The 56,052-nt window shown below is 59.6% G+C and carries 55 protein-coding genes and 5 tRNA genes (2 of these 60 cut by a window edge); 42 read left to right on the top strand and 18 right to left on the bottom strand.

Annotated features, from left to right (window positions below; translation table 11 throughout):
• The 13 genes from acs to astE form a co-directional block, all read left to right on the top strand.
• Positions 1-1,214: the 3' portion of an acetate--CoA ligase gene (acs, locus tag ACF8GB_RS01830; protein WP_392526473.1), read on the top strand. Its footprint begins 748 nt before the window's first position; only the last 1,214 of its 1,962 coding nucleotides appear in the window; its start codon lies beyond the left edge, outside the window; its stop codon occupies positions 1,212-1,214.
• Positions 1,215-1,770: 556 nt separating this feature from the next.
• Complete coding sequence (locus ACF8GB_RS01825; protein ID WP_027915913.1) at positions 1,771-2,556, top strand: ABC transporter substrate-binding protein; 786 nt, start codon at positions 1,771-1,773, stop codon at positions 2,554-2,556.
• 88 nt (positions 2,557-2,644) lie between these two features.
• Positions 2,645-3,334 carry an ABC transporter permease gene (locus ACF8GB_RS01820; RefSeq protein ID WP_058637609.1) on the top strand — a complete coding sequence of 230 codons (690 nt, stop codon included), beginning with the start codon at positions 2,645-2,647 and terminating at the stop codon, positions 3,332-3,334.
• Complete coding sequence (locus tag ACF8GB_RS01815) at positions 3,331-4,029, top strand: ABC transporter permease (RefSeq protein ID WP_392526472.1); 699 nt, start codon at positions 3,331-3,333, stop codon at positions 4,027-4,029. The genes ACF8GB_RS01820 and ACF8GB_RS01815 overlap by 4 nt, the downstream gene beginning before the upstream one ends.
• A gap of 22 nt (positions 4,030-4,051) precedes the next feature.
• The gene (locus tag ACF8GB_RS01810) at positions 4,052-4,816 is read left to right on the top strand and encodes an ABC transporter ATP-binding protein (RefSeq protein ID WP_027915914.1); all 765 of its coding nucleotides are present in this window, start codon (positions 4,052-4,054) and stop codon (positions 4,814-4,816) included.
• A 98-nt stretch (positions 4,817-4,914) separates the two neighbouring features.
• The gene (gene argR / locus ACF8GB_RS01805; RefSeq protein WP_058605577.1) at positions 4,915-5,895 is read left to right on the top strand and encodes a transcriptional regulator ArgR; all 981 of its coding nucleotides are present in this window, start codon (positions 4,915-4,917) and stop codon (positions 5,893-5,895) included.
• A gap of 238 nt (positions 5,896-6,133) precedes the next feature.
• The gene (locus ACF8GB_RS01800) at positions 6,134-7,354 is read left to right on the top strand and encodes an aspartate aminotransferase family protein (protein ID WP_196125999.1); all 1,221 of its coding nucleotides are present in this window, start codon (positions 6,134-6,136) and stop codon (positions 7,352-7,354) included.
• 130 nt (positions 7,355-7,484) lie between these two features.
• Positions 7,485-8,504 (top strand): arginine/ornithine succinyltransferase subunit alpha, encoded by a 1,020-nt coding sequence (gene aruF, locus ACF8GB_RS01795; protein WP_023533801.1) that lies wholly within the window; start codon positions 7,485-7,487, stop codon positions 8,502-8,504.
• 69 nt (positions 8,505-8,573) lie between these two features.
• On the top strand, positions 8,574-9,602 hold the full coding sequence (gene astA / locus ACF8GB_RS01790; protein WP_023533743.1) for an arginine N-succinyltransferase: 1,029 nt from the start codon (positions 8,574-8,576) through the stop codon (positions 9,600-9,602).
• Positions 9,603-11,066 (top strand): succinylglutamate-semialdehyde dehydrogenase, encoded by a 1,464-nt coding sequence (gene astD / locus ACF8GB_RS01785; protein WP_392475016.1) that lies wholly within the window; start codon positions 9,603-9,605, stop codon positions 11,064-11,066.
• Between the two features lie 20 nt (positions 11,067-11,086).
• Complete coding sequence (gene astB, locus ACF8GB_RS01780; protein WP_058605574.1) at positions 11,087-12,436, top strand: N-succinylarginine dihydrolase; 1,350 nt, start codon at positions 11,087-11,089, stop codon at positions 12,434-12,436.
• A 13-nt stretch (positions 12,437-12,449) separates the two neighbouring features.
• Positions 12,450-12,740, top strand: coding sequence for a type IIA topoisomerase (DNA gyrase/topo II, topoisomerase IV), A subunit (locus tag ACF8GB_RS01775; RefSeq protein WP_023533754.1), 291 nt, complete (start codon positions 12,450-12,452; stop codon positions 12,738-12,740).
• Between the two features lie 11 nt (positions 12,741-12,751).
• Positions 12,752-13,759 carry a succinylglutamate desuccinylase gene (gene astE / locus ACF8GB_RS01770; protein WP_392526471.1) on the top strand — a complete coding sequence of 336 codons (1,008 nt, stop codon included), beginning with the start codon at positions 12,752-12,754 and terminating at the stop codon, positions 13,757-13,759.
• Positions 13,760-13,762: 3 nt separating this feature from the next.
• Here astE and ACF8GB_RS01765 read toward each other — a convergent pair whose 3' ends face one another.
• Positions 13,763-14,596: a hypothetical protein gene (locus ACF8GB_RS01765; RefSeq protein WP_196121836.1), complete on the bottom strand. Its 834-nt coding sequence runs from the start codon at positions 14,594-14,596 to the stop codon at positions 13,763-13,765.
• Positions 14,597-14,726: 130 nt separating this feature from the next.
• Positions 14,727-15,914 carry a M91 family zinc metallopeptidase gene (locus ACF8GB_RS01760; RefSeq protein WP_196185803.1) on the bottom strand — a complete coding sequence of 396 codons (1,188 nt, stop codon included), beginning with the start codon at positions 15,912-15,914 and terminating at the stop codon, positions 14,727-14,729.
• A gap of 342 nt (positions 15,915-16,256) precedes the next feature.
• Between ACF8GB_RS01760 and alaS the strand changes: the two genes are divergently transcribed.
• The 8 genes from alaS (at position 16,257) to mgtE (ending at position 23,067) form a co-directional block, all read left to right on the top strand.
• Positions 16,257-18,881 carry an alanine--tRNA ligase gene (gene alaS, locus ACF8GB_RS01755; protein WP_196121834.1) on the top strand — a complete coding sequence of 875 codons (2,625 nt, stop codon included), beginning with the start codon at positions 16,257-16,259 and terminating at the stop codon, positions 18,879-18,881.
• Between the two features lie 118 nt (positions 18,882-18,999).
• On the top strand, positions 19,000-20,235 hold the full coding sequence (locus ACF8GB_RS01750; protein WP_023533761.1) for an aspartate kinase: 1,236 nt from the start codon (positions 19,000-19,002) through the stop codon (positions 20,233-20,235).
• Between the two features lie 166 nt (positions 20,236-20,401).
• Positions 20,402-20,590 (top strand): carbon storage regulator CsrA, encoded by a 189-nt coding sequence (gene csrA, locus ACF8GB_RS01745; RefSeq protein ID WP_058637619.1) that lies wholly within the window; start codon positions 20,402-20,404, stop codon positions 20,588-20,590.
• Positions 20,591-20,662: 72 nt separating this feature from the next.
• Positions 20,663-20,753, top strand: a tRNA-Ser gene (locus tag ACF8GB_RS01740).
• A 106-nt stretch (positions 20,754-20,859) separates the two neighbouring features.
• A tRNA-Arg gene (locus ACF8GB_RS01735) sits at positions 20,860-20,936 on the top strand.
• 70 nt (positions 20,937-21,006) lie between these two features.
• Positions 21,007-21,083: transfer RNA gene (locus tag ACF8GB_RS01730), tRNA-Arg, on the top strand.
• Positions 21,084-21,152: 69 nt separating this feature from the next.
• Positions 21,153-21,229, top strand: a tRNA-Arg gene (locus tag ACF8GB_RS01725).
• A 395-nt stretch (positions 21,230-21,624) separates the two neighbouring features.
• Positions 21,625-23,067, top strand: a complete 1,443-nt coding sequence (mgtE, locus tag ACF8GB_RS01720) for a magnesium transporter (RefSeq protein ID WP_058605568.1) — start codon at positions 21,625-21,627, stop codon at positions 23,065-23,067.
• Positions 23,068-23,197: 130 nt separating this feature from the next.
• On the opposite strand, the gene ACF8GB_RS01715 is transcribed toward mgtE, so the two are convergent.
• A complete protein-coding gene (locus tag ACF8GB_RS01715; protein ID WP_027915923.1) occupies positions 23,198-23,524 on the bottom strand; it encodes an Arc family DNA-binding protein in 327 nt (108 codons plus the stop codon).
• 343 nt (positions 23,525-23,867) lie between these two features.
• On the opposite strand from ACF8GB_RS01715, the gene phnN reads away from it, so the two are divergent.
• The 6 genes from phnN to mobV all read left to right on the top strand — a co-directional run bounded on the left by phnN (position 23,868) and on the right by mobV (position 28,969).
• Positions 23,868-24,461: a phosphonate metabolism protein/1,5-bisphosphokinase (PRPP-forming) PhnN gene (gene phnN / locus ACF8GB_RS01710; RefSeq protein WP_058637620.1), complete on the top strand. Its 594-nt coding sequence runs from the start codon at positions 23,868-23,870 to the stop codon at positions 24,459-24,461.
• A 110-nt stretch (positions 24,462-24,571) separates the two neighbouring features.
• A tRNA-Arg gene (locus tag ACF8GB_RS01705) sits at positions 24,572-24,648 on the top strand.
• 685 nt (positions 24,649-25,333) lie between these two features.
• Positions 25,334-26,596, top strand: a complete 1,263-nt coding sequence (locus ACF8GB_RS01700) for a hypothetical protein (RefSeq protein ID WP_392526470.1) — start codon at positions 25,334-25,336, stop codon at positions 26,594-26,596.
• Positions 26,580-27,110, top strand: coding sequence for a hypothetical protein (locus tag ACF8GB_RS01695; RefSeq protein WP_392526469.1), 531 nt, complete (start codon positions 26,580-26,582; stop codon positions 27,108-27,110). The genes ACF8GB_RS01700 and ACF8GB_RS01695 overlap by 17 nt, the downstream gene beginning before the upstream one ends.
• 372 nt (positions 27,111-27,482) lie before the next feature.
• Positions 27,483-27,956 (top strand): hypothetical protein, encoded by a 474-nt coding sequence (locus ACF8GB_RS01690; RefSeq protein WP_392526468.1) that lies wholly within the window; start codon positions 27,483-27,485, stop codon positions 27,954-27,956.
• Entirely contained in the window at positions 27,953-28,969 is a 1,017-nt protein-coding gene (gene mobV, locus ACF8GB_RS01685) for a MobV family relaxase (RefSeq protein ID WP_392526467.1), read from the top strand. Before ACF8GB_RS01690 ends, mobV begins: the two co-directional genes overlap by 4 nt.
• On the opposite strand, the gene ACF8GB_RS01680 is transcribed toward mobV, so the two are convergent.
• From ACF8GB_RS01680 to ACF8GB_RS01655, 6 genes are all read right to left on the bottom strand, one after another.
• Entirely contained in the window at positions 28,966-29,265 is a 300-nt protein-coding gene (locus ACF8GB_RS01680; RefSeq protein ID WP_392526466.1) for a hypothetical protein, read from the bottom strand. The two genes, mobV and ACF8GB_RS01680, sit on opposite strands and share 4 nt — an antisense overlap.
• Positions 29,266-29,393: 128 nt before the next feature.
• The gene (locus tag ACF8GB_RS01675; protein WP_392526465.1) at positions 29,394-30,854 is read right to left on the bottom strand and encodes a replication endonuclease; all 1,461 of its coding nucleotides are present in this window, start codon (positions 30,852-30,854) and stop codon (positions 29,394-29,396) included.
• A 17-nt stretch (positions 30,855-30,871) separates the two neighbouring features.
• Positions 30,872-31,123, bottom strand: coding sequence for a hypothetical protein (locus ACF8GB_RS01670; protein WP_392526464.1), 252 nt, complete (start codon positions 31,121-31,123; stop codon positions 30,872-30,874).
• A 19-nt stretch (positions 31,124-31,142) separates the two neighbouring features.
• The gene (locus ACF8GB_RS01665; protein ID WP_392526463.1) at positions 31,143-31,502 is read right to left on the bottom strand and encodes a helix-turn-helix domain-containing protein; all 360 of its coding nucleotides are present in this window, start codon (positions 31,500-31,502) and stop codon (positions 31,143-31,145) included.
• Positions 31,503-31,547: 45 nt separating this feature from the next.
• Positions 31,548-32,237: a hypothetical protein gene (locus ACF8GB_RS01660; RefSeq protein WP_392526462.1), complete on the bottom strand. Its 690-nt coding sequence runs from the start codon at positions 32,235-32,237 to the stop codon at positions 31,548-31,550.
• 71 nt (positions 32,238-32,308) lie between these two features.
• Entirely contained in the window at positions 32,309-33,625 is a 1,317-nt protein-coding gene (locus ACF8GB_RS01655) for a tyrosine-type recombinase/integrase (protein ID WP_392526461.1), read from the bottom strand.
• A gap of 406 nt (positions 33,626-34,031) precedes the next feature.
• On the opposite strand from ACF8GB_RS01655, the gene ACF8GB_RS01650 reads away from it, so the two are divergent.
• On the top strand, positions 34,032-35,030 hold the full coding sequence (locus ACF8GB_RS01650; protein WP_392526460.1) for a diguanylate cyclase: 999 nt from the start codon (positions 34,032-34,034) through the stop codon (positions 35,028-35,030).
• Between the two features lie 26 nt (positions 35,031-35,056).
• Here the strand turns inward: ACF8GB_RS01650 and lpdA are convergent, their stop codons facing one another.
• Genes lpdA through ACF8GB_RS01630 form a run of 4 tightly spaced genes read right to left on the bottom strand, consistent with a single transcriptional unit; the run spans position 35,057 to position 40,003 of the window.
• Positions 35,057-36,436, bottom strand: a complete 1,380-nt coding sequence (gene lpdA / locus ACF8GB_RS01645) for a dihydrolipoyl dehydrogenase (RefSeq protein ID WP_196186005.1) — start codon at positions 36,434-36,436, stop codon at positions 35,057-35,059.
• Between the two features lie 2 nt (positions 36,437-36,438).
• Positions 36,439-37,710 (bottom strand): dihydrolipoamide acetyltransferase family protein, encoded by a 1,272-nt coding sequence (locus tag ACF8GB_RS01640; protein ID WP_392526459.1) that lies wholly within the window; start codon positions 37,708-37,710, stop codon positions 36,439-36,441.
• Positions 37,711-38,769 carry an alpha-ketoacid dehydrogenase subunit beta gene (locus ACF8GB_RS01635; protein WP_058605563.1) on the bottom strand — a complete coding sequence of 353 codons (1,059 nt, stop codon included), beginning with the start codon at positions 38,767-38,769 and terminating at the stop codon, positions 37,711-37,713. It abuts the gene before it with no gap.
• Position 38,770: 1 nt separating this feature from the next.
• Positions 38,771-40,003 (bottom strand): 3-methyl-2-oxobutanoate dehydrogenase (2-methylpropanoyl-transferring) subunit alpha, encoded by a 1,233-nt coding sequence (locus tag ACF8GB_RS01630; RefSeq protein ID WP_058605562.1) that lies wholly within the window; start codon positions 40,001-40,003, stop codon positions 38,771-38,773.
• Positions 40,004-40,201: 198 nt separating this feature from the next.
• On the opposite strand from ACF8GB_RS01630, the gene bkdR reads away from it, so the two are divergent.
• Together bkdR and ACF8GB_RS01620 are read left to right on the top strand one after the other, a co-directional pair.
• Positions 40,202-40,687, top strand: coding sequence for a Bkd operon transcriptional regulator BkdR (gene bkdR / locus ACF8GB_RS01625; protein ID WP_023533792.1), 486 nt, complete (start codon positions 40,202-40,204; stop codon positions 40,685-40,687).
• Positions 40,688-40,852: 165 nt separating this feature from the next.
• Positions 40,853-42,190, top strand: a complete 1,338-nt coding sequence (locus ACF8GB_RS01620) for an MFS transporter (RefSeq protein ID WP_392515588.1) — start codon at positions 40,853-40,855, stop codon at positions 42,188-42,190.
• A 732-nt stretch (positions 42,191-42,922) separates the two neighbouring features.
• On the opposite strand, the gene ACF8GB_RS01615 is transcribed toward ACF8GB_RS01620, so the two are convergent.
• The 4 genes from ACF8GB_RS01615 to flgA all read right to left on the bottom strand — a co-directional run bounded on the left by ACF8GB_RS01615 (position 42,923) and on the right by flgA (position 45,492).
• On the bottom strand, positions 42,923-43,666 hold the full coding sequence (locus ACF8GB_RS01615; protein WP_058639148.1) for a flagellar brake protein: 744 nt from the start codon (positions 43,664-43,666) through the stop codon (positions 42,923-42,925).
• A gap of 79 nt (positions 43,667-43,745) precedes the next feature.
• Positions 43,746-44,213, bottom strand: a complete 468-nt coding sequence (locus ACF8GB_RS01610) for a flagella synthesis protein FlgN (RefSeq protein WP_058606142.1) — start codon at positions 44,211-44,213, stop codon at positions 43,746-43,748.
• 49 nt (positions 44,214-44,262) lie between these two features.
• The gene (flgM, locus tag ACF8GB_RS01605) at positions 44,263-44,577 is read right to left on the bottom strand and encodes a flagellar biosynthesis anti-sigma factor FlgM (protein WP_058639147.1); all 315 of its coding nucleotides are present in this window, start codon (positions 44,575-44,577) and stop codon (positions 44,263-44,265) included.
• A 165-nt stretch (positions 44,578-44,742) separates the two neighbouring features.
• Complete coding sequence (gene flgA, locus ACF8GB_RS01600; protein WP_078478895.1) at positions 44,743-45,492, bottom strand: flagellar basal body P-ring formation chaperone FlgA; 750 nt, start codon at positions 45,490-45,492, stop codon at positions 44,743-44,745.
• Between the two features lie 76 nt (positions 45,493-45,568).
• Here flgA and ACF8GB_RS01595 point away from each other — a divergent pair, with 76 nt between their 5' ends.
• The gene (locus tag ACF8GB_RS01595; RefSeq protein WP_058606139.1) at positions 45,569-46,498 is read left to right on the top strand and encodes a chemotaxis protein CheV; all 930 of its coding nucleotides are present in this window, start codon (positions 45,569-45,571) and stop codon (positions 46,496-46,498) included.
• A gap of 50 nt (positions 46,499-46,548) precedes the next feature.
• Positions 46,549-47,376 (top strand): protein-glutamate O-methyltransferase CheR, encoded by an 828-nt coding sequence (gene cheR / locus ACF8GB_RS01590; protein ID WP_023533991.1) that lies wholly within the window; start codon positions 46,549-46,551, stop codon positions 47,374-47,376.
• 48 nt (positions 47,377-47,424) lie between these two features.
• Here the strand turns inward: cheR and ACF8GB_RS01585 are convergent, their stop codons facing one another.
• A complete protein-coding gene (locus ACF8GB_RS01585) occupies positions 47,425-47,673 on the bottom strand; it encodes a hypothetical protein (RefSeq protein ID WP_145255447.1) in 249 nt (82 codons plus the stop codon).
• Here ACF8GB_RS01585 and flgB point away from each other — a divergent pair.
• The 10 genes from flgB to flgK form a co-directional block, all read left to right on the top strand.
• Entirely contained in the window at positions 47,654-48,064 is a 411-nt protein-coding gene (flgB, locus tag ACF8GB_RS01580) for a flagellar basal body rod protein FlgB (RefSeq protein WP_058606138.1), read from the top strand. The genes ACF8GB_RS01585 and flgB overlap by 20 nt on opposite strands.
• A gap of 2 nt (positions 48,065-48,066) precedes the next feature.
• The gene (flgC, locus tag ACF8GB_RS01575) at positions 48,067-48,510 is read left to right on the top strand and encodes a flagellar basal body rod protein FlgC (protein ID WP_023533977.1); all 444 of its coding nucleotides are present in this window, start codon (positions 48,067-48,069) and stop codon (positions 48,508-48,510) included.
• A 12-nt stretch (positions 48,511-48,522) separates the two neighbouring features.
• Positions 48,523-49,224, top strand: coding sequence for a flagellar hook assembly protein FlgD (gene flgD, locus ACF8GB_RS01570; protein ID WP_058639144.1), 702 nt, complete (start codon positions 48,523-48,525; stop codon positions 49,222-49,224).
• Positions 49,225-49,254: 30 nt separating this feature from the next.
• On the top strand, positions 49,255-50,577 hold the full coding sequence (flgE, locus tag ACF8GB_RS01565; RefSeq protein WP_058639143.1) for a flagellar hook protein FlgE: 1,323 nt from the start codon (positions 49,255-49,257) through the stop codon (positions 50,575-50,577).
• Between the two features lie 391 nt (positions 50,578-50,968).
• A complete protein-coding gene (locus ACF8GB_RS01560; protein ID WP_023533964.1) occupies positions 50,969-51,709 on the top strand; it encodes a flagellar basal body rod protein FlgF in 741 nt (246 codons plus the stop codon).
• A 47-nt stretch (positions 51,710-51,756) separates the two neighbouring features.
• Positions 51,757-52,542: a flagellar basal-body rod protein FlgG gene (gene flgG / locus ACF8GB_RS01555; protein ID WP_023533986.1), complete on the top strand. Its 786-nt coding sequence runs from the start codon at positions 51,757-51,759 to the stop codon at positions 52,540-52,542.
• A gap of 37 nt (positions 52,543-52,579) precedes the next feature.
• Complete coding sequence (flgH, locus tag ACF8GB_RS01550; protein ID WP_058639141.1) at positions 52,580-53,275, top strand: flagellar basal body L-ring protein FlgH; 696 nt, start codon at positions 52,580-52,582, stop codon at positions 53,273-53,275.
• Between the two features lie 11 nt (positions 53,276-53,286).
• Positions 53,287-54,396 carry a flagellar basal body P-ring protein FlgI gene (locus ACF8GB_RS01545; protein ID WP_058639150.1) on the top strand — a complete coding sequence of 370 codons (1,110 nt, stop codon included), beginning with the start codon at positions 53,287-53,289 and terminating at the stop codon, positions 54,394-54,396.
• Between the two features lie 11 nt (positions 54,397-54,407).
• Positions 54,408-55,559 (top strand): flagellar assembly peptidoglycan hydrolase FlgJ, encoded by a 1,152-nt coding sequence (gene flgJ, locus ACF8GB_RS01540; protein WP_196186001.1) that lies wholly within the window; start codon positions 54,408-54,410, stop codon positions 55,557-55,559.
• A gap of 12 nt (positions 55,560-55,571) precedes the next feature.
• Positions 55,572-56,052, top strand: partial view of a flagellar hook-associated protein FlgK gene (flgK, locus tag ACF8GB_RS01535; protein ID WP_392475224.1) — the start only. It continues 1,562 nt past the right edge of the window; the window shows 481 of its 2,043 coding nt (coding positions 1-481); it begins with the start codon at positions 55,572-55,574; the stop codon falls past the right edge of the window.

Below are 56,052 nucleotides of genomic sequence, written 5' to 3'. Positions count from 1 at the left end.
CGAAGGAAATGGGGGCTGAGGAAGCCCTGTTCATCCTCTACACCTCCGGCTCGACCGGCAAGCCCAAGGGCGTGCTGCACACCACCGGTGGCTACCTGGTATACGCGGCGCTGACCCATGAGCGCGTGTTCGACTACCGCCCGGGCGAGGTGTACTGGTGCACCGCCGACGTCGGCTGGGTCACGGGCCACAGCTACATCGTCTACGGCCCGCTCGCCAACGGCGCCACCACCGTGTTGTTCGAAGGTGTGCCGAACTACCCGGACATCACCCGCGTGTCGAAGATCGTCGACAAGCACAAGGTCAATGTCCTCTACACCGCACCCACCGCCATCCGCGCCATGATGGCCGAAGGGCAGGCGGCGGTAGACGGCGCCGACGGTTCCAGCCTGCGCCTGCTGGGCTCTGTGGGCGAGCCGATCAACCCCGAAGCCTGGAACTGGTACTACAAGACTGTGGGCAAGGAGCGTTGCCCGATCGTCGATACCTGGTGGCAGACCGAAACCGGCGGCATCCTCATCAGCCCATTGCCAGGTGCGACGGCGCTCAAGCCAGGCTCGGCCACGCGCCCGTTCTTTGGCGTAGTACCGGCCCTGGTGGACAACCTGGGCAACCTGATCGAAGGCGCGACCGAGGGCAACTTGGTGATCCTCGATTCATGGCCAGGCCAGTCGCGCTCGCTGTACGGTGACCATGACCGGTTTGTCGATACCTACTTCAAGACGTTCCGGGGCATGTACTTCACCGGTGACGGCGCCCGCCGCGACGAGGACGGCTACTACTGGATCACCGGCCGCGTGGATGACGTGCTGAACGTCTCGGGCCACCGCATGGGCACCGCCGAGATCGAAAGTGCCATGGTGGCGCACGCCAAGGTGGCCGAGGCCGCGGTGGTTGGCGTGCCGCACGACATCAAGGGCCAGGGTATCTATGTCTACGTCACCCTCAATGCTGGCGTCGAGCCAAGCGAGCAACTGCGCCTTGAACTGAAGAACTGGGTGCGCAAGGAAATCGGCCCGATCGCCTCGCCGGATGTGATTCAGTGGGCACCGGGATTGCCAAAGACCCGTTCGGGCAAGATCATGCGCCGCATCCTGCGCAAGATTGCAACCGCCGAGTACGACGCGCTGGGGGACATCTCGACCTTGGCAGACCCAGGTGTCGTGCAGCACCTGATCGACACGCACAAGGCCATGAGCCTGGCCACGGCTTGACGGCGCTGCGCGCGGTCCGAGATTCAAGCTTGATGGCAAGCTGATTTGGGGCGCGCCGCCAGTGCGCCAGCGTCCAGCACAGGCCCCGCCGGGTTAACCGGCGGGGTTTTTGCTTTATAGACCGCTGGGCCTGTTACCCGGCAGTGATCGGTTACTTTTTTGTCACCAGCAATGCGCTATGGCGGGGCGCCTGGAAACACTTGGCGCTGTTTAGGGGCATTTTGGCTGTCTTGTAGAACGCTCCATCACGCTACACTTGCCGTCCCACAAGGGTTTGCCAATAATAGGCCCAGGATTTGCTAGATTCATGGGTTCAATTTCTTGCGCTTTTGCATATTCTGCATTGGCTGTCAACATCGCCCGCAGCGGTTTCAGGCGCTTCTGTAAGTAGTTGTCGCTTTGAAGAAATTTCGACTACCGGGCTGTCGTTAAAATGCCATTCACTCGCTCGTGGTCTGCGACCTTGGTCGAACCCTGCGCGGCTCGCGTTGTAACCATTCGCATATCGGGCAGCTGTTACCTGCCTTGTATTGCCCCGTACCGATGGAGTTACCTGATGAAGAAGCTCGCACTGCTTGGCGCCCTGGCGCTGTCCGTGTTTTCCCTGGTATCGCAGGCCGATGAAAAACCGCTGAAAATCGGTATCGAAGCGGCTTACCCTCCTTTTGCCTTCAAGCAGCCCGATGGCAGCATCGCCGGCTTCGACTACGACATCGGCAACGCCCTGTGCGAAGAGATGAAGGCCAAGTGCACCTGGGTCGAGCAGGAGTTCGACGGCCTGATTCCTGCGCTGAAAGTGCGCAAGATCGACGCCATCCTGTCTTCGATGTCCATCACCGAGGACCGCAAGAAGTCGGTGGACTTTACCAAGCGTTACTACCTCACCCCGGCGCGTCTGGTGATGAAGGAAGGTACCGCGGTCACCGACAGCCTCGATGAGCTCAAGGGCAAGAAGATTGGCGTGCAGCGTGGCTCGATCCACGATCGCTTCGCCAAGGAAGTGCTCGCGCCCAAAGGCGCCACCGTGGTGCCATACGGCACGCAGAACGAAATCTACCTGGACGTGGCGGCTGGTCGTCTGGACGGCACCGTGGCCGACGCCACGCTGTTGGAAGATGGCTTCCTCAAGACCGATGCCGGCAAGGGCTTCGCGTTCGTAGGCCCTGCTTTCACCGACGTGAAGTACTTCGGTGACGGCGTCGGCATTGCCGTGCGCAAGGGTGACAAGGCCAACGTCGATCGCATCAATGCGGCCATCGATGCCATCCGTGCCAATGGCAAGTACAAAGAGATCGAGAAGAAATACTTCAACTTCGACATCTACGGCCCAGACGCGAACTGAGTCAGCCGTCAATCGCTATGCAATGGTGCAAACAGCAGAAGCGCTGAGGTTTGCACCATTTTTCATTCTCTAGGTCGAGGACCTCAACATGTTGAAAGGCTACGGGGCAGTCATCCTCGATGGGGCGTGGCTGACGCTACAGCTTGCCCTTTCGTCGATGGCCCTGGCCATCGTGCTCGGCCTGATCGGCGTGGCGCTGCGCTTGTCGCCCGTGCGCTGGCTGGCCTGGCTGGGCGACCTGTATTCCACGGTCATTCGCGGCATACCGGATCTGGTACTGATCCTGCTGATCTTCTATGGCGGGCAGGACATCATCAACCGCGTGGCGCCGCTGGTGGGCTACGAAGACTATATCGACCTGAACCCGCTGCTGGCAGGTATCGGTACGCTGGGCTTCATTTTCGGCGCCTACCTTTCGGAAACGTTCCGGGGTGCATTTCTGGGCATTCCAAAGGGCCAGGCCGAGGCGGGGGTCGCCTATGGCATGAATGCCCGGCAGGTGTTCTTCCGCATCCAGGTGCCGCAAATGATTCGCCTGGCGATTCCAGGCTTTACCAACAATTGGCTGGTGCTGACCAAGGCCACGGCGTTGATTTCGGTGGTCGGCCTGCAGGACATGATGTTCAAGGCCAAGCAGGCGGCCGATGCCACCCGTGAACCCTTCACCTTCTTCCTGGCAGTGGCCGCCTTGTACCTGGTGCTGACCAGCGTCTCGTTGCTGGCGCTGAAGTATCTGGAGCGCCGCTACTCGGTGGGTGTCAAGGTGACCGAATTATGATCTTCGACTACAACGTGGTCTGGGAAGCGTTGCCGATGTATTTCGACGGCCTGCTCACCACCCTCAAGCTGCTGGCAGTCTCGTTGTTCTTCGGCTTGCTGGCGGCCATTCCGCTGGGCTTGATGCGCGTGTCAAAGCGCCCGTGGGTCAACCTGCCGGCCTGGCTTTACACCTACGTCATTCGTGGCACGCCCATGCTGGTGCAGCTGTTCCTGATCTACTATGGTCTGGCGCAGTTCGAGGCCGTCAGGGCCAGCGTGTTCTGGCCCTTGTTGTCCAGCGCAACCTTCTGCGCGTGCCTGGCCTTTGCCATCAACACCAGCGCCTATACCGCCGAGATCGTTGCCGGCAGCCTCAAAGCCACGCCCCATGGCGAGATCGAGGCGGCCAAGGCCATGGGCATGTCGCGCATGAAGATGAACCGACGCATCCTGCTGCCGTCTGCGCTGCGCCGTGCGCTGCCGCAATACAGCAATGAAGTGATCATGATGCTGCAAACCACCAGCCTGGCGTCGATCGTGACCCTGATCGACATCACCGGTGCCGCGCGCACGGTCAATGCCCAGTACTACCTGCCTTTCGAGGCCTACATCACGGCGGGCGTGTTCTACCTGTGCCTGACCTTCATCCTGGTGCGCCTGTTCAAGATGGCCGAACGCCGCTGGCTCGGCTACCTGGCGCCGCGCAAGCACTGACCGCTCTGTGAGAATCGACAGCATGTACAAACTCCAAGTCCAAGACCTGCACAAGCGCTACGGCAGCCATGAGGTCCTCAAGGGCGTTTCCCTGGCGGCCAAGGCAGGCGACGTCATCAGCATCATCGGCTCCAGTGGGTCGGGCAAGTCCACCTTCCTGCGCTGCATCAACCTGCTGGAGCAGCCCCATGCAGGCAAGATACTGCTCAACAACGAAGAGCTGAAACTGACCCCCGGCAAGGATGGCGCACTCAAGGCAGCCGATGCGCGCCAGCTGCAACGCATGCGCTCGCGCCTGGCGATGGTGTTCCAGCATTTCAACCTGTGGTCGCACATGACGGCGCTGGAGAACATCATCGAGGCGCCGGTGCATGTGCTGGGGGTCAGCCGCAAGGAGGCACTGGAGAAGGCCGAGCACTACCTTGAGAAGGTCGGGGTTGCCCACCGCAAGGATGCCTTCCCGGGGCACATGTCCGGTGGCGAGCAGCAACGTGTGGCCATTGCGCGCGCACTGGCCGTTGAACCAGAGGTCATGCTGTTCGACGAACCGACCTCGGCCCTGGACCCTGAACTGGTTGGCGATGTACTCAAGGTGATGCAGGCACTGGCCCAGGAAGGCCGGACCATGGTGGTGGTGACCCACGAAATGGGTTTTGCCCGCGAGGTGTCCAACCAGTTGGTGTTCCTGCACAAGGGCCTGGTCGAAGAGACCGGCTGCCCCCGTGAGGTGCTGGCCAACCCGCGTTCGGAACGCCTGAAGCAGTTCCTGTCCGGCAGCCTGAAGTAAAAGCTGCTTTTTTGCACCACGATAGGGCATGCTGCGTGTCACGCGCAGCCTGACCCGGCGCATCGAATCGAACGATCTCAGGTTTCGGACCTTACCCTATGACCACCCAGCGAATTGGTTTTCTCATCTGGCCCAGCACCCGGCCACTGACCCTGGCGCTGGCCGAAGAAGTCCTGCAGGTGGCGCAGCGGGTCCATCCCGACGTGGTTTACGAAACCCTGTTCCTGCAAGCCGAAGCCCCGGTCGAAGGCAGCTGGCGCATGCCCGGCGAACCTTGGAACGGGCGCCTGGAAGGGTGCCACAAGCTGTTTTTGATGGCCGATGAGGCGCCGGGCAACATCGGGGCTGCGCTGTCGACGGCGCTCAAGCAATTGGCCCGCAGCGGCTGCATGATTGGCGGGCTGTCTGCCGGGGTCTACCCACTGGCCATGCTTGGCCTGCTCGACGGCTACCGCGCAGCCGTGCATTGGCGCTGGCAGGACGATTTTGCCGAGCGCTTCCCCAAGGTCATCGCCACTAGTCATCTATTCGACTGGGACCGTGATCGCCTGACGGCCTGCGGCGGTATGGCGGTAACCGACCTGTTGCTGGCAGTGCTGGCCCGTGACCATGGCGCTGAGCTGGCAGGCGCGGTGTCCGAGGAACTGGTGGTCGAGCGTATTCGCGAGGGCGGTGAGCGCCAGCGCATCCCGCTGCAGAACCGGCTGGGCTCGAGCCACCCCAAGCTCACCCAGGCGGTGCTGTTGATGGAGGCCAACATCGAGGAGCCGCTGACCACCGATGAAATTGCCCAGCATGTCTGCGTGTCACGGCGACAGCTCGAGCGCATCTTCAAACAATACCTGAGCCGGGTGCCGAGCCAGTATTACCTGGAGCTGCGCTTGAACAAGGCACGGCAGATGCTGATGCAGACCAGCAAGTCCATCATCCAGATAGGCCTGTCGTGCGGCTTCTCCTCCGGCCCGCATTTCTCCAGTGCCTACCGCAACTTCTTTGGCGCCACCCCCCGTGAAGACCGCAACCAGCGACGCAGCAGCAGCCCGTTCGAACTGAGCTCCGCGCCGGCTGAAAAAGGTTAGTCGACGTGCCAGCACGCTCGTGCTGCATAACCTGGTGAACGCCCGTTCACCCAGCTTCGTCTCTGCCGTACACTGCGCGATTGCGACAGTGTTTGTCGCATTGCCGAAAGCCCGCCCGAATGCCGGTTTTGCGCTGTAACAAGTTGTCGCTTGGCCGCAAGGCCACGCGCTGATCGTTCCTTACAATCCCCCCATCGCTCGCCACTTCCAGGTCAGCGATCCTCTTCAGGAGACTCAGATGTCCGTTGAGCAAGCCCCGGTGCTACGTGCCGATTTCGATCAGGTCATGGTCCCCAATTACTCCCCGGCGGCCTTCATTCCTGTGCGAGGCGAGGGCTCCCGTGTCTGGGACCAGACTGGCCGTGAATTGATCGACTTTGCCGGTGGCATCGCTGTCAATGCCCTGGGCCACTGCCATCCGGCCTTGGTCAAGGCTCTGACCGATCAGGCCAATACCCTGTGGCATGTATCCAACGTCTTCACCAACGAGCCGGCCCTGCGCCTGGCTCACAAGCTGGTTGAGGCCACGTTTGCCGACCGAGCGTTCTTCTGCAACTCTGGCGCCGAGTCCAACGAGGCGGCGTTCAAGTTGGCCCGCCGTGTAGCCCACGACCGCTTCGGCCCTGAAAAGCACGAGATCATCGCAACGCTCAACAGCTTCCACGGCCGCACGTTGTTTACCGTGAGCGTGGGCGGCCAGCCAAAGTATTCCGATGGTTTCGGGCCGAAAATCACGGGTATCAGCCACGTGCCCTACAACGACCTGGAAGCGTTGAAGGCGCGCATTTCCGACAAGACCTGCGCTGTGGTGATCGAGCCGATCCAGGGCGAAAGTGGTGTGGTGCCGGCTGACAAGGCCTACCTGGAAGGCGCGCGCGCCTTGTGCGACCAGCACAATGCCCTGCTGATATTCGACGAGGTGCAGACCGGTGTCGGTCGTACCGGGTCGCTGTATGCCTACCAGCACTATGGCGTGACGCCCGACATCCTGACCAGCGCCAAGAGCCTGGGCGGCGGCTTCCCCATCGGCGCCATGCTCACCACCAATGACTTGGCCAAGCACCTGGCTGTCGGCACCCACGGTACGACCTATGGCGGCAACCCGCTGGGCTGCGCGGTGGCCTGCGCCGTGCTGGACGTGATCAACACCCCGCAGACCCTGGCAGGCATCAAGGCCAAGCATGAGCGTTTCAAGTCTCGTCTGGAGCAGATCGGCCGCGACAATGGGCTGTTCAGTCATGTGCGCGGCGTGGGCCTGCTGATCGGTTGTGTGCTTTCCGAGGCCTGGCAGGGCAAGGCCAAGGACGTGCTCAACGCCGCTGAGAAGGAAGGCGTCATGGTGTTGCAGGCAGGGCCTGACGTGGTGCGTTTTGCACCTAGCCTGGTGGTCGAGGATGCCGACATCGACGAAGGCCTGCAGCGCTTCGAACGTGCCGTGGTCACCTTGACCCAAGGCTGAGCCGGCTCGCAGGGTCGGCGCCGCGCCGGTTGCAACACCGGCCGGTGAGCCCGGATTCCAACGCAGGCGCCTGACGCCTGCCTTTTTTTACGCGCCGCCATTGGCAGCGCGTTTTCCAAGGAGTGACACCATGCTGGTGATGCGCCCGGCGCAAATGGCTGATCTGAACGAAGTGCAGCGAATGGCTGCGGACAGCCCCATTGGTGTCACCTCGTTGCCGGACGACAGCGCTCGGCTGGGCGACAAGATCGCCGCCTCCGAGACCTCCTTCGCCGCCGAGGTCAGCTTCAATGGCGAGGAGCGCTACTTCTTCGTGCTTGAAGACAGCGAGACCGGCAAGCTGGCTGGCTGCTCGGCCATAGTCGCCTCGGCAGGGTATTCCGAGCCTTTCTACAGTTTTCGCAACGAAACGTTCGTCCACGCCTCGCGGGAACTGAAGATCCACAACAAGATTCACGTCCTGTCGCTGTGTCACGACCTGACCGGCAACAGCTTGCTGACCAGTTTCTACGTGCTGCCCGAGCTTGTGGGCAGTGGGTGGGCCGAGCTCAACTCACGGGGTCGCCTGTTGTTCATGGCATCGCACCCCGAGCGTTTTGCCGAGTCGGTTGTGACGGAAATCGTCGGCTTTAGCGACGAGCAGGGCGAGTCGCCCTTCTGGGACGCCATCGGGCGCAACTTCTTCGACTTGAGCTATGCCGATGCCGAGCGCCTGTGCGGCCTCAAGAGCCGCACGTTCCTGGCCGAGCTGATGCCTCATTACCCCATCTATGTGCCCTTGCTGCCTGACGCTGCGCAGGAAGCCATGGGCCAGGTGCATCCGCGGGCACAGATCACCTTCGACATCCTCATGCGCGAAGGCTTCGAAACCGAGCACTACATCGACATCTTCGATGGCGGTCCCACCCTGCATGCCCGTACCTCGGGTATTCGTTCGATTGCGCAAAGCCGCGTGGCGCCCGTGAAGATCGAGCCGGTTGCGGCCCGCGGCACACGGCCGTACCTGGTCTGCAACGGCCAGCTGCAAGATTACCGTGCCGTGCTGGTGGAACTGGACTGGGTACCTGGCAAGCCCGTCAGCCTGAGCCAGGAGGTGGCCGACGCCCTGGGGGTGGGCGAGGGTGCCAGTGTGCGGCTGGTCGCGGCCTGAGCGCCGCCCGCCATCTTGCAGGATTAGCAGAGTTTCGCGCCGGTTGATGCCGCCGCACAAGGAGATAGCATGATCGTTCGTCCTGTACGCAGTAGCGACCTGCCTGCGTTGATCGAATTGGCACGCAGCACCGGCACCACGGGGCTGACCACGCTGCCTGCCAACGAGGAACGCCTGGAGCATCGCGTCGGGTGGGCGGAAAAGAGCTTTCGCGGTGAAGCCGAGCGCGGTGATACCGACTACCTCTTCGTGCTGGAAAACGACGAAGGGCTGGTCGTGGGCATCAGTGCCATCGCTGGTGCCGTAGGCCTGCGCGAGCCCTGGTACAACTACCGCGTCGGGCTTACCGTCAGTGCGTCCCAGGAATTGAAGATCTACCGCGAGATCCCCACGCTGTTCCTGGCCAACGACCTGACCGGCAATTCCGAGCTGTGCTCGCTGTTCCTGCGCCATGACTACCGCTCAGGGCTCAATGGTCGGCTGCTGTCCCGGGCGCGCATGCTGTTCATCGCCGAGTTTCCCGAGCTGTTCGGCCAGAAGATCATGGCGGAGATGCGTGGCATGTCCGATGCCCAAGGGCGCTCGCCGTTCTGGGAGAGCCTGGGCCGCCATTTCTTCAAGATGGAATTCAGCCAGGCCGACTACTTGACGGGGGTGGGCAACAAGTCGTTCATCGCCGAGCTGATGCCCAGGTTCCCGCTTTACACCTGCTTCCTGTCCGAAGCGGCGCGCAGCGTGATCGGCCGGGTGCATGCCGACACCGAGCCGGCATTGGCCATGCTCAAGCAGGAAGGCTTCACTTACCAGGGGTACGTGGACATCTTCGACGCAGGGCCTGCCATCGAATGCGACACGGCCCGCATCCGCGCGGTACGCGACAGCCAGACATTGGTACTGGCCATCGGTACGCCTGGTGAGGATGCCACGCCATTCATCATCCACAACCGTAAGCGCGACGACTGCCGCATCACGGCCGCCCCGGCTCGGCTGGCGGCGGGTACGCTGGTGGTCGACCCGCTGACGGCCAAGCGCCTGCGCATGGGTGCAGGCGACAACGTGCGGGCCGTGCCCCTGTCGGCCGCCCGGGAGGGCCAGTAAATGACCACGCATTACATCGGCGATAACTGGGTAGCAGGGCGCGGCGAGCACTTGACATCGCTCAACCCGGTGAGTCAGGCGACCGTCTGGCAAGGGCAGGGGGCTGATGCAGGCCAGGTACGGGCTGCCGTACAGGCTGCGCGCCAGGCTTTTCCTGCCTGGGCGCACATGAGCCTGCAGGCGCGCATCGAGGTGCTGGAACAGTTTGCGGCGCAGCTAAAACAGCATGCCGACGCGCTGGCCTATTGCATTGGCGAGGAAACCGGCAAGCCCTTGTGGGAATCGGCTACCGAAGTCACCAGCATGATCAACAAGGTGGCAATCTCGGTGCAGAGCTACCGTGAGCGCACCGGCGAGAAGAGCGGCCCTCTGGCTGACGCCACTGCGGTGCTGCGCCACAAGCCCCACGGCGTGGTGGCGGTATTCGGGCCTTACAACTTTCCCGGTCATTTGCCGAACGGGCATATCGTCCCGGCGCTGCTGGCTGGAAACTGCGTGGTGTTCAAACCCAGTGAGCTGACGCCCAAGGTGGCCGAGCTGACCGTCAATTGCTGGATTGCCGCGGGCCTGCCCGCCGGGGTGTTGAACCTGGTGCAAGGTGGTCGTGAAACGGGCGTGGCCTTGGCCGCCGACCCCGGTATCGATGGGTTGTTCTTCACTGGCTCCAGTGGTACCGGGCACCTTCTGCACCAGCAGTTCGCCGGCCGCCCCGACAAGATTCTGGCCTTGGAGATGGGCGGGAACAACGCGCTGGTAGTGGACGAAGTCCAGGACCTTGACGCTGCGGTCTATACCATCGTTCAGTCGGCCTTCATTTCGGCGGGCCAGCGCTGCACCTGCGCACGCCGTCTGCTGGTGCCGCAGGGCCCATGGGGCGATCAGTTGCTGGAACGGCTGGTCCAGGTGAGCCGTACCCTGGCCGTAGGTGCTTTCGATCAGCAACCGGCCCCGTTCATGGGGTCGGTGATTTCTCTGCAGGCGGCGCAGGCGCTGCTGACCGCCCAGGCTGAGCTGATTGCAAAGGGCGGCGTCAGCCTGCTGGAGATGACGCAGCCGCAGCATGATGCCGCCTTGCTGACCCCGGGTATCGTCGATGTCACGGGCGTGACGCTGCGCAAGGATGAGGAGTTTTTCGGGCCGCTGCTGCAGGTGCTGCGCTACCCCGATTTCGAGGCGGCCATCGCCGAAGCCAACAACACCCGTTATGGCCTGGCTGCCGGGTTGCTCAGCGATTCCCAGGCCCGCTATGAGCATTTCTGGCTACACAGCCGCGCAGGCATCGTCAACTGGAACCGCCAGCTCACCGGTGCAGCCAGCAGCGCGCCGTTCGGTGGGGTGGGCGCCAGTGGCAATCACCGGGCAAGCGCCTACTACGCAGCCGACTACTGCGCCTACCCCGTCGCGTCGCTGGAGGCCACCAGCCTGACCTTGCCGGCCACCCTGGCGCCGGGCGTCATACTATAACGATGGTCGGAGCCTTGCCGATGAAAGCATACGAAGTGAATTTTGACGGCCTGGTAGGGCCTACCCACAACTACGGTGGCTTGTCCTACGGCAACGTGGCCTCCCAGAGCAACAGCCACCAAGGGTCCAACCCGCGCGAAGCGGCGCGCCAGGGGCTGGCGAAGATGAAGGCGTTGGCCGACCTCGGCTTCAAGCAGGGGGTACTGGCGCCCCAGGAGCGCCCCGATGTGGCCGCGCTGCGCCAGCTTGGCTTCGCCGGCACCGATGCCCAGGTGATCCAGCGCGCCGCACGGGAGGCCATGCCGCTGCTGGTTGCCAGTTGCTCGGCGTCGAGCATGTGGGTGGCCAACGCCGCGACGGTCAGCCCCAGCGCCGATACGGCCGATGGGCGGGTGCACTTCACTGCTGCCAACCTCAACTGCAAATACCACCGCAGTATCGAGCACCCCACTACCAGTCGCGTGCTGGCAGCCATGTTCGGGGACGAGGCCCATTTCAGTCACCATCCCGCCTTGCCGAGCGTCGCCCAATTCGGCGATGAGGGCGCCGCGAACCACACGCGGTTCTGCCGCGATTATGGGCAGGCTGGGGTCGAATTCTTCGTCTATGGCCGCAGTGCTTTCGACAGCCGCTACCCGGCACCTCAGAAATACCCGGCCCGGCAAACCCTCGAAGCGTCCCAGGCCGTGGCCCGCCTGCACGGGCTCAGCGCCGACGCGGTGGTCTATGCTCAGCAAAACCCCGCGGTGATCGACCAGGGTGTGTTTCACAACGATGTCATCGCGGTCGGCAATGGGGAGGTGCTGTTCTACCATGAGGATGCGTTTCTCGATACCGAGGCCGTGCTCACCGAGCTTCGTGCCAAGCTGGCGGCCAAGGGCGGTGAGTTGCAGGCCATTTGCGTGCCGCGTGCCACCGTTTCGGTAGAGGATGCCGTGCGCTCCTACCTGTTCAACAGCCAGCTGCTCAGCCGCGACGATGGGTCGATGCTGCTGGTGGTGCCGGAGGAGTGCCGCAACAACGAGCGGGTCTGGACGTATCTGCAGCAGCTTACCAGCCTGGGCACAGCGGTGCGGGAGGTGCAGGTGTTCGACCTCAAGCAGAGCATGCAAAACGGTGGCGGGCCGGCTTGCCTGCGCCTGCGTGTGGCCCTGAACGAAACGGAACTGGCGGCGGTGAACCAAGGCGTTATCATGAGCGCCCCGTTGTACGAGACACTGCTGCAGTGGGTCGATCGGCACTACCGTGACCGTCTGGTCGACGCTGACCTGGCCGATCCTCTGTTGCTGCAGGAGTGCCGTACGGCACTGGACGAATTGACCCAGATACTCAAGTTGGGCTCGGTATACCCGTTCCAACGCCAACCTTGAAGAGAGAATTGCAATGACCGACGCCCTGCGCCTGATCCTGGAAGATGAAGACGGCACTCAGCTGGAAACTTCGTGCACGCGCTTTGCCGTGATGTGGCAAGGCAAGGAAGTATGGATCCAGCAGGACGGCCGCGGCCAACTGCTGATCGGGGTGGATGTGGAGGAGGGCGACGCCGAATATGCCAACCTGCTGCTGCGCCCCCTTGCGACCAACCTGGTCAGCCTGCAACTGGAAATGGAGCCGGCCGACGTCGGCGAAGACGACGACCACGTTCACGGTCCGGACTGCGGCCACCATCACTGAGGACGCCCACCATGCTCGCCCTTGGCAAATTGCTTGAGCTGACCCTCACCGGCCATGAACCGGCCGAGAAGACCCAAGTGACGCCCAGGGGCGTGCGCCTTCGCTGGCTGGGGCAGGGAGCCCTGGAAGTGAGCCCCAGCGCCGCTGACGACTGCGGCCTGGACCTGTTGCTGTCTGCAGGTATTCACGGCAACGAGACCGCCCCGATCGAGTTGCTCGAACGTCTGCTGCATGGTGTTGCACGTGGAGACATCGTGCCTCGGGCGCGGGTGCTGTTGCTGTTCGGCAACCCGGCGGCCATCGTCAAAGGTGAGCGGTTCGTCGAACAGGACATCAACCGCCTGTTCAATGGCCGCCACGAGCAATCCAGCGGGCCGGAGGCGTTGCGCGCTGCCGAGCTTGAACAATTCGCGCGGGTCTTTTTCAGCAAGCCTGGGCGTAGTCGCTTGCACTACGACCTGCACACGGCCATTCGAGGCTCCAGGATCGAGCAGTTCGCGCTGTATCCCTTCAAGCAAGGGCGCACACATTCCCGGCGTGAACTGGCCCGCCTGGCTGCGGCGGGCATGGAGGCGGTGCTGTTGCAGTGCAAGCCTTCGATCACGTTCAGTGCCTTTACCTACGAGCAGCTCGATGCCGAGGCCTTTACCCTTGAGCTGGGCAAGGCCCGCCCTTTTGGCCAGAACGACGCGGTGAATCTGGACAAGCTCGAAGCACGGCTAGTGCACATCCTTCAGGCCACCGAGCCCGATGACGGCGGGTCGTTGGAGGGGTTGCAGTTGTTTCGCGTGGCGCGTGAGGTCATCAAGCACAGCGACGGTTTCCGCTTGCACCTGCCAGCCGACATCCAGAATTTCTCTCCGCTGGACAAAGGCTACCTGCTGGCCGATGACCTGGCTGGCGTGCGCTGGGTAATCGAAGAAGAGGGCGCACGGATCATATTCCCCAACCCCAAGGTGCGTAATGGCCTTAGGGCGGGGATCATCGTGGTGCCTGATGACGGTGAAAATCTGGCCTGAACCTTAGATGTCGGTACCCGGAGCCGGTAGCAGTACGCCCGGAGCCAAGGCTTCGTATGCGTCCTGCAGCATCCTGGCAAGTGCAGTCAGGCCGTCCAAGCCCTTGGCTTGGTAAGGGTCGTACAGTACAGCGGTGTATTCACCGGGTAGCAAATCGGCGTATTTGGCTGGGATGACGCGGCTCAGGTCGAAGCCTGGTCCCTGTTGCGCCGGGCCTGCATGGCATTGCATGAGCACGATGTCGGGTACGTTGGCGTAGCCTTGACGGGCAGCGTCCAATGCCTTTTTCAAATCAGGGTAGCCCGACAGCAATGCGAGCTGCTCATACACCCGGTTCTGGAACTGCGGAGTGCCGTAGATGAAGAGGTGGTCGATGGCAGTGGTTTCGAAACGCGCATTATCGCTAGCATTGGCATCCACGCGCAGTGTGCCATCGGCGTTATCGGTCAACCCTGCTGGAATGTCCTCGCCGCTGAACAGCAAGTGCACACGCTGATCGGGTGTGGACCTGTTCAGTCTCAGCGACACCCCGTCCACTTCCAGATCCAGGCCGCACTCCTGGCTCAGGCTAACGTTCGCAGTATTGAGCCAGACCTGGATTTCATCGAGAGTGCCAACCTTCACATCGTCGTCGAAAGCCTCGATCAGCCTTCGTTGGATGTTGAACTTGTTAGCCGAATAGAGTTTGTACAGCTCGTAACCAAAATAGACACGAGACCCGAGACGTTCTTCGCCGTCTGTAGCATCGTAGGCTAACGCTTCGTCCATTTCCCCGAAGCTCAAACGCTCGCTTTTGTCGCCGCCGTCGATATTGAAGGTTTGGGTTACTGCAGTCATGGGCATGATCTCCTGTTCAAGAGCATTCAGGCTAAGCCTGCCGGCTTTGCTGGGTGCGGTAGTTATTTAGGCTCAGCCGAAGCTGTATTGAATGGGCCGGTGATCCACCGGAGTCTGTGTCCAATCTTGCCTACGGATAGGTCTGCCGGGCTGGCAGGCCAAGCTCCAAGCGCAGTGCATTCTCATTGAAGGGGAAGGGGTTGCTGGTGTCTGGCGGGGTGACCGGATCGTCGTCGTAGTCGAAGCCTTGTAGCCCCGCCTCCAAACCAACGGCCTGCCGTTCCGGCTCGTCCGTGACGCTGCCGGTGACGAAATTCCAGACATGGCAGAGTTCGTGATAGAGCATGACCACTGAAGGCGTGTCAGGGCGCTGAGCCAGCGGGTTGTAACCGATGCGGCAATTGAGTGCGCGTGCACCGCGCTTGCCGTTGCGAATCGTTGGGTCACCCTGGCCAGGGTCATAGTCAGCATCGGCGTTGTCCAGTGCCTCTATGCTCGAGATGATCACCCGCGCACCGTTGGTCACCAGGTCATGGAGCAATACCGAGGCGGTGGGGCTGGCCCGGAGCAGGTTGAGTTGACGGTTCACCTTCTCGATGTAGTGCGCCTCGCCCTGCACCAGAAACGTCTTGAGGTAGTCGGCGGGCAGAGTTGTCTGGGCAAGGTCATAAAGCACAGGCGCTGTGAAGCCGCCCTCTGGTGTGATAGCGCGAGCGTCACCGTACAAGCGGTCGTCAAGCATGCCGGTAGTGAGGCGGTTATGGCCGTCGAGTGCCTCGATCACGGCCCTGCCTTCGACAACCTTGACGATATCCTCGCCTTCGCCTGCGTAAATGAAGGCATGGGTTGCGCCGCTGTGCACGGTGTCGTTGCCGGCACCGGCATCGATCTCGACTTGCTGCAGGCGCGTGGTTTCGATCAGGTCGTTGCCTGGGCCTGCATCGATCATCACTCGCCCGACGGCGGTGCTGTCAGCAGTGGCCACACCTTCCACTTTAATGATGTCGTCGCCATCACCGGTTTCCAGCACCACCTGGTTGGCGACCGCGATGGCCACGTGTACACGGTCATCCCCTGAGCCTGTGCGAACGTGAAGGATGTCGTCGCCCATCAGCGCCAGTGCGTAGCGCAAGCCGCTGCTGCGCAGCATCACGCCGCTGGCATGCGCTTCGACAGACAGCGTGACACGGGGTCGCAGCGCCTGCACCCGCACGATTTGATCTTCGCGCGCGATGATGAACGCCTGGTCCTGATAGGGCAGCACATGCTGCTCCACCAGGCCGGCGGGGGTATATACGACAAGATTGGCTTGAGGCATTGGCGATATCCTTCTGGTTTCGAGGAAAGCACCTTAAGCCCCGGCCAGGGCGGCTCAGCGGTAACCGGCTACCGCGTTTGCTTGATGACCCTCGGTGTTCAGGGCGCATGTCGGGTCTACCGTTGGCAGACAGCGGTTTCAGGAGTTGCCAGCCAGGAAGCCAGGGATTTAGCATCAGGCGTGATAAATGATTGATGCGTTTGACGCTGCCAATAGCCGATTCGGCCATTTCAATAGCACAAACTCACTGCACCAAGCCTGCAGGCCCGATATAATGCGGCCCTTTGCCGTCGTTTCGTCGACGCTTTGCCCTGATGGGCCGCCGTTTCCGTGGAAGATCCTATGAAAAGCGCAGAAATCCGTGAAGCCTTCCTTCGCTTCTTCGAAGAACAGGGGCATACCCGAGTCGCGTCCAGTTCGCTGATTCCGAATAACGACCCGACCCTGTTGTTCACCAATGCCGGCATGAACCAGTTCAAGGACTGTTTCCTCGGAGCGGAGAAGCGCGCCTATACCCGTGCTGTCAGCAGCCAGAAGTGCGTGCGCGCCGGTGGCAAGCACAACGACCTGGAAAACGTCGGTTACACCGCACGTCACCATACCTTCTTCGAAATGCTGGGCAACTTCAGCTTCGGTGATTATTTCAAGCGCGACGCCATCACCTTCGCCTGGACTTTCCTCACGTCGGAGAAGTGGCTGAACCTGCCCAAGGACAAGCTCTGGGTCACGGTCTATGCCACCGACGACGAAGCCTACGATATCTGGACTAAGGAAGTAGGGGTGCCCGCCGAGCGCATGGTGCGCATCGGTGATAACAAGGGCGCGCCCTATGCGTCGGACAACTTCTGGACCATGGGCGACACCGGTCCATGCGGGCCGTGCACCGAAATCTTCTATGACCACGGTGCAGATATCTGGGGCGGCCCGCCCGGCTCGCCCGAAGAAGACGGCGACCGTTACATCGAGATCTGGAACAACGTGTTCATGCAGTTCAACCGTACAGCCGACGGCGTGCTGCACCCATTGCCGGCGCCGTCGGTCGATACTGGCATGGGCCTGGAGCGCATCAGCGCCGTGCTTCAGCACGTGCATTCGAACTACGAGATCGACCTGTTCCAGAACCTGCTGTCAGCGGCGGCCACGGCCATCGGTTGCAGCAACGAGGGGCAGGCCTCACTGAAAGTGGTAGCCGACCACATCCGTTCCTGCGGTTTCCTGATTGCCGACGGCGTGCTGCCTTCGAACGAAGGCCGTGGCTATGTGCTGCGCCGCATCATTCGTCGTGCTTGCCGTCACGGCAACAAGCTGGGCGCCAAGGGCAGCTTCTTCTACCAGATCGTCGCCGCGCTGGTTGCCGAAATGGGTGAAGCGTTTCCGGAGCTGGGCAGCCAGCAGGCGCATATCGAGCGTGTGCTTAAAGCCGAAGAAGAACAGTTCGCCAAGACCCTTGAGCAGGGCCTGCGCATTCTCGAGCAGGACCTGGCCCAGTTGCAGGGCGACGTGGTGCCGGGCGATGTGGTGTTCAAGCTTTACGACACCTACGGCTTCCCGATGGACCTGACTGCCGATATCGCCCGTGAGCGCGAGCTCACCATCGACGAGGCCGGTTTCGAACGTGAAATGGAGGCCCAGCGCGAGCGTGCACGCTCTGCCAGCGCGTTTGGCATGGACTACAACAGCCTGGTCAAGGTCGACAGTGCGACCGAGTTCCTGGGCTACGAGGCCACCGAGGCCTCGGCCAGGATCATTGCGCTGTATCACGATGGCCAGTCGGTTGACCAACTGGGCGAGGGCCAGGAAGGCGTGATCGTGCTGGATCGCACGCCTTTCTACGCCGAGTCCGGTGGCCAGGTGGGCGACTCCGGTTACATACAGGCAGGCTCGGCGCGCTTCGACGTGCGCGACACCACCAAGACCGGGGGCGCCTTCTTGCATCACGGCGTGGTCGCCACCGGTGCGCTGATCGTAGGCTCTCCAGTGCAAACCAAGGTCGACGCGGATGTGCAGCACGCCACCGCCCTGAACCACTCGGCCACCCACCTGTTGCATGAAGCCTTGCGCCAGGTGCTGGGCGAGCATGTGCAGCAGAAAGGCTCGCTGGTGGACAGCCAGCGCCTGCGCTTTGACTTCAGCCACTTCGAAGCGGTGAAGCCTGAGCAGATCAAGGCGCTGGAAGACATCGTCAACCGCGAAGTACGCCGCAACACGCCTGTGCAAACCGAGCTGACCGACATCGAGACGGCCAAAGCCAAGGGTGCCATGGCCCTGTTCGGCGAGAAGTACGGCGATACGGTGCGCGTGCTGACCATGGGCGGCGACTTTTCGGTAGAGCTGTGCGGTGGCATTCATGCCAAGCGCACAGGCGACATCAGCGTCTTCAAGATCATCAGCGAAGGCGGCGTGGCGTCGGGCGTGCGTCGTATCGAGGCCGTGACCGGTGCTGCTGCGCTGGCTTACCTGAACGCTGCCGAGGAGCAGGTCAAGGAAGCGGCGCAACTGGTGAAAGGTAACCGTGACAACCTGATCGACAAGCTGTCGGCTGTGCTTGAGCGCAACCGCCAGCTGGAGAAGCAGCTCGAGCAGCTGCAGGCCAAGGCCGCCAGCGCCGCCGGGGATGATCTCTCCAACGCGGCTGTGGCGGTCAAGGGTGCCAAGGTGCTCGCCGCCCGTGTAGACGGGCAGGATGGCAAGGCCTTGCTCGCCCTGGTCGATCAGCTTAAGAACAAGCTCGGCCATGCAGTGATCCTGCTGGGCAGCGAGCATGAGGGCAAGGTCGTGCTGGTGGCCGGCGTGACCAAAGACCTCTCCAGCCAACTCAAGGCTGGCGATCTGATGAAGCAAGCCGCTGCGGCAGTGGGTGGCAAGGGCGGCGGGCGTCCGGACATGGCACAGGGTGGCGGCGTCGACGTCGCGGCCCTGGACCAGGCCCTGGCGCTGGCCGTGCCGTTCGCAGAGCAGGGACTTTGAGATGAAGGGCAGGGCGGCTTGAGCGCGAACTGCGCTCCTGGCCCCGCTGGGGTGAGTCGTCCTGTCCTTCAGGTTGGATTGTTTTTTGGGGCCCTGTATGGGCTGAGGCACCATTGAAATGGCGTTGATCGTACAGAAATTTGGCGGCACCTCTGTCGGTTCCATCGAGCGGATCGAGCAGGTAGCCGACAAGGTCAAGAAGCACCGTGAGGCAGGCGACGACCTGGTGGTCGTGCTCTCTGCCATGAGCGGCGAAACCAACAGACTGATCGACCTAGCCAAGCAGATCAGCGAGCATCCGGTTCCGCGCGAGCTGGATGTGATCGTGTCCACGGGCGAGCAAGTCACCATCGCGCTGTTGGCCATGGCATTGACCAAGCGCGGTGTGCCTGCCGTCTCGTACACCGGCAACCAGGTACGCATCCTTACCGACAGTGCCCATAACAAGGCGCGCATCCTGCAGATCGACGACCAGAAAATCCGCGCTGATCTCAAGGCCGGGCGTGTGGTCGTGGTGGCGGGCTTCCAAGGGGTGGATGAGCACGGCAACATCACCACACTCGGCCGGGGTGGTTCCGACACCACAGGTGTCGCCCTGGCCGCTGCGCTCAAGGCGCAGGAATGCCAGATCTACACCGATGTCGATGGCGTCTACACCACCGACCCTCGCGTAGTGCCGCTGGCACGACGCCTGGAGAAGATCACCTTCGAAGAGATGCTGGAAATGGCCAGCCTCGGTTCCAAGGTGCTGCAGATTCGCTCGGTGGAATTCGCCGGCAAGTACAACGTCCCGCTGCGCGTGCTGCACAGCTTCAAGGAGGGTCCGGGTACCCTCATTACCATCGATGAAGAGGAATCCATGGAACAGCCGATCATTTCCGGTATCGCCTTCAACCGTGATGAAGCCAAGCTGACCATCCGCGGCGTACCGGACAATCCGGGCGTGGCGTTCAAGATTCTGGGCCCGATCAGTGCATCGAACATCGAAGTGGACATGATCGTGCAGAACGTCGCCCACGATAACACCACCGATTTCACCTTCACCGTACAGCACAACGAGTACGAGAAGGCTCAGAGCGTGCTGCAGAATACCGCGCGCGAAATCGGTGCCCGTGAAGTGATCGGTGATACCAAGATCGCCAAGGTTTCCATCGTCGGCGTCGGCATGCGTTCGCACGCAGGCGTTGCAAGCCGCATGTTCGAAGCGCTGGCCAAGGAGAGCATCAACATCCAGATGATCTCCACCTCCGAGATCAAGGTGTCGGTGGTGATCGAGGAGAAATACCTGGAACTGGCGGTGCGCGCCCTGCACACCGCCTTCGAGCTTGACGCCCCGGCTCGACAGAGCGAGTAAGGCCTTGCCTGGAAGGGCGCGGCTTGCCGCGCCCTTCGCGTTTCTGCTCGTTGCGCAGGCCCCGTCCAGGCCTGCGTATGAAGCACAGCAGCCTGCGTCGACGTCCACGACCGGGCTGAAATTTTAAAGACTGTTATCCCTGAATGTTTTGCGTAAGGAGAAAGCTATGTTGATTCTGACTCGTCGCTGTGCGGAGAGCCTGGTCATTGGCGATGGCGAGATCACCGTGACGGTGCTCGGCGTCAAAGGCAACCAGGTACGTATCGGCGTCAGCGCGCCAAAAGAAGTGGCTGTTCACCGCGAGGAAATCTACCTGCGGATCAAGAACGAGAAGGACGAGGAGCCAAGCCTTTAATTCTTTTGAAGTTTTTTTCAAAAAAAGGGTTGCAGACGAGGAAGAACCTGTTTAATATTCGCCTCGTGTTGCGGTGAGGTGGCCGAGTGGCCGAAGGCGCTCCCCTGCTAAGGGAGTATACCTCATAAGGGTATCGGGGGTTCGAATCCCCCCTTCACCGCCATTATTCGCTTAGGTTGCTGCAAGTTGTAAGAACGCTAAGTAGTTGATTTTAAACGAAAAAGTTCTTGCAAAAATGTTTCAGCAGCCTATAATGCGCGGCAAGACACGGACTCATAGCTCAGCTGGATAGAGTACTCGGCTACGAACCGAGCGGTCGCAGGTTCGAATCCTGCTGAGTCCGCCACTTTTGAGGTGGCTTTGTTATCAAGGCTGTTTCAAGAAACCAGTGGTAATCTGGTCTAAAACTACCAAACGGACTCATAGCTCAGCTGGATAGAGTACTCGGCTACGAACCGAGCGGTCGCAGGTTCGAATCCTGCTGAGTCCGCCACTTTCGAAGTGGTTTTGTTATCAAGGCTGCTTCAAAAACCAGTGGTAATCTGGTCTAAAACTACCAAACGGACTCATAGCTCAGCTGGATAGAGTACTCGGCTACGAACCGAGCGGTCGCAGGTTCGAATCCTGCTGAGTCCGCCATACCCAAACAGAAAGCCCGCTCAATGAGCGGGCTTTTTGTTTTCCCCAGCTTTGCGCATTCAATCGTTTATTCAGCCATGCCCTCTGTACGGGCTCTGGGGCTCTGTGCCTGTACGCCAAGCGTTTGGCAGGGCGCACGCGCAACCTCGCCCAATACTATTGCACCGATGGTTTCATGCGTTGTCAGAGCAATGACGCGCAAACGATTGTTATAGCCAAAAATTTAAGCGATCTGTCAGCTTGAGCAGTGTATGATTGCGCCCGTCAGCCCCGCCGGGGCTTGTGGATCACCACCATGGACTTACCCAGTAGTTACTCCCCAAACCGTTTCGTACAGATAGATCTAATCGATTGATTCCCCCGGCGTGCTCCGCGGCTGGGAGTGGAGTTCGCCTATGACGGAAGTAGAAGTAAAGAAAGCGCAAGAAAGCCTCCAGGATCGTCTGTCCCAGGTCGTCGACCTGCTTCAGCGCCAGCGCCTGGTTGAAGATGTCACGCACCGCCAGGAAGGTGCACACAACGACTTGGTAGAAAACCTCGTCCACCGGCAGAATCTTGTCGAGTTGCAACGCAAGCTCGATGATCTGCACCCCGCCGATATCGCCTATATCCTCGAAGCCTTGCCCCTCGAAGACCGCTTGACGGTCTGGCAGCTGGTGCGCTCGGATCGTGACGGCGACATTCTGCTTGAAGTGTCAGACGCCGTGCGCCAGTCCCTGATCGCCGATATGGACGATCACGAGCTGCTTGCCGCTGCCAAGGAAATGGACGCCGACGAACTGGCCGACCTGGCGCCTGAGTTGCCACGGGACGTGGTTCATGAGCTGATGGAGACCCTCGATGCTCAGCAACGCGAGCGCGTACGCTCCGCGCTGAGCTATGACGAGGAACAAGTCGGCGCGCTGATGGACTTCGAGATGGTGACCATCCGTGAAGACGTCAGCCTGGAAGTGGTATTGCGTTACCTGCGCCGTCTCAAGGAATTGCCCAACCACACCGACAAGCTGTTCGTGGTCGATCACGATGGCATTCTCAAGGGTGTATTGCCGATCAAGCGCCTGCTGGTCAACGACCCGGACAAGCAAGTGGCCGACGTGATGGCCACCGATCCCGTGTCCTTCCATCCCGACGAAGACGCCTACGACGCGGCTCAGGCGTTCGAGCGATATGACCTGGTATCGGCACCAGTCGTGGACAAGAGCGATCGGCTCATCGGGCGTCTGACCATCGACGAAATGGTCGACCTGATTCGCGAAGAGAGTGAGACCGAAGTGCTGAACATGGCGGGTCTGCGCGAAGAAGAAGACATCTTTGCGTCAGTTTGGCGGTCGCTGCGCAACCGTTGGGCGTGGCTGGCCGTGAACTTGATTACCGCTTTCGTCGCATCCCGGGTCATCGGCTTGTTCGAAGGGTCCATCGAGAAGCTGGTTGCTTTGGCTGCGCTGATGCCGATCGTGGCGGGCATCGGTGGCAACTCCGGCAACCAGACCATCACCATGATCGTGCGCGCCATGGCCCTTGACCAGGTATCGCCAGGCAATACCTCGCGCCTGATGCGCAAGGAGCTGGCGGTGTCCTTGATCAACGGGTTGATCTGGGGTGGCGTCATCGGCGCGGTGGCCTTCTGGCTTTATGGCAGCTGGTCGCTGGGCCTGGTGATGACGGCCGCGATGACCTTGAACCTGCTGCTCGCGGCCCTGATGGGCGTGCTGATACCGATGACCCTGACCCGCCTGGGGCGCGACCCGGCAATGGGGTCGAGCGTGATGATCACCGCAGTTACCGACAGCGGCGGCTTCTTCATCTTCCTGGGGCTCGCCACCGTGTTCTTGCTCTAACGGCTCGGGGCATTACGCCGTGCGTGACGTCCGGTTGTCTGGATGATAAAGGCAACGAAGAGGCCGCCATTTCAAAACCAAAAAAGCCAGCATCAGCTGGCTTTTTTGTGGATGGCAGCAAAGGTTTGCGTCAGGAAGCGTCAGCAGCCATTTCCACGTCATGGGCAATCAGGGCAACCAGCGCATTCTGCTGACGATGGGACAGCTGGCGGAAGCGCTGCAGCAGCTCGCGTTCGTGCAATGACAGTTCAGGGCTGTCCAGGCGCATGCTCAATTCCTCACCCAGGGCACCTTCCTGGATAAGGCTCTGTTCCAGGCGTGCAATGATCTCCGAGTTCATGCTGCGGTGGTGGTTGCGTGCTACCTCGGCGATGCGCTCACGCATCCCGTCTGGCAGGCGAACGACGAACTTGTCAGCAGTGCGGCTCGAATAAATAGCCTGTTTCATTGGGCGCATATAAATTGACCAGATTTTGGTTCAGGGGAAGCGGTTCTCAAATTGGCCGCGCGGGGTGGAAATACGACCGCCTTATCGCCAAAATGTTCAACCGGTTGTGCAGATGGACGCTCATCTTGCCTCAATGCTGTCGTTTCCTTGGCGTCAATTCTGTGACAAATAGTGATCTGCATAAAGGCTTTATGCCAGTACCAATTGTCTGAAATGAGCACTGGTTAAAATTTTCACACGTTTAGTGGTGGCCTCAAGTCAGACGTATCCCCGCTAATCCTGCAAAAAACCTGAAACCTGCGTCGAAAGTAGCGTCAAACGCACAGGTTCTTAATCAGAGAGCATAGTGGCAATGCACCATGATGCAAGCTGCGCTTCGCCGCTAAAAGGCAGGCTGATTCTGTTGATCGGACCCTCTGGCGCGGGCAAAGATTCATTGATCGACGCGGCCCGCCCGCAGCTGGCAGCCGCGCATGTCGAAATAGCCCGTCGGGTCATCACGCGCTCCCCTGAAGCCACGGGGGAGGCAGCGGTAGGTGTCAGTGTCGAGCAGTTCGAACGTATGAAGCTGCAAGGCGCATTCGCCATGCATTGGCAGGCCAATGGGTTGCAATACGGTATCCCCCGGCAGGTAGATGAGTGGCTGGAGCAGGGCAGGTCGGTGCTGGTAAACGGCTCGCGCGGCCACCTGGCGCAGGCTCGTACTCGCTACCCTGATTTGCTGGCCATCCGTGTGGACGTCAGTCTCGATATCCTGCGTCAGCGCCTGCAGGCCCGTGGGCGGGAGACCCAAAACGAGATTGACCAGCGTCTGGCTCGGCATGTCAGTCTGAGCGATACGGCCGACGATGGCGTAAGAACGGTGGACAACTCGACTACGCTGTCTTCGGCAGTCGAGGCCTTGCTGGCAGTGTTGCGAGAAGAGTGTGTTATCCAGGCGTACTAGGGCTTCGGAAAAGGTTTACGCTCAAATGGCACTGCAACACATGACAAACGGCCGCACGCTGGTTAACATGCACGCCGTCCCGCTGAGCAGCGCCTGCTGCCAGTTTCAGTGTCTCAGTAGCTCAATTGGATAGAGCATCCCCCTCCTAAGGGGAAGGTTGGCAGTTCGAACCTGCCCTGGGACGCCATATAAATCAAGCAGTTATCAGTTTTTCTTGGGGATGGTCTTCCTTTGGGCTATCACCGGGCTAGCATCTGTAGGCTGGTCGAATTTCTCCAGAGTGCCTTGCGAGGCATGGCGTAGACTCAATTCATCCGCTGCAATCATCGAGCTCAATCCGGCTTTTCTTCAGCGTTCTCCCAGGTTGACCGCCTAAACCCTGCGCTTTCTCAAGGCGCTTCGCTCACCTTCGTCAGTATTGGAGGTGATCTGGCTAGGGTATGCCATCCGGGCCATTCCTCCTCGCCCGTGATTAGCAGCACTGCTGTAAGCTGGCTGTAGGGAGGCTCAAACGCTCAACTCCGTTTATGCGTTCGTCTCTTCAGTCGTTGGCCCGAAGGGCTCGACTGGCTTGCTTGACTTGCGCTGAGGCCAGCTGCGTCGTCGCCTTCCAGTTCGTCTTCACCATCACAGGGTGTTGCCTGTAGATGCGCTCTGCCCCGTGAGGCAAAGTCTACGTTTTCAAGTCCTACATCCGTGTAATGCAGAGGCCTACAAGCAGATGGCTATCACGGCTGCTGGCCGTTATGATGCCAAACTGGTGGCCTTGATCCTCTCATCAGCTTGGTGGTCATCTCATTTGTTAACGACAGCACGGTTTAGTGGACGCCCTCCAGCCCCCACGGCCTATTGAAATCTGAAGGATCTGATTTATGCGCCGCACCGGTACCTTGAATTTTTTTGAAATTGAGAAATGTGGGTTGTACGGTTTTGTTTCCGATAATTGCTACGGTCTTGAAGCGGACGTTGTGCTGGAGGCAATAAAAAATTGGGTCGGTGGGAGATCTTTCAAGACTACAGTGCCTTGGGATGATTCGGCAAAATCAAAGGGCGTAAATTGCTACTGTCATGATGTTTACAAGGACGAGGTGACTGGAGACTTTCTGTTCGTTCTATGGAAGTCAGATCCGGATAATGACAGATCAATGGTTGGCGTGAAGTTAGATAGTGGTGGAAATCCCAGTAAGTTTCTTAAGCCTGATTCGGAGCATGATCAGGAAGATGTTATATGGGGGCATCCAAGTTATTATTGGTTTATCCCAAGCAAAAACTACATGGTCTCCATAAAATTCGATAACTCGCGTTGCGATTCAGATATGGTTCACGAGTGGGTTAATGGCTGCGTAAATTTCAGGGTTAAATTTCCTGGTATTAAGACAAAAGAACAAGTGATGGCTTCTGGCAAGGAAAAGTCATTTACTCGAGTTTACTTTGATATTAAAAAAGAAGTAATTGACGCTGTAGAAGGTGCTGCTGGATCTGCTGATGAGACGTCTAAAAAGTCTGCCGATCCGTCAGAGGTTAAGAAAGATGAAGAATTTAAATACAAGGTTACATTCAAGTTCAAGGCTGCGCTTAAGATTTTTTCGACCACTGAGTCAAAAATAAACGAAATTGCAGAGACGACTAAGTATGTATTGAATAGGAAGCTTGTTCCGACTTACGCGAAGGATGAGGTTCTTGAGGGTTGGGTTGGAGGGCTCTCTAAGATTCCGGTTGTCAATAAGTTGTTTAGTCGCCCTGCTCAGAAGGTTAAAGAAAATCTTAAGGTTGAGCTCAAGATTGAGACATCACCATCTAGGGCGGAAATTCTTGATATTATTGCCTCGAGTGGAGATGTAGATGCAGACGGTTGGGAAAAAGTCGGGTTCATGGATCACAATTCGCGTGTAACCTGGGCTCAAGAATACCGCCTAACTGACTCTATCTCCGTTGAGGATGGTGGTAGTGACGTTATCCCAGCGGCCACTATATTCCAATATTTGTCGCCTAAACGCTCGGAGTATATCGACAGCATAGCCAAGCAGAAAATACTGGAAGAACAGGCGAGGGCAGCACTTGAAGAAGCAGATAAGATAGCGCTCGGTGCAGAAGAGCAAGCTCCAGTGGAGGCGGAAATTGCGCAAATCGCTTGAGTGGATTCTCTATTTGTGTGTGCCACCTTTGGTTTTTGGGGTGATATTGGCTTTAGTTAAATGGTCGGGTATCACTGTCAGCTATGCTGACATAAAAGACTATGGTGGTGCGCTCCTGAATATTTCGGGCTGTGTGTTTACCATTATGGGGATCTGGGTGGCCTACCTATATCCCGATGCCTTAATACGTATAACAAGTGACAATGTTACGAGTGCGGATTTCAGCGAGGCGCAGGAAAACTCTGCCAGATTAAAAACCATGGTCGGTAGTATCATAGTTTCTGCTCTTGTTGCGATGGCAATTATCTACGTTCTTCTCGGTAAAACTCTTGTAGCAAACACGGCTTTCTATGAGGCCCATCGACTTAACATCAAAGCTACAGCGGTCGCGGTGGTTATTTACGCTACTCTCCTTCAGACGCTATCTGTGTTCTATGTGATTCGTTCAAACTTTTTATTTCTCATAGAATTTCATGAAAAACGAGTTAAGCGGGAGCGCGAGGATGATGTCTAGTTCCTCGCGGTTGTAAGGGTTGCGGGCCCACCCAGGTTCTTGACAGGTCAAGGGCAAGGTGTGAGGCCGCAGCCCGCGCAACGTAGTGAGCAGGAACGGGTGAGTGCCTTGGCGAAGCGTACCCTTGACCATTATCGAGATCGTAAAATAACGGAGGGTATGGGGTTTTTCCCCATGCCCTTCGCATCTAGGGCGATCCCTAGGCGGTGGGCGCCGAAGGGGCGCGACTTTGATTTTGCCAGCCTGCTGGCGAACGTAACATTGGAACAATGTGTAGTGAGTTACACATCGTGTCTCTGGCGAGGTTGTATCGCTCGTTGCTCCATTCGCATACTGGTAGGACAACAACCAGAGCGACAGGAGATGCCGCCGATGAGCTATGCCACCCCCCTTTCTCTTTCTCAAAATCACCGCTTGATGATGGCCCGGGCGTGTTCGACTTTCCCAGGCAAAAAATTTGATGAGGTGATTGCCAGGGCACTTGCGGACTTTCCCAGTGATGGGCCTCTTACCGACTTCTATGAAATCCGTCGAACAGATGTTCCAAAGGCTTTCGATGCTCTGCTTAAACTACAGAATACGGGTTCAGCTAGTAGGTACATTGAGGCTGATGAAGCTGGATTTCGGGAAGTTTTGAGGGTTGAGGTAACGCTCCTAGACGCTATCTTGCTTGCCCTGGCACTGCTCTTGGATGTCATCCATGGGGTGCTCGCGTCGCACTCTGGTGGCGGTGGAGATTCGCCGGCCACAGTGATACCGGCGCCGCTAGCACAACCTGTTAAGCCGTATGTTCCTACGTGGAAGCGCCAAGCTTATAGAATTGGTTTTGACGAGCCATTGATATGAGTTACGCAATTTTGCGCACGAAAAAGCTCAAGAGCATAGCAGCGGTCGTCCGTTCGGCGCGTCACACTTTTAGAGAGCAGCCCACACCCAATGCCGACCCAGCCCGGCTAAGCCGCAATCGGACGGTGGGTGCGCAAGGCACCGACAGGTTGATCCAAGCAATGAAGGGCAGGCTTCCAGACAAACGGAGGCGCGATGCGGTACTTTGCATTGAATACCTGATCACGGCGTCGTCGGAGGTCTTTAAGCGGCATGGAGGGCATCTAGATGATTTAGGAGGAGGGTATTTCTCTGATGCACTGGTGTGGCTGAAGAAGCGGCATGGGGCGGACAATGTCGTCAGTTCGACTGTCCACTTGGACGAATCTACACCGCACTTGGTTGCCTACGTTGTACCTCGCACTAAGGACGGGCGTTTGTCGTGCCGTGATTTTCTCGGGGGGGCTACCAAACTTCGGCAGATGCAGGACGACTTCCACGCCGCTTGCGGGTTTAGCCGAGGGTTAGAGCGTGGCGTGGTAGGTTCAAACGCAAAACATGAAGAGGTAGCGAAATTTTATTCGGTCATGAAAGCAGCCGGGGCAGCGCCTCAGTTGGGCTTTAAAGATTATGCTGCTGCTGCGTTCGGTAAAAAAACTAAGCGCTGGATCGAGGCTGAGGATGTGGCAAGGGCTAACGCCCTGTGCGCTACCTGGCAGCCTCGCATCAGGAAGGCCACTCGTTCTAGATGTCGAAGCCTGGAACAGACGGCTAAACAGTTAGATTTAAAACAACAGATCTCTTCACACCGAGAGATTGAGCATGGAATGAAAGAGTTCAACCTGGAGCAGCGCTCTATGGCCTTGGCTGTGCGTGAAGCAGAGATTGGCGCAGTGGAAAGCAGGGTATTGTCGCTGGAAGGGGAAAGGGACGCCTTGGTGCGTCGATTGGACGTGCTTGAAGACCGAAACGCTGTCGCGACACAGGCCCATCGCAGGGCCCGCGCATATGAGGACTCACCTTCGCTAGGCTAGCCAAAGGTATGTGTCATAACCATTTCGAGATATTTCGCCTCGCGCCCGATTTCGATGAGCGCTTTCCCCAGCGATTTAGGCAGAATAGGCCCCATTCGTGATGCTTCGATCTTGATTCGGATGGATTTATTGATCTTCGTAATGATGTATGTGTCGTGCACCGATGCGCCACTGTCAAATGCAAGTCCGATGGACTGCCAAAACATATAGTCGCCCACCATTCCCATTGATTTAAAGTCTTCAGCCCAGTCCCAGCAAATTTTCTTGGCTTGCTCGTCTTTTGGGAAGGTTTTCATGTGTATTACTCCTTGTTGGTTGGTGGTTGCTTGATGTCTAAGGCGGGTGTTAGTTCGATGGTAGTGTTTAAGTTTTGGCTGTAAGATTTAACTTGGAACATTATGTATAACTGTAACTGGCGGTTTTGCTATTGCTTTTTGATGATTTGAAATAATCCTTTTGAAATAAACTCCCGACCATCAATCTCGATACCAATCACTCGTTCTCTCTCCTCGCCATATCGACTAAGTGCCTGCTCTTTAATGAGTTTAATTGACGGGGGTTCGTCATCGCTTCGACTGAAGATATGTGGCTTTTCCAATAGATTCTTGAGCCCCATCGGGTTTCTCCAGACGTGCTTTTGAATAAATCCCAATACGTTATTGTCGGTGTCAATGATCTCTGAAAGGTCGAGTTTATTAATTTTTCGTAGAAGGGTTGTTACTCTGAGTAGTCCGATTGTTTGGTACTGGCGAATACTCATGGCCCGTATCGCAGCTCTAATCCTTTCGCTATTTTCAATGGATGCGAGATCCATCTCCTCTCGCTCTCTGTCCTTTTCTTTATCCGATTTCGTTAACCTGTCAGTGATATTCCGATCAAGAGTATTGATATCAAACTCTTTCATAAGATATTTAAAGATATACGTAGAGGCGCTGCCCTTGTTGTCGTCGCCCAGTACAATTTTTAGCTGACCAGGTAGGGAAAATTTTTCCTTGCAAGCTTTAGTGAAGTTGTTGATTAAACTGTCGTTGATAAAGATCAGTAGATGCCAGTGGATGCAGCCGTCCTTATGAACCTCCACCGTCCTGGCTCCGAAGTAACTTGTAGGGCTGGCCCTAATCCCCCATTTACTCAGCATGGCTCGAATCAGAGTCCAGGCCCGGTTAATATAAGTATGGCTCGCTTTGACCCCTAGCTCTGGTTTGTATGAGCACTTACTATTTGGGCTGGAGGGGTTCGGGTGGTACTCTGGGGGTGCGGTAAAAGTTACAAATAGCCAGTCCATCCCGTTTTCTTTGGCCATGGCCTCAAAGTTTTTGGTGAAAGAGTACAGCTCATTAAATCTGTTGGAAAACGAGGCATTTGCAATGCTAAGCATGGAGGACTCCTTTCCTGTGATGGTGTTTTTAACCGCTAGCTTAGAGAGGGCAAGGTTGGAGGCCTCCGTTTTTTCTCTCATTCGTTCTACAGTTGCATTGGAACTGTAGTTTTCAGCGTGCTCGCGAATGGGCCCGCCGATCAGCCTATGCATAGCTTCATAGTTAATCCGGTCAAGGTTGACCTTGTTTTCAAGAGATGTACGCCAGAATTTGGCGCAACCTGCCTTCGCGCTCACCCCATTTTTTGTTTTTGACTCAATCCGTATCCCATAAACATTGGTGTCGCTGTAATATTTTCCTTTAGAAAAATATGTTTCTTGTGTTTGGTTTGCATGGGTCGCTGCCAGTCGCAATGCGAGGGAAACTACATGCTTTCTAGTCAATGTATATGCTGGCGGCAGGCGCTCAAAGTTCTCAGAAAGAAAGTATACTGAGGTGTCTTTTGCCTGGTTGGTTTCTTTGTTTTTCGCGGGTGCTGAGTCAATCAACTGGGTTTCTTCGTTCATGTTCCTGTCTCGCGTAGTTAGTGGTTAAAGTATTCGATGGCTCTACGCCGAAATTCAGCCTCAATTGCTGGTGGTTGCGGTGTTGGGGCATCTGAGGAAGAGGGAACTTCAAAATAGAAGTAGTGATTGCGACATGAGGACAAGGCCTCATATTCCGCTGAGTAACAGAGTTCAGTCGTTTCTTCGGTTTCGTAGTTCAAAAAGCGGCGGGTAATGTAGCTGCTTTTGAATACCATGAACGAAATGCCGTGCACACGAAAAATATCCAAGGCTAGCTCCTTCTGATTATTAGGCTGTTTTTGTTGTTGTAAATTTCGCCAGGAAATCTGCCAGGTCGCTGACTCGATATCGGATAAGACGGCCGACTTTCATGTAGGGGAGGTTGTACCTTCCTGTAGAGCGCCAAACTGCAAGTGTCGAAGTTTTGACCCCGAGTACATTTGCGGCGTCTCTCTCATCTACCTGTAATGGCGGCTTTTTTGGGTTGTAGCCGAGCGCCAGCGCGATCTCATCTTTGATGGATGCAGTGATATGGTAGTTGTCCATTCTCTTCCTCAGTTGATGTAACTCGATGAGGTAGAGCTTCACACGGAGGGAATTGAGGGTGGGATGGATGAGAATGTCGAAATATTGATGCGATTCATCCATCCACCAAGCCGCACCTGCATCCAGGTGCGCTAGCTCGGAGCTTTCCTAGAGGGGGGGGCGGTCGGTTGACTTTTCCAGCAGTGCCATTGCTTCTTTAATCGACGCACGTGGGGATACTAGGTTGGGAAATACCAACATCAAAATCTGGACGAAGTGGCTCCGGGGTGTGTGGGATATTTTAATCCCGTGCTCCGCACATAATTCTGCGATCCCTGCGATCAGTCCAATATGCGAGCTATCGCGCCTGTTAAATTCGATAAAATACTTATCTCTCCAGTGCGTGATGTTGGCGGTCAGTAGGTCGATCATCTCCAAGTCCGCCCCCCACCTGTCTAGCTTGCTTAGTCCTTTGAGCCTCCAGTCAGGTAGCTTGCTCTTATCGCTGTAGAATTTTGATGATAGGGCTGATGTGACTTGTCCGGAAAGTAAAGATGAATCAATTTCTGGAATCATCTCTGGTAGGAATTCTTGTGTCATTAATGGGAGCGCAAGCCATGCTTTGCGTGTTTGAGTAAGAGACTCTATATAAGTCTCTATTTTTTCTAGATGCTCCGCAGTTGTAGGGATTTCATCACGCCATCTTTTGGAGGAGTCTCTCGTGTTTACTCTGCGCAGAATGTATTCGGCTAACAGTTCCTTTCTATCGCCAGCGATTCGCGCTTTTGTGAAAAAAGAAATCAGGCTTTCCTTGAGGGATTCGTCAGGTTTCGCGTTTATATATACGTCAGATCGCATGCTTTGCTAATTTGATTAGTTGAGTTTTTTGGGCGCGTCTGGCCAGGCTTCCGTGGTTGGTCACTTGCAGGCTAGGCTTTCCTGGCAGCAGCCAGCATCGCTTGAGTCGCGGTGTTGACTGATTGCCGAATAGGGTCAAGATCAAGACGCGCATATACAGCCGTGGCTTGATGGCTCTTGTGGTTCAGGCTTTTTCCGATAATGGCTAGGGATGCACCTGTTTTTGCTTGCCAGCTGCCTAAAGTCCGACGTAGGTCGTGAATTCTTAGGTCGGTCATGTCGTAAATGGCTGGATCGATTTCCAATGCTTGTGCGATAGCCAGGTATTGTTTTTTTGCCCTTGCTGGCGCCGTAGTCAGCAGATTATTTGCGATCTCTCGCTCTTCATGGCTCATGTTGCCCCGATCTTGTAGGTGATCCAGAAGACAATGCATGCTTGAGCGAATCAGGACGGTTGCCCATGATGTTTTTGGTTCAACGAGGTGCCCCGTCTTACCGATCCCTGGAAACACGTAGTATGAACTTTCTGTAATGCTTTTCCGGTCAGTCAGGATGGTGGTAGCCTCAGGAGACAACGTAACGTTTTGGGGGGTACCGTTTTTCGTCTTTCCGATCCGCCAGATACCGGCCTGAAGATCAATATCCCCCCAGGCCATTGCCTGAACGTTCGAGCGCCTGGCGCCGGTAAGCAGGGCTAAGAGAAAGAAATCGCACAAGGGGGATTCGGCAATTGCCGCAAATAGATATGGCAGTTCTCTGGCTTGTGCAAAGCGGTCTCGAGAGTTCGACGGGTTCTTTTGTATACGACTAGCGGGGTTGATGCCTTCATAAAGCTCAAGATCCGCTGCGAAAGCTATCACTGAAGAGATTAGGGTCGCGGCTCGGTCGGCCTGGAAGTCGCTCGTCTTAGTGACTGTAGCGTGTATCGCCTTAACTTCTGCGCGGGTAATATCACTTAGCTTGCTATTTTTTATTGGGCTTAAATAAAGCCGCAAAATGTCACTGTAATTACGTTTGGTTTTTTCAGCCAACCCCGTCCCGTCTCGTTTTTTTCTCTCTTTCAAGAAGCGTTCGAATATCTCCTGGAACGTAGGTTCGCCTCTGAGAGCACGCTTGGCTTTTGCAGGGTTCGCCCCGGCTGCGAATTCGCCCAGAATTAAAGTAGCGTCAGTGCGTGCTTGTTCGACGCTCATCTCTGGAAAGGTACCGAGCCTCAGCCAAGCCATGGTGGAGCCATTACGCTTGATGACGTAGAACGTTTTACAGCCTGTGCCGGTTATGCGTAGGGCGAGCTTGGGAATCTGGGTGTCGTAGACGGTTTGGCGCTTGCCATCCTCTGCAGGTGCCAAAGCGAGTAAAGCGGTCTTTGTGAACTTTAGCTTGAGCATCTCAGATCGATCTCCTTCAGGCTATCACCGGGCTAGCACGGGCTATCAATTTTCGTCGTGATTGGTGAAGGTAGGCAAAGGTATAGATTTGCTGAAATGCCCGCAATACATGGGTTGGTGAAAGCCCATACAAATTGGTAAAAGACCAGACCTTAAAACTCCTAAGGGGAAGGTTGCAGGTTCAATTCCTGCCTGGGACGCCATTTCCCCCCCAGTGCCTCCAGCACTCCCTTCTCCTTCGCTCATCGCCCGTTACAAATCTACGCCTTAAGACGTATTTCAGCCCTACGTCCGTACTCCTATGCTTAGTCCCGTTAACGGTTCACCTCACAAGGCGAGCGCCGTCTTTCTTCACCTCAGCAGCCCTTGGACTTGGGGCGCAGTTGCTGGTTATTCAGGAGATTGCATGAACCAGCACGTCATCCCCGTGCCCACGGGTTTTACCCAAGAGCAGCTTCAGACGCTGTTCGACCTGATCAGCGACGGTATCTGGGATTGGGATGCCAATACGGGTTATGTCTATCGCAACCCCGGCTGGTACCTAATGCTCGGCTATACGCCTCACTCCCAGGAAAACTCGGTACTGACCTGGGAGAGGTTGATCCACCCCGACGATTTCCAGCGTGTCATGGCCCACTTCGATGCCTATGTCCACCAGCGCAACGAGCGTTACCTGGTCGAGTACCGGTGCCGCTGCGCCGACGGCAGCTACCTATGGGTCGAGGACAGTGGATACGTGATCGCACGCAACCCCGATGGCTCGGTGGCACGCATGCTGGGAGCCCATCGCAACATCGACAGCGGCAAGCGGCAACTGGCGCAGCTTGAGCGGCGCAACCAATCGCTGGAATGCCTGGTCGCCGAGCGCACGCGCGAATTGTCCTGGGTAAACGAGCAGCTCCAGCGTCAGCTGGACGAGAACCGCGAGCTTGCCGAGCGGGATTCCCTGACGCGTATCGCCAACCGCTATCGGTTGGAAAACGTGCTCAAGCAGGAATGCGAGCGGGCCCAGCGCTTTCGGCAGCCACTGTCGGTCATCGCCATGGACATGGATGACTTCAAGCCGATCAACGACCAATACGGCCATGCGCAGGGCGACGCCGCTTTGGTTCGCGTGGCCGAGGCATTGCGCTCACGCCAGCGCACAAGTGATTTGCTGGCCCGTTGGGGAGGTGATGAATTTGTCCTGGTCCTGGCCCAGACGAGCCTGGAGCAAGCCTGCGCCTGTGCCGAGCAACTGCGCCAGGTAGTGGCGCAGCTGGAGCCGATTGGCGAGTGTCGATTGACCTTGAGCTACGGCGTAGTGCAGTGGCGCGAAGGTGATGACACCCACAGCCTGCTGGCGCGCGCCGACCAGGCGCTTTACCGGGCCAAGGGCGCAGGCAAGAACGCCGTCGCCCAGTGACCAACGACCCCAGGCCGCGCCAGGGGTCAAATGTGCAGTGCGTGGCCCAGCGCGCGCAGGGCGGCCTCCTGCACCGCCTCGCCCAGGGTCGGATGGGCATGAATCGTGCCCGCCACATCTTCCAGGCGCGCGCCCATTTCCAGCGATTGGGCGAATGCGGTGGACAGTTCAGAGACGGCCACGCCCACCGCTTGCCAACCCAGCACAAGGTGGTTGTCGCGGCGTGCCACCACCCGCACAAACCCCGTCCTGGACTCCAGGCTCATGGCCCGACCGTTAGCGGCAAAGGGAAATTGCGCCACGATGCAGTCCAGCCCTTGCGCCACCGCCTGATCAGGGGTCAGGCCAGCGACGACCACTTCCGGGTCGGTGAAGCACACCGCGGCGATGGCGGCCGGCTCGAAGCGACGTGACTTGCCCGCGATGCGTTCGGCGACCATCTCGCCCTGGGCCATCGCCCGGTGCGCCAGCATGGGCTCGCCCGCCACGTCACCAATGGCCCACACGTTGCGCATGCTGGTCTGGCACTGCGCGTCGATGGCAATCGCCGCCCCATTCATGCGCAGGTCCAGGCATTCGAGGTTCAAGCCTTGGGTGCGCGGGCGCCTGCCAGCCGCTACCAGCACCCTATCGGCGTCAAGGCGCAGGGGCGAGCCTTCGCTGTTCCGGGCCATCAGGGTGCCTTGTTCATAGCCTTCCACCTTGTGATCAAGGTAAACGGCGATGCCCAGCTTTTTCAGCGACTCGACCACGGGGGCGGTGAGCTCGGCGTCGTAGGTGGGCAACACCCGCTCGCGGGCCTCCACCACACTCACCTGCGCACCTAGCTTGCGGTACGCAGTGCCCAGTTCCAAACCGATGTACCCGCCACCGACCACCACCAGATGGCGCGGCACCGTAGCGGGCGTCAGCGCCTCGGTCGATGAAATGACGGCGCCGCCCAGCGGCAGCATGGGCAGCTCGACGCTGCTTGAACCCGTAGCCAGCAATAGGTGCTCGCAGCGGATGCGCTGACCGTCGACTTCCACGTGCTTGCCGTCGAGCAGCTTCGCCCAGCCGTGGATGACCTTGACCCCGTGCTTTTTCAGCAGAGCGGCCACACCAGTGGTCAGTCGGTCGACGATACCGTCTTTCCACGCGACGCTCTGACGGATGTCCAGCTCGGGGGAGGCTACGCGGATGCCCAGTGGGGAGCCCTCGGCAAAACGGGTGGCCTGATGGAACTGCTCGGCCACATGAATCAGCGCCTTTGACGGAATGCAGCCGATGTTCAGGCACGTTCCGCCCAGCGCCTGCCCTTCGACCAGCACTGTGGGGATGCCCAGTTGGCCAGCGCGGATGGCGGCCACGTAGCCGCCGGGGCCGCCGCCGATGATCAGCAGCGTAGTTTCGATGATCGGTTGCATGCTCACTCCACAAACAGGCAGGCGGGTTGTTCCAGCAGGCTTCGCACGGCCTGGATGAACAGTGCGGCGTCCATGCCATCGACCACCCGGTGGTCGAACGAGCTGGACAAGTTCATCATCTTGCGCACCACGATCTGGCCATCGACGACCACAGGCCGCTCGACCATGCGGTTGACCCCCACGATGGCCACTTCCGGGGTGTTGACCACCGGCGTGCTGACGATGCCGCCCAGTGCGCCGAGGCTGGTCAGGGTGATGGTCGAGCCCGACAGCTCCTCGCGGCTGGCCTTGTTGGTGCGAGCGGCATTGGCCACCCGTGCGATTTCCGCTGCATTGACCCACAAGGTGCCCGCCTCGGCATGGCGCAGCACTGGCACCATCAGGCCGTTGTCCCCTTGGGTGGCGATGCCGACGTGCACCGCGCCGTGGCGGGTGATGACCTGTGCTTCGTCGTCGTATGTGGCGTTGATCTGCGGAAAGTCACGCAGTGCCACGACCAACGCACGGACCAGAAACGGCAATAGGGTGAGCTTGCCCCGGTCTTGGCCATGCTTGCTGTTGAGCTGCTGGCGCAGCGCTTCGAGGGCAGTGACGTCGATTTCTTCGACATAGCTGAAATGGGCCACGCGACGTTTGGCGTCCTGCATGCGCTGGGCGATCTTGCGCCGCAGGCCGATTACCGGGACTTGCTCGCTGTCGGTGCGCTTGGCGTAGCCGCTGGGGGCCTGCTCACCGGCGCGTTGAGGCTGGCTGAGGAAGGCATCGAGGTCTTCATGCAGGATGCGCCCGGCAGGGCCGCTCCCGTGCACGTAACGCAATTCAATGCCAGCATCCAGCGCGCGCTTGCGCACGGCGGGCGAGGCGAGGGGTTTATCGCTGGCCTGGCGTGGAGCCAGCGGTGCGGCCGGGCGGCTGGCCGGGGGCGTCAAGGCGGCCGGCACGGGTTGTTCCTGTACTGCCTGCTTGGGTGCTTGGCTGGCAGGCGGAGTTTCGGCCGCCTTGGCTTGCGGGGCATCCACATGGTTGCCGTTGCCTTCGACCTCGATGCGGATCAGCTCGCTGCCGACCGACATCACTTCCCCAGGCTGGCCGCCCAGGGCCATGACCTTGCCGCTGACCGGGGAGGGGATCTCCACCGTCGCCTTGTCGGTCATGACATCGGCCACGACCTGGTCTTCGGCGATCAGGTCACCTACCTTGACGAACCACTCGACCAATTCGACCTGCGCGATGCCTTCGCCAATGTCCGGCATCTTGATGACATGCGTGCCCATTCAGACCTCCATGACCTTTTTCAATGCCCCACCCACCCGCGATGGCCCTGGGAAATACGCCCACTCCTGTGCATGGGGGTAGGGCGTGTCCCAACCCGTGACGCGCTCGATGGGCGCTTCCAGATGGTGGAAGCAATGCTCCTGCACCAGCGCGACCAGTTCGGCGCCGAACCCGCAGGTTCGCGTGGCCTCATGCACCACCACGCAGCGCCCGGTCTTCTTCACCGACGCGACGATGGTTTCCAGGTCAAGCGGCCACAGGCTGCGCAGGTCGATCACCTCGGCATCGACGCTCGTCTCTTCGGCCGCGACCTGGGCGACATAAACCGTTGTGCCATAGGTGAGGACCGTGACGTCGTTGCCGGGCCGGGTCACCACTGCCTTGTCCAGCGGTACGGTGTAATAACCGTCGGGCACGGCGCTTTGCGGATGCTTGGACCATGGCGTCACGGGGCGGTCGTGGTGGCCATCGAAGGGGCCGTTGTACAGGCGTTTGGGCTCAAGGAAGATGACCGGGTCATCGCATTCGATCGAGGCAATGAGCAGGCCCTTGGCGTCATAGGGGTTGGACGGCATGACCGTGCGCAGCCCGCACACCTGGGTGAACATTGCTTCCGGGCTCTGGCTATGGGTCTGGCCTCCATAAATGCCCCCGCCGCAGGGCATGCGCAGGGTCAGCGGTGAGATGAATTCGCCAGCGGAGCGGTAACGCAGTCGCGCCATTTCCGAGACGATCTGGTCCGAGGCTGGGTAGAAATAGTCGGCGAACTGAATCTCCACCACCGGCCGCAAGCCGTAGGCACCCATGCCCACGGCCGTGCCGACGATGCCGCTTTCGGAAATCGGGGCATCGAACACCCGTGATTTGCCGTACTTGTTCTGCAGGCCTTCGGTGCAGCGGAAGACGCCGCCAAAGTATCCGACGTCCTGACCATACACGACCACGTTGTCGTCGCGCTCGAGCATGATGTCCATGGCCGAGCGCAGGGCCTGGATCATGGTCATGGTGGTGGTGGCCATGGCGGTTTCCGGGTTGATGCTGCTGTTGTGATCGTTCATTTCAGACCCCCAGTTCCTGACGTTGGCGACGCAGGTGGTCCGGCATTTCCTTGTACACGTCCTCGAACATCGAAGCGGCACTGGGAATGTGTCCGTTGGCGAGGGTGCCGTACTGCTCGGCTTCCTTCTGCGCGGCGACCACGGCAGCCTCGAATTCGGCCGTGGTGGCCTGGTGTTCTTCTTCGGACCAATGGCCGATCTTGATCAGGTGCTGCTTCAGGCGAGCGATCGGGTCGCCCAGCGGGAAGTGGCTCCAGTCGTCCGCTGGGCGGTACTTGGACGGATCATCGGACGTGGAATGCGGGCCAGCACGGTAGGTGACCCACTCGATCAGGCTGGGGCCAAGGCCGCGGCGTGCGCGTTCGGCTGCCCAGCGCGAGGCCGCGTAGACGGCCACGAAATCGTTGCCGTCCACGCGCAACGAGGCGATGCCACAGCCCACGCCGCGGCCGGCGAAGGTGGTGGACTCGCCGCCGGCGATGGCCTGGAACGTGGAAATCGCCCACTGGTTGTTGACCACGTTGAGGATGACCGGGGCGCGGTAGACGTGGGCGAAGGTGAGGGCGGTATGGAAGTCCGACTCAGCGGTGGCACCATCGCCGATCCAGGCCGAGGCGATCTTGGTATCGCCCTTGATGGCCGAGGCCATGGCCCAGCCCACCGCTTGCACGAACTGGGTCGCCAGGTTGCCGCTGATGGTGAAAAAGCCCGCCTCGCGTACCGAATACATGATCGGCAACTGGCGACCCTTGAGCGGGTCGCGCTCGTTGGAGAGCAGTTGGCAGATCATGTCCACCAGCGAAACGTCACGGGCGATCAGGATGCTTTGCTGGCGGTAGGTCGGGAAGCACATGTCGGTGCGGTTCAGCGCCAGGGCCTGGGCGCTGCCGATGGCTTCCTCGCCCAGGCTCTGCATGTAGAACGACATCTTCTTCTGGCGCTGGGCGACGACCATGCGGCTGTCGAAGATGCGGGTCTTGAGCATGGCACGCATGCCTTGGCGCAGTATCTGCGGGTCTATGTCCTCGGCCCAGGGGCCCTGGGCATTGCCCTGTTCATCCAGTACGCGCACCAGGCTGCCGGACAAGTCGGCGGTGTCGGCGGCTTCTACGTCGATGGGTGGTTTACGGACCTGGCCTGCGTCGTTCAAGCGCAGGTAGGAAAAATCGGTCTGGCAGCCTGGCCGGCCGGTAGGCTCGGGCACATGCAGGCGCAGGGGGGCGTACTCGTTCATGCTGTTTACGCTCGCTCGGGTATTTGTTTTTGTGAGCTTTGAAGCGGTCGCCGCTGACTGCCGGCTTGTGACCAGCAGGTCAGCGTTAGCTACATGTTAGTTGCCCTGGCGCAGAATATTTCTCTCTAGTTGATTGCCTTTGCTAAGCAGGCCAGATAAACATTCCCCATAAACACAATAAACCGGTGATTTTGTCTCATGCGCAAACTCGATCGTACTGACATCGGCATTCTCAACAGCCTTCAGGAAAACGCCCGCATCACCAACGCCGAGCTGGCACGTTCGGTCAACCTGTCGCCTACGCCCTGTTTCAACCGAGTGCGGGCCATGGAAGAGCTGGGCGTCATTCGCCAGCAGGTCACGCTGTTGTCGCCCGAGGTGCTGGGGCTGGATGTGAACGTATTCATCCATGTGAGCCTGGAAAAACAGATCGAGCAGGCACTGCACCGTTTCGAGGAAGAGATCGCCGAGCGGCCCGAGGTCATGGAGTGCTACCTGATGACCGGTGACCCGGACTACCTGCTGCGCGTGCTACTGCCCAGTATCCAGGCGCTGGAGCGGTTTCTGGATTACCTGACCCGCCTGCCGGGCGTTGCCAACATTCGCTCCAGCTTCGCGCTCAAGCAGGTGCGCTACAAAACGGCGTTGCCATTGCCGGCAAACGGGATGACCTTGCGCGAATGACTGCTGTCCAAGCTCGTCGACGCCCTTTGGCCTGGCCTGATCCATTTTTTACCTGGCCATGGGCAAGGGACCATTCGATTTTGCAGCACGGGGCCTGCAACGCTTGGCGTTAGCCTTTATTCTGCACCTACAACTGCCAGCTCAACCCGGGAGCCGAAGGGATTTATGCGCACTATCTGGAAGCCGTTTCAGTCGTTGTATTTCGCTGCACTGATGATGCTGATCGGCTCGGGCCTGCTCAGTACCTACCTGGCGCTGCGCCTGGCTGCCGACAACGTCGATAGCCTGTGGGTCGGTGCCTTGATGGCGGCCAACTACTTCGGCCTGGCCGTGGGCGGCAAGGTCGGCCACCGGCTCATCGGCCGAGTAGGGCACATACGTGCCTATGCCACCTGCGCCGGTATTGTCGGCGCCGCCGTGCTCGGGCACGGCCTGACCAACTGGCTGCCGGCCTGGGTCGGGCTGCGGATGATCGTAGGCCTGGGCATGATGTGCCAGTACATGGTCATCGAAAGCTGGCTCAACGAGCAGGCGGACGTGAAGTACCGGGGCGCCGTATTCAGCGGGTACATGATCGCGTCCTACCTGGGCCTGGTGTTGGGTCAGCTGATACTGGTGGTGCACCCTGAGCTGGGGCTTGAGCTGCTGATGCTGGTCGCGATGTGCTTCGCCCTGTGCCTGGTGCCGGTGGCCATGACCCGCCGCATCCACCCCGCGCCACTGCGTCCGGCACCCATGGAGCCCAAGTTCTTCATCAAGCGCGTGCCGCAGTCGCTCAGTACGGTGCTGGGTTCCGGGCTGATCGTCGGCTCGTTCTATGGCCTTGCTCCGCTGTATGCCGCCAGTCAGGGTCTTAGCACCGAGCAGATCGGTCTGTTCATGGGCTGCTGCATCTTTGCAGGGCTGGTGGTTCAGTGGCCGCTGGGCTGGTTGTCGGACCGTTACGACCGAGCGGTGTTGATTCGCAGTGTCGCAGTGGGGCTGGCCGTGGCCGCCGCGCCGTTGGCGATCCTGCCCGACGTGCCGCTGGAGTTGCTGTTCGCCATGGGCTTTGTGGTATCGCTGTTGCAGTTCAGCCTGTACCCGCTGGCCGTGGCTTTTTCCAACGACCACGTGGAGAGCGAGCGCCGCGTTTCGCTGACTGCCATGCTGTTGGTGACTTACGGCGTGGGGGCGTGCATCGGGCCGCTGGCTGCTGGCGTGCTGATGAAAGTGCTGGGCGTGCAGATGTTGTACGCCTTCTTCGTGTTCTTTGCCCTGGTACTGGTCTGGCGTATTCGTCCAAAAGCTGTCACCGGCTTGCACCAGGTCCAGGATGCCCCCCTGGGCCACGTCGCCATGCCCGCCGCCGGCTCGCCCCTGTCGGCAGCGCTGGACCCGCGTGTGGATGAGCAGACCGTGCAGGATGTGATGCAGACGCCGGTGGCGGCCGAGGACACGGAGGAGGCCGAGAAAGACGGCGAACCGCCGCTGGAGGAGGTGCAGGGGAATAAGCCGGCTTGAGTGTGGCCGTCACGCGCGTTGGAGCACGTGGAGCGTTACGTGTGCCAGGCGGTGCACTCCCGCCCCGGTAATTTCTGTGTTTCCGCCTATCGGCTGGGGCCGCTGCGCGGCCCATCGCGGCACGAGGCCGCTCCTACCCGGAAATCGGCTAGCCTTCAGGGGCGGCGCTAGGCCGTTTAGTTCTGCAAAGGCCAGGCCCCCGCTATCTCAGCCAATACAGGACCAAGGTAGATACCGTCTGGATCCTCACCTCGTAAGTGCGATTTGAGGATCAAGACGAGGGTATGTGTGATTTTGGAAGTTTGGGCAGCAACTTGAGCACCAAGTCAGAGACATGGGCTGTGTTGGTCTTGCTTCTAAGCGCACGGTAGCCCAGGCGCCGCAGATCGCGACTTCAGGAGGCCGAGCGCAGGGCTTGCGCAGGGAGGTGACAGGCATGGATGCCTGTCAAGCGCTGGGCCCCAGGATGGGGCCTGCAGCGCGGCCCTCTCGGGAGCAAGCCCGGAGCGAGGGAACCCCGAAGCGCAGTGCAGGGGCCGGATGACAGGAGCAGGCGGTTTTTGCTCACTTTTTGACAAGACAAAAAGTGAGCCGCCGTAAGGGCGGAAAGGTGACTGTGCGCCACCCTCGCCAATGAATACCTGAACGGTTTCAACCGCCCACACCAACGAAAACTACGTGATAGCACCAAAACTGCTGAAAGACCGCACTAGCCCTCCCGCGAGCGGTAAATCAATAATCGTCCTTATCAAACCGCCGCGCTTCACGCTGCAGCTGATACACAAAACTCTCCACCTTGCGCTGGGCAGGCCCACTGAGGTTATGAAAGCGAACCCCAGCAAACGTGGTATTGATCCGCTCTTCATAATGCAGATGGCGCAACTCGACCATGGTATCTACCAACCCAAGCGGTGCGCCGGCCTTGAAGCGTTCATACACCTGACCCAACTGCAGGCGATCCTCGACATTCCCATCAAAGCGCAGCTTGCACCCGGTAGCCGAAATATCCAGCAATTTGCCACGCAAGGCACCGTTGCCCTTGAGGTGCGTGCCATCGAGCATGATGTCTACCAGCTGCGACAGCTTCAGCGCGGCACGAAATGCGTTGCGGCGCTGGTGATAGGTCATCTCCAACGGCAGCCCGCCACGGTAGCAGCGATGACCGTCCACTTCGCTGATGCGCAGGCCGTGGGTGCATTCCCAGGCAATGCGCACACCGTCGTGGAAGCCTTCCACCCGGAAATGCTCGCCGTTTTCGATGAATTTCTCACCGTCACGGGGGATCAGCTCGTCAAGCGCCAGCACATTGTTTTCCCGATCCACGTCCACCACGTAACTCTGGAAGCGATGGCCTCGGTCATGGAAGGTGATGATCAGGGGGTCGTGGCTGTCCTGGAGCTGCCGTAAATTGGCCGCAATTTCCAAGGGTGTGCTCAGCACCTTGGGCGGTTGCGGGGCATCGGATTCATTGAACACGGCTTGACGTTCTCCAGGCAAAAGCGACACAGGCAATTAACAGCATTTTGCCAGTATGTGCGGTGCCTTGATAGGGAAATCACACTTGGCTGAGGGCGCGCGGCTTGGTCAGGGGCGAGGTGCTGCCACGGCTGTTGTAGAGCGACGGCGAGTCGCCGCCCATGAGGATGCGGACCTGATTATTGGTGACCTGTTGCTGGACCTGAATGATACGGCCATTGGTCGAGTTGACCTGCTGACAGGCGTCCATCAGCTGCGCCAGCGTATCGAGTCGCTCCAGCATCACGTCACCGTGGGGCGATTGCGCCGCCACCGCCTGTACGCCGGCGCGGTCTGCGCTCAGGCCCAGGTCGCTCAGCAACTGGCCACGGCGCTGGCCGTGTTGTTCGAGCAGAATGATCAGCGACTGTTTGCGCGCCAGGATCTGCTCAAGCAACTGCATGTCGCGACCGTGCAGCGCGACAGCCTCGTTCTGAAGCAGCTCCAGTAGCTCCTGCATCGGAGCGATGTCTTGTTCGATCAATTGCAGCAGGGTGGTATCGTGCATGGCTAACTCCCGGTTTTCAAGCGTCCATTGAAGTCAGCGCACCCGACGGTCAACGCTGTGCTTCGAAATCGAGCAGCTTGCTGGCGACACGGCCGGCATCGACCTTGTAGCTGCCATCGGCAATGGCCTGTTTGAGCTGGGCTACCTTGGCGCTGTTGACGACGGGTTCATCGCGCAGCTTGTCGCTGATCTTTTGCAACTGCTGGGCCTCTGGGCTTAGGTGCACGGCTTCTCCGCTTGCACCCGTGCCCTTTACTGTTTCCTGGCTGGCAGCCGGCTTTTCAGTGCTGCCAGGGGCATTGCTGCCGCGTACACCGCCGGTGACGGCCGGGGAATTATTCAAACGACTGAAGTCGATGACCATGATCAGAAAACCTCTGGGTTTATGGACGCTTGCCTTGTTTTCGGCCAACTCACGATAAACTTTAGGCACAAATGCGTGACTGTCTTGAGCGACAGCCTGTTACCCGTTTTCTGACACAGTCTAAAAAAAGCGGTTCCCCGGCGCCAGCGGCTTCCGCCCGCTGGCCTACATGCTCACCTCGACCTGGCCCGGGCCCGTCACCATGGCCTTGACCACGCGTTTGGAATTGAGATTGCGCACCCGAATCTGCTCGCTGATGCCGCCTTTGCTCAGCGCCTCGCCAGGCATGCGCACGCTCAACGTGCCACTGCGGGCAACGATCACCACATGATCGCCCTTGCGCACCACCTCCGCCTGCTCCAGGTGTTGAGGCGTCAGCACCTGATCCATCACCGTCGGGCGCAGCATCTTCATCCCGACCGCCTGGCCCACATCGGTCAGAAACCCTTGGCCCAGCGTGCCGACGTCCCGCTCGCGCAGGGCCACATCGCCTTCGCTCACCACGTTGTCCCGTCGCAGCGGGCGGGTGACCACGACCACCTCGCGGAACAAGCGAACGGTGGCGGGCACGAAAACGGTCCAGGGCGCCGCGCCGTCGCAACGTACACGCACCGTCACCCGCCCCAGCGGCACGCTCGGGCTTTCCAGCGAAGCGTCGAGCGCCTGGCTGCACAAGGGCATGCGCAACCTTGGGTCCAACGGGTTCACCTGGATCTCGTAGCGGCCGGCCGTTTGGGTCGTGGCGAGATAATCTTCGACGGTGAACTCAAGAAACCCTTGGGTGACACCGATAAGCTGTTCAGGCATGGTGAACGCGTCCGCCCAGGTGCGAACCGGTACCAGCAGGCACAATGCGGCCAGCAAGCCAGCCAGCAGGCGCGTCAATCGTCGGGAAACTGTCGTTTTCATGTACATGGCGCTCAAAAAAGCAAAGCCCGTGCCGACTTCTTGAGTAAGTGGCAACGAATGGCTGACAGGTAAGGAGTTCGGCATGGCGGGGGTTATGGATTCGGTCAACCAGCGCACACAGCTGGTAGGGCAGAATCGCCTGGAACTGCTGCTGTTCCGCCTCAACGGCGAACAGCTTTATGGCATCAACGTTTTCAAGGTCAGGGAAGTGCTGCAATGCCCTGCGCTGACCATACTGCCCAAGGCGCACCCGGTGGTGCGCGGCGTCGCCAACATCCGCGGGGCGACGATTCCGATCCTTGACCTGTCGATGGCCACCGGCCTGCGCCCGTTGCAGGAAGACACGCGCAGCAGTTTCGTGATCATTACCGAGTACAACACCAAGACCCAGGGCTTTCTGGTGCATTCGGTCGAGCGCATCGTCAACATGAACTGGGAAGAAATCCACCCGCCACCCAAGGGGACCGGCCGCGATCATTACCTGACGGCAGTCACGCGGGTGGACAACCGCATGGTCGAGATCATCGACGTGGAGAAGGTGCTGGCCGAGGTCGCGCCGTCTTCGGAGGCGGTGTCGGCGGGGGTGGTGGACGCCGAGGTGCAGGACAAGGCCGTGATGCTGCGGGTGTTGACCGTCGACGATTCGTCGGTGGCACGCAAGCAGGTCAGCCGTTGCCTGCAGACGGTTGGCGTCGAGGTGGTGGCCCTCAATGACGGTCGCCAGGCCTTGAACTACCTGCGCCAATTGGTGGACGAAGGCAAGAAGCCCGAAGAAGAGTTTCTGATGATGATTTCCGACATTGAGATGCCGGAAATGGACGGCTATACCCTGACAGCGGAAATTCGCAGCGACCCGCGCATGCAAAAGCTGCACATCTGCCTGCATACTTCCCTGTCCGGGGTGTTCAACCAGGCGATGGTCAAGAAAGTGGGCGCCGATGATTTCCTGGCCAAGTTCCGGCCGGATGATCTGGCCCAGCGCGTGGTTGACCGAATCAAGGCAGCACATTGAAAGGCGCCGGGGTTCGCCCCGGCCACAGTGATTGAAAAGAGGCGGCAGCAGTGTCTACGGGTAATTTGGATTTCGAACAGTTCCGGGTCTTTCTGGAAAAAGCCTGTGGCATCTTGCTGGGCGAAAATAAGCAGTACCTGGTGTCCAGCCGCCTCAACAAATTGATGGAGCAGCAGGGCATCAAGAGCCTGGGCGAGCTGGTGCAACGCATCCAGGCCCAGCCGCGGGGCGGCCTGCGCGAGCAGGTGGTCGATGCCATGACCACCAACGAAACCCTGTGGTTTCGCGATACCTACCCGTTCGAGGTGCTCAAGAACAAGGTCATCCCCGAGTTTATCCGCAACAACCCCGGCCAGCGCCTGCGCATGTGGTCGGCGGCGTGCTCTTCGGGCCAGGAGCCGTACTCCATCTCCATGGCCATCGACGAGTTCGAACGCAGCAACCTGGGCCAGCTGAAAATGGGCGCGCAGATCGTCGCGACCGACCTGTCGGGCACCATGCTCAACAACTGCAAGACTGGCGAGTACGACAGCCTGGCGATTGCCCGCGGCTTGTCGGCCGAGCGCCTGCAGCGCTACTTCGACCCCAAGGGGCCGGGGCGCTGGGCGATCAAGCCGGCGATTCGCAACCGGGTGGAGTTTCGCTCGTTCAACTTGCTCGACAGCTATGCAAGCCTGGGCAAGTTCGACATCGTGTTCTGTCGCAACGTCTTGATCTACTTCTCGGCCCAGGTCAAGAAAGACATCCTGCTGCGCATTCACAGCACCCTCAAGCCAGGCGGGTACCTGTTCCTGGGCGCATCCGAAGCCCTCAACGGCCTGCCGGACCATTACCAGATGGTGCAGTGCAGCCCGGGCATCATCTATCAGGCCAAATAGGCCCATGCCGTATGTGCCGCTGACCGGGCGATGCCTTGTCAGCGGCTTTCAATGAGTCGGCCCTGTCGCTGACGTCAATTTTTTGTTTTGCCGCTCATGTGCTCTTGTTTTTGCCGCTTGTGGCCATTGGGCCGCGTGCGGTTTGCCGCTTTTCTGGCATAGCGCCCCTTTGAACAGGGCTGCAAGGCCTTGAATACGGGCTTTGCCGATGTTGGCACAAGCCTTGCTAAAACCTTCGGCAACGACATTCTGGTCAACCGCTGAAGGTTTCCCCGACATGAGCATCAGCTTCGACAAGGCGCTTGGTATCCATGAAAAGGCCCTGGGCTTTCGTGCGCAACGCGCCGAAGTGCTGGCCAACAACATTGCCAACGCCGACACCCCCAACTACAAGGCCCGTGACCTGGACTTCGCCTCGGTGCTGGCCGCTGAAAGCGACAAGCAGCACAACGGCGGCCGCTTCGGCCTGGAGCGCACCAACAGCCGGCACATCGAGGCCGACGGCGTGGCGCTGAGCGACGAAGCCCTCAAGTACCGCACGCCGATGCAGCCTTCGATCGACCAGAACACCGTGGACGCGCAAATCGAGCAGTCGAATTACACCGAAAACGCGATTGGCTTCCAGGCCAGCTTCACGTTGCTCAACAGTAAATTCAAAGGGCTGGTATCAGCCCTGCGGGGAGAATGACCATGTCCCTTTCCAGCGTCTTCAACATTGCCGGTTCCGGCATGAGCGCGCAGAACACGCGCCTGAACACCGTCGCCTCCAACATTGCCAACGCCGAGACGGTCTCGTCGAGCATCGACCAGACCTACCGCGCTCGCCATCCCGTGTTCGCCACCACGTTCCAGAACACCCAGGCCGGCACCAGCCAGTCGCTGTTCGAGGACCAGGGCGAGGCAGGGCAGGGCGTGCAAGTAACCGGCATCGTCGAGGACCAGAGCAACCTCGAGGCCCGCTACGAGCCTAGCCACCCGGCGGCGAACAAGGACGGCTACGTGTATTACCCCAACGTTAACGTGGTCGAGGAGATGGCTGACATGATCTCGGCCAGCCGCGCGTTCCAGACCAATGCCGAGTTGATGAACACGGCCAAGAGCATGATGCAGAAGGTGCTGACCCTGGGTCAGTGATAGGACGCCGACATGACCACCACCAATGCCACAGGCGAAGTCGGTAGTAGCTACCTGAACTCGCTGCAGCGAAAAGAAAGCAAGAACGACGAAAAGACCGGCGCCGCCGGCAGTGCCCTGGGCAAAGATGCCTTCCTGCAGCTGCTGGTCACCCAGATGAAAAACCAGAACCCCCTGGACCCGCAGCAGAACGGCGAGTTCGTGGCGCAGTTGGCCCAGTTCAGCAGCTTGGAAGGTATCCAGACCCTGAACAGCTCGGTCGGCTACATCGCCAGTGCGTTCCAGTCGTCCCAGGCCTTGCAGGCGTCGTCGCTGGTCGGACGCAACGTGATCGTGCAGACCGACAAGGCCGTGGTCGACACCAGCAAGGACATGAAGGGCTCGGTGAACCTCACCGGCTCGAGCACCGCCACCTCGGTGGGCGTGTACGACAAGGACGGCAAGCTGGTGCGCACCCTCGACCTGGGCAGCCAGGCTGGCGGCAAGGTGGACTTCACCTGGGATGGCAAGGATGACGCCGGTGAGACCCTGCCGGCCGGCACCTACAGCTTCAAGGCCACCGCCTCGATCAATGGCACGGCCACGGCCATGACCACCAACCTGCCGGCCACCGTCACCAGCGTGACCATGGGCACCAACGGCGGCGAAATGTCGCTGAACCTGGCAGGGCTGGGCAGCGTTCCACTTTCCACCATTCAAAGCATCGGCATCTAGGGCCTAGCGCACATTTTCAGGAGTTAGCGTATGTCTTACAACATTGGCTTAAGCGGCCTCAATGCAGCCAACAAGGCCCTGAACGTGACCGGCAACAACATTGCCAACGTCGCCACCACTGGCTTCAAGTCCTCGCGCGCCGAGTTCGCCGACCAGTACTCAAGCTCCATTCGCGGCACCAGCGCCGGCCGTACCTCCATTGGTACCGGCGTAAGAACCGCCGCCATTTCCCAGCAGTTCAGCTCGGGCAACATCAACGGCACCGGCCAGGCGCTGGACATGGCCATTGACGGCAACGGCTTCTTCGCGCTCAACGACAACGGCTCGAAGATCTATACCCGGGCCGGGGCGTTCTACAGTGACAAGCAGGGCTTCGTCGTCAACGCCGGCGGCGCCAACCTGCAAGGTTATGGCGTCGACGAAAATGGCCAGGTGGTGCAGGGCGTATTGACCAACCTTCAGATCGACACGGCCAACCTCACCCCCAAGGCCACGTCCAAGATCGAGCAGACGGTCAACCTCAAGTCCAGCGATGGCGCGCCTACGGTCACCCCGTTCGACCCAGCCGACGTCAAGAGCTACAACTTCACGTTCTCAAGCGACGTGTACGATAGCCAGGGCAATGCGCACCAGTTGAACCAGTACTTCATCAAGGATGACACGTCCAATTCCTGGAAGATGTACAGCACCATCGACGGTCGCAACCCACAGGACCCGACCTCCACGCAGCCGCTGATCAATGACCTGCCATTCAAGTCCGACGGCACGCTCAACGCCGATGCCCTCACGCCTGGGCCGGTGACCGGTGGCCTGTCGATCAATGCGAACAAGACTTTCAACCTGGACAACTGGATCCCCGCGCAGAAGAACGCTGCCGGCCAGTGGTCAGCCAACGGCGCCAATGCCAACCCCGGCGGCGTCAGCCTCGACATGCTGGGCATGACCCAGTACAACGCCGCCTCGGCCGTGACCGCCAAGGATCAGGACGGGTTCGCTACGGGTGAGCTGTCTAGCCTGTCGGTAGACAAGGGCGGCTTCCTGTTCGCCAACTTCACCAATGGCAAGAACAAAGTCATCGGCCAGGTCGCCATCGCTAGCTTCGCCAACATGCAGGGCCTGACGCCGATCGGCGGCACCAACTGGCAGGAGTCCTTCTCATCGGGTGTCCCGGTGATCGGCGCGCCGGACACCGGCACCCTGGGCCAGATTGCAGGTTCTTCGCTGGAAGATTCCAACGTCGACCTGACCGGCGAGCTGGTGAACCTGATCAAGGCGCAGAGCAACTACCAGGCCAACGCCAAGACGATTTCCACCGAAAGCACCATCATGCAAACCATCATCCAGATGAGCTGATGGCGTGCCGAGGCGTGACACTCAGGGTTTACGAGCAGTGTCGATGAAGCATGTCTGGTTGTTGTCCTTTCTGCTGGTGATAGGGGGCGGTAGTGCCAACTGGGCAGAGGCCGCCCCAAGCCCTTTCTTCCTTTGGCAAAGCCTGGTCACCGGGCGATACATCTGCGTCCAAGGCAACCCGGGTTCAGGCTGGACCCGGTTTGCCGGCCCCTACAAAAACGGCGCCTGCCGCGATCACTGATCCAGGCGCTTTTGATCCGATGCCAACAAACTGACACCGATGGTAAAGCCGTCGCGCTGAAGTGCCCGATTCACCGGGGTGCAAAGCTGGTTCGATTATTGCTAGACCCTGCCTGATGACAGCGCGGTACTGGCGCGCGGAGGAGATGCTGTGGACAAATTGCTTTACGTGGCCATGACCGGGGCTAGCCAGAACGCGCTGGCCCAGAAGGCCCACGCCAACAATCTGGCGAACGTTTCCACCAACGGTTTCCAGCGCGACCTGGAGCAGGCCCGCTCGATGCCGGTCTTTGGCGACAGCTTCCCGGCGCGCGCCTTTGCCCTGACCGAGCGTCCAGCCACCGACTTCAGCGAAGGGCCGATGATCGAAACCGGTCGCGACCTGGACGTGGCTGTGAGCGGCCATGGCTTTATCGCCGTGCAGGCCCCCGACGGCAGCGAAGCCTATGTGCGCACTGGCAGCCTGAATATCGACGCCCTTGGCGTGTTGCGCGCCGGCAACGGCATGCCGGTGATCGGCAACGGCGGCCCGATTGCCATTCCACCTGAGCAGAAGGTGGAAGTAGGTGCCGACGGCACCATCAGCATCCGCTCCATGGGCGAAGACCCGCGGGTGATGGCCGAAGTCGACCGCATCAAGCTGGTCAACCCGGACACCAAGGGGTTGAACAAAGGTGCAGACGGCCTGATTCACACCGCCAGCGGCCAGCCGGCCGATGCCGACGTCAATGTTCGCGTGGTCTCGGGCTTTCTTGAAGGCAGCAACGTCAACGCGGTGGAAGAGATGACCTCGGTGCTGGCGTTGTCCCGCCAGTTCGAGCTGCACGTGAAAATGATGAGCGCGGCCAAGGAAGGCGATGAAGCCATGGCGCGGGTTTTGCAAATCGGCTAATGACATTTGAACGGGTGCCGTAAAACAGGCGCGCGAGGAGAACTTACATGCTTCCAGCTCTATGGGTCGCCAAAACCGGCCTGTCCGCCCAGGACACCAACCTGACGGTGATTTCCAACAACCTGGCCAACGTGTCGACCACCGGCTTCAAACGTGATCGCGCCGAGTTCCAGGACCTGTTGTACCAGATCCGTCGCCAGCCAGGTGCCCAGTCCACCCAGGACAGCCAGCTGCCCTCCGGCTTGCAGGTAGGTACTGGCGTGCGCATTGTCGGCACCCAGAAAAGCTTCGTGGCTGGCAGCCTGCAGACCACCGAGAACCCGCTGGACATGGCGGTCAATGGTCGTGGTTTCTTTCAGATCCTGCAGCCAGATGGCACGGTTTCGTACACCCGTGACGGCACCTTCCACCTCAACTCCGATGGCCAGATCGTCACCGCCAACGGCTATGCCCTGGAGCCTGCCATCGTCGTGCCCAACGACGCGCAGACCTTCACCGTCGGCCAGGACGGTACCGTATCGATCACCACCGCCGGCAACCCGGCCGCCCAGGTGATCGGCAACATCCAGACCGCCGACTTCATCAACCCGGCGGGCCTGCAGGCCATCGGTGGCAACCTGTTCCTGGAAACGGCCGCCAGCGGCGCCCCCCAAGTCGGCACCCCGGGCCTGAACGGCTTCGGTACCACCTTGCAGCAAACCCTGGAGAACTCCAACGTCAGCACCGTGGAAGAGCTGGTGAACATGATCACCACCCAGCGCGCCTACGAGATGAACTCCAAGGTCATTTCTGCCGCCAACTCGATGCTGCAGACCGTTACCCAGCAGCTGTGATCCCAGCAACTTCCGTAGCACCCGTGAGGTATGCATCATGAATCGTCTGTTGTCCGTTTTCGCCCTGGGCGGTGCGGTGTTGCTTGCAGGCTGCGTCGCCCCCGCGGCCAAGCCCAACGACCCGTACTATGCGCCGGTGCTCCCGCGCACCCCTTTGCCGGCAGCGGCCAACAACGGTTCGATCTACCAGGCCGGTTTCGAGCAGAACCTGTATAGCGACCGCAAGGCATTCCGCGTGGGTGACATCATCACCATCACCCTGAACGAGCGCACCTCGGCCAGCAAGAACGCAGGTTCCCAGATCCAGAAGAACAGCAAGGCCAGCCTTGGTCTGTCGTCGCTGTTCGGGGCCAGGCCGAACACCAACAACCCGTTCGGCGGCGGCGACCTGTCGCTCGATGCCGGCTACAGCGGTGATCGCACCACCAAGGGCGACAGCAAGGCCACCCAGGGCAACACCTTGACCGGCTCGGTGACCGTCACCGTGGCCGAAGTGCTGCCCAATGGCATCATCGCCGTGCGCGGCGAGAAGTGGCTGACCCTGAACACCGGTGAAGAGCTGGTGCGCATCGCCGGGCTCATCCGCGCCGACGACATCGCCACCGACAACACCGTGCCGTCCACGCGGGTGGCCGATGCGCGCATCACCTATTCCGGCACTGGCTCGTTTGCCGATGCCAGCCAGCCCGGGTGGCTGGACCGCTTCTTCATGAGCCCGCTTTGGCCCTTCTGAGTACCCTGACCATGCTCAATCTGAGGCAACTGCTCACCGCCACCTTGCTGCTGACCTGCGCCTGCGCCGCTCAAGCCGAGCGCCTGAAGGACATCGCCAGCATTTCGGGCGTACGTTCCAACCAGTTGATCGGCTACGGCCTGGTGGTCGGCCTGAACGGTACCGGCGACCAGACCACGCAAACGCCTTTCACCCTGCAGACGTTCAACAACATGCTGTCGCAGTTCGGCATCAAGGTGCCGCCTGGATCGGGCAACGTGCAGTTGAAGAACGTTGCCGCAGTATCGGTGCATGCCGACTTGCCGGCCTTCGCCAAGCCAGGGCAGGTGGTGGACATCACCGTGTCGTCGATCGGTAACTCCAAGAGCCTGCGTGGGGGCAGCTTGTTGATGACCCCGCTCAAGGGGATCGACGGCAACGTCTACGCCATCGCCCAGGGCAACCTGGTGGTGGGCGGCTTCGATGCCGAAGGGCGCGACGGCTCGCGGATCACCGTCAACGTGCCGTCTGCCGGCCGTATCCCGGGCGGCGCCAGCGTCGAGCGGGCAGTGCCAAGCGGTTTCAACCAGGGCAACACCCTGACCCTGAACCTCAACCGCCCCGACTTCACCACCGCCAAGCACATCGTCGACAAAGTCAACGACCTGCTCGGCCCTGGCGTGGCCCAGGCCGTGGATGGCGGTTCGGTGCGCGTGAGCGCGCCGATGGACCCCAGCCAGCGGGTGGACTACCTGTCGATCCTGGAAAACCTGGAAATCGATCCGGGCCAGGCAGTGGCCAAGGTGATCATCAACTCGCGTACCGGCACTATCGTCATCGGCCAGAACGTCAAGGTATCGCCGGCGGCGGTAACCCACGGCAGCCTAACGGTGACCATCACCGAAGACCCCATCGTCAGCCAGCCGGGCCCGCTCTCCAATGGCCAGACCGCCGTGGTCCCGCGCTCGCGGGTCAGCGCCGAGCAGGAAGCCAAGCCGATGTTCAAGTTCGGCCCGGGTACCACGCTGGATGAAATCGTCCGGGCGGTGAACCAGGTGGGCGCCGCGCCCGGTGACCTGATGGCCATTCTCGAAGCCCTGAAACAGGCCGGCGCCTTGCAGGCCGACCTGATCGTGATCTGAGGACGGCATCGATGAACAGCAAGAGCCTGGTTTCCGGCAGTGTCGACAGCGGTGCCTTCACCGACCTCAACCGCCTCAATGCCCTCAAGCACGGTGATCGCGACAGCGAAGCCAACGTGCGCAAGGTGGCCCAGGAGTTCGAGTCGATGTTCATCAGCGAGATGCTCAAGGCTTCGCGCAAGGCCAGCGATGTCCTGGCCGACGACAACCCGATGAACACCGAGACGGTCAAGCAGTACCGGGACATGTACGACCAGCAGTTGTCGGTGAGCATGTCCCGCGAGGGTGGCGGTATCGGCCTGCAGGATGTGCTGGTACGCCAGCTGACCAAAAGCCGCAGCGCCGCCGCCAATACCAGCCCGTTCCCGCGTGGCCAGGCAGGCCCGGTGTTGTGGGGTAGCAAGGTCGCAGACCCGGTCCACGCCACCCAAGCGGCCAGCACCCGCAACGACGTCGCCGCGCTCAATGCGCGGCGCCTGGCGTTGCCCAGCCGCCTTACCGACCGCCTGCTGGCCGGCATCGTGCCTACTGCGGCCACGGCGCCTGTCGGCGCAGCCCCCGTGCGCGACGGCCAGCAGCCGGCCAAGGCCTTTGCCGTGCCCGAGAACGGGCTGCGCATTACCGGCCGTGCCATTGCCCAGCCGCCGCTGGCACCGAAAAAGGCCTTCACCGACAGCGATTCGTTCATCGCCACCATGCTGCCAATGGCCGAGCAGGCCGCCAAGCGCATCGGTATCGACCCGCGCTACCTGGTCGCCCAGGCTGCGCTGGAAACCGGTTGGGGCAAGTCGGTCATGCGCAACAGCGACGGCAGCAGCAGCCACAACCTGTTCGGCATCAAGGCCACCGGCAACTGGCAGGGCGAGCAGGCCAGGGCCATCACCAGTGAATTCCGCGACGGCCAGTTCGTCAAGGAAACCGCCCAGTTCCGCAGCTACGACTCCTACCAGGACAGCTTCCACGACCTGGTGAGCCTGTTGCAGAACAATTCGCGCTATCAAGAAGCGGTCAAGTCGGCCGATAACCCAGAGCAGTTTGCACGCGAGTTGCAAAAGGCCGGTTACGCGACCGACCCGGGCTATGCGAAGAAAATCATCAGCATCGCCCAGCAAATGCAGAAGACACCGCAATACGCCATGGCTGGCAGCACCACGAACCTTTGAAAGGACTAAATCATGTCGAGCCTGATTTCGATCGGCCTGAGTGGCTTGAGTGCCAGCCAGGCGCACCTGTCGGTCACCAGTAACAACATCGCCAACGCCGCCACCGGCGGCTATTCGCGCCAGCAGGCCATGCAAGTGGCCGGTGCCTCGCAGTACATGGGCGCAGGTTTTCTGGGCAGTGGGACCACGCTGGCAGACGTGCGCCGTATCTACAGTGCCTACCTCGACAATCAGTTGCAGACGGCGACGTCCCTGCAAGCCGATTCCACGGCATTCCGGGACCAGGTGACCGGTGTCGACAAGCTGCTGGCTGACCGGGATACCGGCATCAGCTCGGTACTGACTGCGTTTTTCTCGGCCATGCAAACCGCAGCGGCCAAGCCCGGCGATGTGGCCTCGCGGCAACTGTTGCTGACCCAGGCGCAGACCTTGAGCAACCGTTTCAATGCTGTCAGCACCCAATTGACCCAGCAGAACGACGTCATCAACTCCC

Origin of the sequence: Pseudomonas sp. xss_4 (genome assembly GCF_043104125.1) — a bacterium.
Classification (GTDB): domain Bacteria; phylum Pseudomonadota; class Gammaproteobacteria; order Pseudomonadales; family Pseudomonadaceae; genus Aquipseudomonas; species Aquipseudomonas parafulva_B.
Note: the sequence above shows the minus strand (reverse complement) of the source record. Positions and strands in the feature narration are given on the sequence as shown.

Excerpts from the sequence above, each read along its gene's own strand:
- astE (WP_392526471.1), top strand. The coding sequence starts at position 12,752 with ATGCTCGCCCTTGGCAAATTGCTTGAGCTGACCCTCACCGGCCATGAA.
- ACF8GB_RS01630 (WP_058605562.1), bottom strand. The coding sequence starts at position 40,003 with ATGAACGAGTACGCCCCCCTGCGCCTGCATGTGCCCGAGCCTACCGGC.
- ACF8GB_RS01690 (WP_392526468.1), top strand. The coding sequence starts at position 27,483 with ATGAGCTATGCCACCCCCCTTTCTCTTTCTCAAAATCACCGCTTGATG.
- ACF8GB_RS01800 (WP_196125999.1), top strand. The coding sequence starts at position 6,134 with ATGTCCGTTGAGCAAGCCCCGGTGCTACGTGCCGATTTCGATCAGGTC.
- flgA (WP_078478895.1), bottom strand. The coding sequence starts at position 45,492 with ATGTACATGAAAACGACAGTTTCCCGACGATTGACGCGCCTGCTGGCT.
- ACF8GB_RS01640 (WP_392526459.1), bottom strand. The coding sequence starts at position 37,710 with ATGGGCACGCATGTCATCAAGATGCCGGACATTGGCGAAGGCATCGCG.
- mgtE (WP_058605568.1), top strand. The coding sequence starts at position 21,625 with ATGACGGAAGTAGAAGTAAAGAAAGCGCAAGAAAGCCTCCAGGATCGT.
- mobV (WP_392526467.1), top strand. The coding sequence starts at position 27,953 with ATGAGTTACGCAATTTTGCGCACGAAAAAGCTCAAGAGCATAGCAGCG.
- ACF8GB_RS01775 (WP_023533754.1), top strand. The coding sequence starts at position 12,450 with ATGACCGACGCCCTGCGCCTGATCCTGGAAGATGAAGACGGCACTCAG.
- ACF8GB_RS01810 (WP_027915914.1), top strand. The coding sequence starts at position 4,052 with ATGTACAAACTCCAAGTCCAAGACCTGCACAAGCGCTACGGCAGCCAT.
- flgG (WP_023533986.1), top strand. The coding sequence starts at position 51,757 with ATGCTTCCAGCTCTATGGGTCGCCAAAACCGGCCTGTCCGCCCAGGAC.
- bkdR (WP_023533792.1), top strand. The coding sequence starts at position 40,202 with ATGCGCAAACTCGATCGTACTGACATCGGCATTCTCAACAGCCTTCAG.
- flgD (WP_058639144.1), top strand. The coding sequence starts at position 48,523 with ATGACCACCACCAATGCCACAGGCGAAGTCGGTAGTAGCTACCTGAAC.
- astD (WP_392475016.1), top strand. The coding sequence starts at position 9,603 with ATGACCACGCATTACATCGGCGATAACTGGGTAGCAGGGCGCGGCGAG.
- ACF8GB_RS01655 (WP_392526461.1), bottom strand. The coding sequence starts at position 33,625 with ATGCTCAAGCTAAAGTTCACAAAGACCGCTTTACTCGCTTTGGCACCT.
- ACF8GB_RS01595 (WP_058606139.1), top strand. The coding sequence starts at position 45,569 with ATGGCGGGGGTTATGGATTCGGTCAACCAGCGCACACAGCTGGTAGGG.
- astA (WP_023533743.1), top strand. The coding sequence starts at position 8,574 with ATGATCGTTCGTCCTGTACGCAGTAGCGACCTGCCTGCGTTGATCGAA.
- ACF8GB_RS01715 (WP_027915923.1), bottom strand. The coding sequence starts at position 23,524 with ATGCGCCCAATGAAACAGGCTATTTATTCGAGCCGCACTGCTGACAAG.
- ACF8GB_RS01825 (WP_027915913.1), top strand. The coding sequence starts at position 1,771 with ATGAAGAAGCTCGCACTGCTTGGCGCCCTGGCGCTGTCCGTGTTTTCC.
- flgB (WP_058606138.1), top strand. The coding sequence starts at position 47,654 with ATGAGCATCAGCTTCGACAAGGCGCTTGGTATCCATGAAAAGGCCCTG.
- ACF8GB_RS01665 (WP_392526463.1), bottom strand. The coding sequence starts at position 31,502 with ATGGATGAATCGCATCAATATTTCGACATTCTCATCCATCCCACCCTC.
- aruF (WP_023533801.1), top strand. The coding sequence starts at position 7,485 with ATGCTGGTGATGCGCCCGGCGCAAATGGCTGATCTGAACGAAGTGCAG.
- ACF8GB_RS01760 (WP_196185803.1), bottom strand. The coding sequence starts at position 15,914 with ATGCCTCAAGCCAATCTTGTCGTATATACCCCCGCCGGCCTGGTGGAG.
- flgC (WP_023533977.1), top strand. The coding sequence starts at position 48,067 with ATGTCCCTTTCCAGCGTCTTCAACATTGCCGGTTCCGGCATGAGCGCG.
- ACF8GB_RS01820 (WP_058637609.1), top strand. The coding sequence starts at position 2,645 with ATGTTGAAAGGCTACGGGGCAGTCATCCTCGATGGGGCGTGGCTGACG.
- flgM (WP_058639147.1), bottom strand. The coding sequence starts at position 44,577 with ATGGTCATCGACTTCAGTCGTTTGAATAATTCCCCGGCCGTCACCGGC.
- ACF8GB_RS01660 (WP_392526462.1), bottom strand. The coding sequence starts at position 32,237 with ATGCGATCTGACGTATATATAAACGCGAAACCTGACGAATCCCTCAAG.
- ACF8GB_RS01545 (WP_058639150.1), top strand. The coding sequence starts at position 53,287 with ATGCTCAATCTGAGGCAACTGCTCACCGCCACCTTGCTGCTGACCTGC.
- flgH (WP_058639141.1), top strand. The coding sequence starts at position 52,580 with ATGAATCGTCTGTTGTCCGTTTTCGCCCTGGGCGGTGCGGTGTTGCTT.
- lpdA (WP_196186005.1), bottom strand. The coding sequence starts at position 36,436 with ATGCAACCGATCATCGAAACTACGCTGCTGATCATCGGCGGCGGCCCC.
- ACF8GB_RS01750 (WP_023533761.1), top strand. The coding sequence starts at position 19,000 with ATGGCGTTGATCGTACAGAAATTTGGCGGCACCTCTGTCGGTTCCATC.
- flgJ (WP_196186001.1), top strand. The coding sequence starts at position 54,408 with ATGAACAGCAAGAGCCTGGTTTCCGGCAGTGTCGACAGCGGTGCCTTC.
- ACF8GB_RS01635 (WP_058605563.1), bottom strand. The coding sequence starts at position 38,769 with ATGAACGATCACAACAGCAGCATCAACCCGGAAACCGCCATGGCCACC.
- ACF8GB_RS01610 (WP_058606142.1), bottom strand. The coding sequence starts at position 44,213 with ATGCACGATACCACCCTGCTGCAATTGATCGAACAAGACATCGCTCCG.
- ACF8GB_RS01815 (WP_392526472.1), top strand. The coding sequence starts at position 3,331 with ATGATCTTCGACTACAACGTGGTCTGGGAAGCGTTGCCGATGTATTTC.
- alaS (WP_196121834.1), top strand. The coding sequence starts at position 16,257 with ATGAAAAGCGCAGAAATCCGTGAAGCCTTCCTTCGCTTCTTCGAAGAA.
- ACF8GB_RS01620 (WP_392515588.1), top strand. The coding sequence starts at position 40,853 with ATGCGCACTATCTGGAAGCCGTTTCAGTCGTTGTATTTCGCTGCACTG.
- phnN (WP_058637620.1), top strand. The coding sequence starts at position 23,868 with ATGCACCATGATGCAAGCTGCGCTTCGCCGCTAAAAGGCAGGCTGATT.
- astB (WP_058605574.1), top strand. The coding sequence starts at position 11,087 with ATGAAAGCATACGAAGTGAATTTTGACGGCCTGGTAGGGCCTACCCAC.
- flgE (WP_058639143.1), top strand. The coding sequence starts at position 49,255 with ATGTCTTACAACATTGGCTTAAGCGGCCTCAATGCAGCCAACAAGGCC.
- argR (WP_058605577.1), top strand. The coding sequence starts at position 4,915 with ATGACCACCCAGCGAATTGGTTTTCTCATCTGGCCCAGCACCCGGCCA.
- ACF8GB_RS01650 (WP_392526460.1), top strand. The coding sequence starts at position 34,032 with ATGAACCAGCACGTCATCCCCGTGCCCACGGGTTTTACCCAAGAGCAG.
- ACF8GB_RS01675 (WP_392526465.1), bottom strand. The coding sequence starts at position 30,854 with ATGAACGAAGAAACCCAGTTGATTGACTCAGCACCCGCGAAAAACAAA.
- ACF8GB_RS01700 (WP_392526470.1), top strand. The coding sequence starts at position 25,334 with ATGCGCCGCACCGGTACCTTGAATTTTTTTGAAATTGAGAAATGTGGG.
- ACF8GB_RS01765 (WP_196121836.1), bottom strand. The coding sequence starts at position 14,596 with ATGACTGCAGTAACCCAAACCTTCAATATCGACGGCGGCGACAAAAGC.
- ACF8GB_RS01680 (WP_392526466.1), bottom strand. The coding sequence starts at position 29,265 with ATGAAAACCTTCCCAAAAGACGAGCAAGCCAAGAAAATTTGCTGGGAC.
- csrA (WP_058637619.1), top strand. The coding sequence starts at position 20,402 with ATGTTGATTCTGACTCGTCGCTGTGCGGAGAGCCTGGTCATTGGCGAT.